Origin of the sequence: Streptomyces humi (assembly GCF_001005085.2) — a bacterium.
GTDB classification, from domain to species: domain Bacteria; phylum Actinomycetota; class Actinomycetes; order Streptomycetales; family Streptomycetaceae; genus Streptomyces; species Streptomyces humi.
The window spans coordinates 1-55,838 of record NZ_LBMU02000083.1; the positions used below are offsets into that span (position 1 = coordinate 1).

Consider the following 55,838-nt stretch of genomic DNA (forward strand, 5'->3'; position numbering starts at 1 on the left):
CCCACGGCACGGACCCAGGCCAGTCCCACGGATCGGACCCGGGCCGCGGCCCCCGGCACGGACCCCGGCCGGCCCCCGGCACGGACCCCGGCTGGGGCCTCCGGCGGGGATAAAGTGCGCACATGGGACAATGGCTGGAACGGAACATCGTCGAGCCCGGCAAGCTCCCGCTGCTGCTCGCCCTGGCCGCCTTCGTCCTGACCTTCGTGGTCACGCGGGTCATCACCCGGTTGATCCGGGCCGGGAAAGGCCCGTTCGGCAACGTGAAGGCCGGCGGGCTGCACATCCACCACGTGGTCCCCGGGGTGGTCCTCACCGTCGTCGGCGGCTTCGGCGCGGTCGCCGGCGGCCGGCAGGGTCCCGGCGCGGCCGTCGCCGCGATCGTCTTCGGCATCGGCGCGGGCCTCGTCCTCGACGAGTTCGCGCTGATCCTCCACCTCGACGACGTCTACTGGACCGAGGAGGGCCGCAAGAGCGTCGAGGTCGTCGTCATCACCGCCGCGATGGTCGGGCTGCTGCTCGCCGGGTTCTCCCCGTTCGGCGTCAACGACATCTCGGCCGACGAACTCCAGGACCGGGGCACGGTCATCGCGAACGTCGTGGCCAACTTCGCCTTCTCGCTCGTCGCGCTGAGCAAGGGCAAGGCCCGTACCGCGATCTTCGGGGTGATCGTCCCGCTGGTCGCCGTCGTCGGCGCGGTCCGCCTCGCCCGTCCCGGCTCGGCCTGGGCCCGCCGCTTCTACGGCGACCGGCCGCGCGCCCGGGCCCGGGCGGGCCTGCGCGCCTACCACCACGACCGGCGCTGGTCCCGGCTCAGCCGGACCCTTCAGGACTGGATCGGCGGCAAACCCGACCGCCCGGAGCCGGCCCGGCTGCCCGGCCGCCGCTGAGGCCGCGGGTGCCGCAGCCGCCGTGCCACCCGCACCGCCGCCCACAGGGCCGCCACGCCCGCGAGGGCCGCCAGGTGCTCCCGGCCGGCGAGGTTCTCCTTCAGCGCCACCTCGGCCACCATCGCGGCGGCCACCGCGCCGGCGGTGACGTGGGCGCCGTACCGCCAGGCCAGGAAGACCGCGAGGCCGACGACCGCGGCCGACGGCCCGGTGTCCACCACCCGCGCGTCCGAGACCGGCAGGCCCAGCGGGACGTGCGGGCCCAGCGCGATGCCGACGCGGGCGTACAGGGTGCCGGCGAGAGTCGCCACGTACGCGACGGCCAGGGTCCGCCACCAGCCCAGGCACACCTCGGCGATGCCGAACACGACCAGGATCTGCGCCAGCGCACCCCACACCGGCAGGTCCAGCGCCGGTACGCACAGGGAGAGCGGAGTGCGCAGCAGCGCCAGCCAGAACGGGTCCGCGGCCCGCACGGCCCCGGCGTGCTGCACGAGGCGGTATCCCCACGCCTGGTTCTGCGTGAACTGCAACAGCGCGGTCAGGCACACCGCGGCGACCGTCATCGGCACCGCCCGCAGCCGCAGCTTCGCCAGCGGCCCGCGCGCGGTGGCGTACAGCAGCCCCCATTCGACGCGGGCCCAGCGGGCGAGCGGTGTCATGCGATGGTCCTCATCCGTGCGTGTTCCCGGGCGATTCCAGGTGTCCGCGGTGCAGCCACCCGGGCAGTCCCGGCGCCTCCAGGAACCCTTCCGCGCGCGCCGACGCGAGACCGATGCGCGGCAGGTCCGCGCTCTTCTCGAAGAGCAGGAACCGGGGCTCCCAGATGGGCCGGTACTTGGCGTTCGCCCGGTACAGGGACTCGATCTGCCACCACCGGGAGAAGAAGCTCAGCAGAGACCTCCACAGCCGCAGCACCGGTCCCGCGCCGAGACGCGCACCACGTTCGAAGACCGACCGGAACATCGCGAAGTTGAGCGAGACCTGCGTGATCCCGATCTCCCCGGCACGCCGGAGCAGTTCGATGACCATGAACTCCATCAGCCCGTTGTCGGAGTCCCGGTCCCGCCGCATCAGATCGAGGGACAGCCCGCCCGGCCCCCACGGCACGAACGACAGCAGCGCCCGCAGCTCGCCCTCGCCGTCCCCGGCGCCGCCGTCCCTGCACTCCACCATCACGCACTGCCCGTCCCGGGGGTCCCCGAGCCGCCCCAGCGCCATGCTGAACCCGCGCTCGGTGGCCCCGTCCCGCCAGTCGTCGGCACGGCGGACGAGGTACGACATCTCGTCCGCCGGAATGTCCTCGTGCCGTCTGACGCGTACCGAGTACCCGGCCCGGCCGATCCGGTTGTGGGCCTGCCGCACGGTGCGCATGGCCCGTCCCTCCAGCGTGAAGTCGGCGACCTCCACGATCGCCTCGTCACCGAGTTCCAGGGCGTCGAGACCGTAGCGGGCGTACACGGTCCCGGCCTCCTCGCCCGCGCCCATCACCGCCGGGATCCAGCCGTGCGCCCGCGCCTCGGCCAGCCACGGCACGATCGCCCCGGGCCAGGCCTCCGGATCCCCGATCGGATCCCCCGAGGCGAGGCTCACCCCGCCGACCACCCGGTACGCGACCGCCGCCTTGCCGGTCGGCGACCACACCACGCTCTTCTCCCGGCGCAGCGCGAAGTACCCGAGGGAGTCCCGTTCGCCGTGCCGCTCCAGCAGCACGCGCAGCTGCTTCTCGTCGTCCTCGGTGATCGGGTCGACGGCCCGGCGGGAACGGAAGGCGGCGTAGAAGACGGTGAGGACGAGAAGCGTGCTGAGCACGTTGATGACGACGTTCACCCAGTTGGGCGGTGCGATGTGGGGGAACCGGGAGGGGTCGGCGGCGACCGAGACCAGGCGCAGGGTGCCGTAGTGCCAGCGCTCAGCGAACGTCGAACGCGCGGCCTGCGGCGCCTGGTCGGTGACGGTGACGAGGAGCGCGGCGAGCAGTGAGGCGGCGACACCGCCGCCGACCGCGACGGTGGCGGCGAGCCGGGGGTTGGACCGGTCGCCCTTCGCGTAGAACTCCCGCCGGCCGACGAGCAGGGCCGCCACGAAGGCGGCGGTCAGTACGAGCGAGATCCAGTTCTGGGCGTACCGGCGGATCTCCGGGAACGCCATGGCGAACGCGAAGAGCGCGAGGAAGAGCCCGCTCAGCACCAGGTTCAGGATCCACGCGGCCCGCTTGCGCCGGCGCATGGTGATCGCGAGGAACGCGGTGAACACACCGGAGGCGAAGCCGGCGGTCAGCAGGTACGGGGTGAAGAAGTTCTCCTGGTTGTGCCGCCGCACGTCCTGCCCCAGCGACACCCACACCGCGCTGAGGAAGTTGACGAAGGCGACGGCGCGCAGGTACCACACGGCAAAGGCGGCGGCCCGCTGGGAAATCCCGGCCCGCCGCCCTTTCTCACGTCCGTCACGCAGCTCGACGGCAATTCGGGCATCTCCCATGAACCAGGATCATATGGCCGCCACCACAACGAACCACGCCACACGCACCCACAGATCCCCCCCGCTGCTTCACCACCTACTTTTCTCCACCGCGACAGCACTCAGCCGCGACAACGCTCAGCCGCGACAACGCGATCCGGCGGTGCCGCTCCGGGCCGTGCCGTGTCGGTGGCCTGCTCCTCCACGGCGGCGAGCAGCCCGCCGCCCCGCCGCCCACTCTTTTCTCCGCCGCGACGGCGCTCAGCCGCGGCGGTGTGATCCGGCGGTGCCGCTCCGGGCCGTGCCGTGTCGGTGGCCTGCTCCTCCACGGCGGCGAGCAGCCCGCCGCCCCGCCGCCCGCTCTTTTTTCGCCAGCCCGCCGCCCCGCCGCCCACTCTTTTCTCCGCCGCGACGGCGCTCAGCCGCGGCGGTGTGATCCGGTGGTGCCGCTCCGGGCCGTGCCGTGTCGGTGGCCTGCTGCTCCGTGGCGGCGAGGAGTCCGCCGCCATGCCGCCCTCTTTTTTTCTCCGCCGCGACGGCGCTCAGCCGCGGCGGTGTGATCCGGCGGTGCCGGGTCGGGGCGGGCCGGGGCGGTGGGTTACTGCTCCGGCTTTTTCTCGGGGGCCGGGTTTTCGGGGAGTTCCGCGGCCAGGGCGGCGGCCGACTGGACCAGGGGCAGGGCCAGCAGCGCGCCCGCGCCCTCACCCACCGTCACGCCCTGCTCCAGCAGCGGTTCCAGGGCCATCCGGTCCAGCGCCTTCGCCTGCCCCGGCTCCCCGCTGCCGTGCCCCGCCAGCCACCAGTCCGGCGCCCGGAACGCGATCCGCTGCGCGACCAGCGCACACGCGGCCGTCACGACCCCGTCCAGCACCACCGGCAGCTTCCGCACCGCCGCCTGCAACAGGAACCCGGTCATCGCCGCCAGGTCCGCCCCGCCGACGGCCGCCAGCAACTGCAACTGGTCCCCGAGCACCGGCCGCGCCCGCCGCAACGCGTCCCGGATCGCCGCGCACTTGCGCATCCACGCCAGGTCGTCGATGGCGAGCCCGCCCCGCCCGGTGACCACGGACGCGTCGGTCCCGCACAGCGCCGCGACGAGGACGGCGGCCGCCGTCGTGCCGCCGACGCTCACGTCCCCGAGCACCACCAGATCGGTCCCCGAGTCGGCCTCCTCGTCGGCCACCGCGACACCCGCCAGGAAGGCCGCCTCGGCCTCCTCCGCCGTCAGCGCGTCCTCGATGTCGATACGGCCGCTGCCCCGCCGTACGCGATGCCGTACGACCTCCTCCGGCAGCACGTCCGGATCGCAGTCCAGTGCCATGTCGATGATCCGCACGGGCACCCCGAGCCGCCGGGCCAGCACCGACACCGGGCTTGCCCCCTCCAGGATCGCCCGGACCAGCACCTCCGCGCTGCCCGCCGGCCGTGCGGAGACCCCGAGTTCGGCGACGCCGTGGTCACCGGCGAAGAGCAGGACCCGCGGCCGTTCCACCGGCCGTACCGGTACGGAACCCTGCGCCGCGGCCAGCCACTCACCCAGGTCGTCGAGGCGGCCCAGCGCCCCGGGCGGCACGACCAGCCGCTCCCGGCGCGCCTCGGCGTCCCGGCGTACACCGCCGTCGGGGCGCTCGATCAGATCGGTGAAGTCGTCGAGATTAAGCGAGCTCATTCGCCGAACAGTACCGGCACGGAACCGACGGTCCGGCGCCAGATCGGCAGCACACCCGCACGGCGGCTTTGCAGGCAAGATCGGTATCCCATACGTTCCGTTTTGCAGTGGATTGCGTTCAGGGAGCCCAGGGAGCCGCCCATGCCGCCCACGCCCGAACTCGCCCCGGGCCCCGACCGGTTCCACGAACCGCGCCGCGAGGACTGCCCCTGGTGCGGTTCCAGACGCCTGCGCACCCGGCTGCGCGCACCCGACCTCCTCCACCACCGGCCCGGCACGTTCACCGTCGACGAGTGCCGTGACTGCGCGCACGCCTTCCAGAACCCCCGCCTGTCCGCGGCCGGGTTCGCCCTCTACCACCAGGACTACTACGCGGGCCGCCTGGAGGACTACACCGACCGCTTCCTGGCGACCCGCGCGGGCCGCCGCCGGCACCGCGCCGCGGTCCGCGCGCTGCCGGCGCCGCTGGAGCCGGAGAGCTGGCTGGACGTCGGCACGGGCCACGCCCACTTCCCGGACACCGCCCGGGAACTGCTGCCGTACACCTCCTTCGACGGGCTGGACCCGACCGTGCGGGTGCTGACCGCCCAGACCGAGGGACGCGTCGAGGAGGCCCACTGCGGCCACCTGACCGCGCCCGAACTGCTGGCCCGGCTGCGCGCCCGCTACGACGTCGTCAGCATGTTCCGGCACCTGGAACACGCGCCCGACCCGCGGGCCGAACTCCGCGCCGCCCTCACCGTGCTGCGTCCCGGCGGCCATCTGCTGATCGAGATCCCGAACCCGCGCAGCGCGCCCGCCAGACTCCTCGGCAAGTGGTGGATCCCGTACGGCCAGCCCCGCCATCTGCACCTGCTGCCGCCGGCCAACCTGCGCGCGGAACTGGAGGCGCAGGGGTGCGAGATCCTGCGGACCGACCGCCGGGCACCGCACCTGCCGTGCGACCTCTCCGCGGCGCTCGCGCTGGTCCTCGGCCGGGTGCTGCCGAAACGGTGGCTGCCGGCCACCGCCCCGCTGGTGGCGGTGGCGCGGGCCGCCGACCACGCGGTGGCTCCGCTGCTGCGCCGGACGCCGTTCTCCAACGGATACCGGATCATCGCCCGCAAAGGGCGGGGGAGGTGAGCGGGCCCCCGCTCACCTCAGCACCAGCGCCTGCCCCGCCACCACCAGCACCACCTGCTCGCACTCGTTCGCGAACGCGGCGTTCAGACGGCCCAGTTCGTCACGGTAGCGCCGGCCCGACGCCGTGGCCGGCACGATCCCCGACCCCACCTCGTTCGACACGGCCACCACCGTCCGCCGGGTCGCCCGTACCGCCCCCGTCAGCTCCCGTACCCGCTCCCGCAGGGACTTCTCGCCGCCCGACGCCCACTCCGTGTCGTCCCACGCCCCCACCGCGTCCATCGCGTCCGTCAGCCACAGCGACAGACAGTCGACCAGCAACGGCGGTCCGTCCTGCGCCAGCAACGGCACCAGGTCGCAGGTCTCCGTCGTCCGCCACGACCCCGGCCGCCGCTCCCGGTGCGCGGCCACCCGCGTCGCCCACTCGGTGTCCCCGCCGCGGGTACCGCCGGTGGCGACGTACAGCACGTCCGGGAAGGACTCCAGCCGCCGCTCGGCCTCCACCGACTTACCGGACCGCGCCCCGCCCAGCACCAGCGTCCGCCGGGGCACGTCGGGCACGTCCTCGTACACGCCGACCGTCAGCGTCGTCCCGTCGGACACGGCCCGCGCCCCGGCCGCCGCCAGCCGGCGCCGCAACTCCGCACCGGGCGGCACGTCGTGGTCGAGGTGGACGGCGACGACATCCGTGGTCGCCGCCACCGAACCGACCGCCCGCAGCCGCGCCAGCGCGTCCGGCCGCCCCACCACGTCGAGGAGCACCAGGTCGTACGACTCCGCGCTCCCGTTCTCCAGCCCGGCCGGCGCCCCGCCCGGCGGGAGGTAGAGCAGCCGCTGCCCGTCGGGCCCGGTCACCGCGTACCCGGTGCCGCCCGCGTCCATCGCCACCGCCCGCACCCGATGCCCCGTCAGCAGCGCCAGCTCACGGCCGTCCGGCACCCGGGCCGGCTGCGGCAGCCCGGCCGGCACCTCGACGGCGGGCCCGTCGTGCGGATGCGAGAGCAGCACCTGCCGGACGCCCCCGAGGGACCGGCCGGCCCGCGCCGCCGCGAACGCCGCGCCGGGCGTCAGATCGAGCAGCAGCGTCCCGTCCACCAGCGCGGCGGTGGCGGCCCGCGCGTCCGCCCCGACGGCACAGGCGCACACCGCACACGAACAACCGGGCCGAGGCAGCCCCGCGGGCCCACCGGTACCGAGCAAAGTCACTTCCACGGCCCGATTCTCACCCGTCCCAGCGGTTCTTGCTTGAGCGGGCGCCCCGTGAACCGTGCCCCGAAGGGGCGCGGGGAACTGCGCGAGCGGCCCCTACCGGGCTTGCACATGCCCCACAACCAGCGGAGTTTTTCCCGGCGCCCTTATACGATGCACCAGTTGGATCAAAGGAGGCCTACATGGCGGCATGGACGTGGCGGTTCGAGAAGGCCGACGGGACGGAGGTCCAGCCCGCGGTGGAGCCCGAGGAGTTCACCACCCAGGGCGACGCCGAGTCCTGGATCGGCGAACAGTGGAAGGAACTGCTGGCCGGCGGCGCCGACCAGGTGCGGCTCTACGAGGACGCCACCGAGATCTACGGCCCGATGAGCCTGCACGCGGACGAGGCCTAGGACACGTCCGCGAACGCCGTACGGGGCGGCCGCGGTCGGCCGCCCCGGCCGGCGCGGAGTCACTGCTCGCCCAGCGTCACGCCCACGGTCCGTTCGATGCCGTCCCTGCTGTACGTCACCGTCGTCTTCTGCCCCGGCCGGTCCGACGCGAGCGATTCGGCCAGTGAGGTGATGGTGGTGATGTCGTCGGCGCCCACCTTGGTGATGATGTCCCCGGGCCGGATCCCGGCCTTGTCGGCGGCGTCCCCCGGTTTCACGGTCACCACGGCCACGCCGGCCGGCTGGTAGTTCACGTCGACGACCGTGCGCCCGGTGATGCCGAGCGCGGCCCGCCCCGAGTCGGTGACCTTGCCCTGCCTGATGATCTGGTCGGCGACCGTCTTCACCATCGACCCCGGGATGGCGAACCCGATCCCCGGCGCCGTGCTGCCGCCCAGGTCGGGATCGGTGGCGGCGAGCGTCGGGATGCCGATGACCCGGCCGTCGAGGTCGACCAGGGCACCGCCGCTGTTGCCGGGGTTGATGGCGGCCGAGGTCTGCACCATGTTGGGGATCGTGGCGCCGGGGCCGCCCGAGGGGTTCTCGCTGACGGTCCGTCCGGTCGCCGAGACGATGCCCTCGGTCACGCTGGACGACAGTCCGAGCGGCGAGCCCATGGCGAGCGTGATCTGCCCGACCTGGACCTTCTCGGTGTCCCCGAAGACGGCCGCCCGCAGCCCGTCCGGGACCTTGTCGAGCCTGATGACCGCCAGATCCTGCTCGGGGTAGGAGTAGACCAGCGTCGCGGTGAGCGGTTCCTCGTTGTTGGCCGTCGTCACCTTGAACTTCTTCTCGTTCCCGACGACGTGCGCGTTGGTGACGATGTGTCCGTCGCCGTCGTAGACCACGCCCGAGCCCAGATCGCTGCTGGCCTGGATCTGCACGACCGAGGGCAGGACGTTCTTGATCACCTTCTGGTACTGGTTCTGTAGGTCGGTCGCCGCCAGCGGCACGCCCGTCACCCGGCCGGCCCGGGCGGCCGGTGCCTCCTCGGCCGGACCGCCCCCGAAGCCGGAGCACCCGGAGGCGAGGGCGAGACAACAGCTGCCGAGCACGGCGGCCGTACGGAGGGTGCGGCGGGCGGCGGGAACGTCCATGCCCCGAGTCTCCCGTCGGCGCGCGGTGCCCGGCTCGCGCTGCTCGCCCGAACGGGCGGGGTCAGCCGCGCACCCCGCACAGGTGCAGCAGCGCCGCGACCGACCGGTAGGGATCCGTCCGCCCGGCCCGCTCCTCCGCCGCCAGCAGGGTCTCCACGTCGGCGGGGAGTCCGGCGCCGTCGGCGGCCGTGTCCGTGAACACCCGCACCCCGTACCAGGAGTGCAGCGGAGCACCGATCCCGGCGAGGGCGGCCGTCAGCGTGGCCAGCCGGTCGGCCCGTACGTCCAGACCCAGCCGGTTGCGGTACGAGACGGAGTCGAACGCGTCCAGCGCGCCCGCCCAGTCACCGCTCAGACCGGGGCGCATGGCGAGCGCGTCGGCGTTGCGCACCAGCAGCGACAGCAGCCCGCCCGGCGCCAGCATCCGCGCCAGGCCGGCCAGCAGCGCGTCCGGTTCCTCGACGTACATCAGCACGCCGTGGCAGAGCACCACGTCGAAGCTGCCCGGCAGGAAGTGGACCCCGGTGTCCCGCCCGTCCCCGTGGACGATCCGCACCCGCTCGCGGATCCCCTCCGGCTCACCGGCCAGCGCCTCGCGCGCGGCCGTGATCATCGACGGTTCCTGCTCCACGCCCGTCACCTGGTGACCGGCCCGGGCCAGCCGCAGCGCCTGCGTGCCCTGGCCCATCCCGACGTCGAGGACGCGCAGCCGCTGCCCGACCGGGAACCGCCCGGCTATCTGCTCGTCGAGCTGCCGGGCCACCAATTCCTGTCGTACGACGTCACGCAGCCCGCCCAGCCTGTCCAGCCAGGCCCGCGCCGCGCCCCCGGAGAAAGGCTCTGCGCTCAGGGCCGCTCTCCGCGCTTGACCTGCGGCTTGGGCAGCCGGAGCCGACGCATCTGGAGGGAGCGCATCAGGGCGTAGGCGACGGCGCCCTTCCGGTTCTGGTCCGGGAACCGCTCGGCCAGCCGGCTCCGCAGCCGGAAGCCGCTGACGGCCGCGTCGAGCACGATCAGCACGATCACGATCAGCCACAGCAACAGCGCGATGTTCTTGATCGCCGTGTTGTTGATCACGCTCATGACCAGGATGACCACGGCCAGCGGCAGGAAGAACTCCGCCACGTTGAAGCGCGAGTCGACCCAGTCACGGGCGAACCTGCGGACCGGCCCCTTGTCACGGGCCGGCAGGTACCGCTCGTCGCCGGTGGCCAGCGCCTGGCGCTGCCGCTCCATGGCGGTGCGCCGCTCGTCGCGCTGACGCTTCGCGGCGTCCTTGCGCGTCGTCGGCGTGTTGGCCACGCTGCGGCGCTGGGTCTGGGCCTCACTGCGCTTGGGCGTGGGCCGGCCCTTGGGGGCCTGCGGGTCACGGGTCTGCTTGGAGTCGGTCAGCGCCTTGTCGGCGGGGGCCTTCTCGTCCTTGGCACGGCTACGGAACACAAAACCCAAGGGTACGGGGTTCCGGGGTGTGGGCCCTAGTGCGGTGGGGAACGATCCCGCAACGCCAGTCGTCTCCATGAGGGACAGATCGGGGACAGATCGGGGACAGACCGGGGGCAGAGGGGACGTTGCAGACGGTTCACTCCGGGGGGCACCTACTACCTGTGCCGGAGCGGATCCGACCGCAGTCGTCCTTGGGGATGAGCGCATCGGTCCCCGAACAGTGCGGTAATGGACGCAGGGCCCGTACTGTGGGTTCTGTCGCAGGATCGGTGAGCTGGAGTCCGTCAGAAGGGGGCGCGCGAAGCCCATGAGCGGTGTCATGAAGCGTATGGGGATGATCTTCCGCGCGAAGGCGAACAAGGCCCTGGACAGGGCCGAGGACCCGCGCGAGACCCTCGACTACTCGTACCAGAAGCAGCTCGAACTGCTTCAGAAGGTGCGCCGTGGCGTGGCCGACGTCGCCACCTCCCGCAAGCGCCTCGAACTCCAGCTGAACCAGCTCCAGCAGCAGTCCTCCAAGCTGGAGGACCAGGGCCGCAAGGCGCTCGCGCTCGGCCGTGAGGACCTCGCCCGCGAGGCGCTGTCCCGGCGCGCCGCCCTCCAGCAGCAGGTGACCGACCTGGAGACCCAGCACGCCACCCTCCAGGGCGAGGAGGAGAAGCTCACCCTCGCGGCGCAGCGCCTCCAGGCCAAGGTGGACGCCTTCCGCACGAAGAAGGAGACCATCAAGGCCACCTACACCGCCGCCCAGGCCCAGACCCGCATCGGCGAGGCCTTCTCCGGCATCTCCGAGGAGATGGGCGACGTCGGCCTGGCCATCCAGCGCGCCGAGGACAAGACGCAGCAGCTCCAGGCCCGCGCCGGCGCCATCGACGAACTGCTCGCCTCCGGGGCGCTCGACGACCCGACCGGCATGGCCAAGGACGACATCGCGGCCGAGCTGGACCGGCTCTCCGGTGGTACGGATGTGGAGCTGGAACTACAGCGCATGAAGGCCGAGCTCGCCGGCGGTTCGCCCCAGCAGGCGATCGAGGGCGGCACCGGCCAGGGGCAGCAGTCGCAGCAGCCGCAGGACACCCCGCGCTTCGACAAGCAGTAGCCGACGCCTGGAGGGCGACATGGCCGACATGGTCGTGAGGATCATGGGGGAGGGCCAGGTGAGGCTGGCCGACAGCCACCTCGCCGCACTGAACGAACTGGACGACGAACTCCTCGCGGAGACGGAGTCCGGTGACGAGGCAGCCTTCCGCCGCACCCTGGGAGCCCTCCTGGACCGGGTCCGAGAACTGGGCGAACCGCTCCCGGCCGATGCCCTGGAGCCCTCGGACCTGATCCTCCCGTCCCCGGACGCGACCCTGGAAGAGGTCCGCGCCCTGCTGAGGGACGACGGCCTGATCCCGGGCTGACGCCCGCCGGCCGGAGCGGTCGCCCCCGCGGCGGGCCGGGCAGGCGGTTCCGGCCCGGAGGAACCCGACGTACCGTTCAGACCGTGAGCACCTTCGACCGGGCCCGATGCAGTGCGGACGCCCACCCCCTCGCATGGGACGCCGCCATCGCCGCGGGTGTCCTCGTGTGCATGGTCGCCGGCTCCTTCGTCGTCCCGCACGGCGCGCACGGCGTGCGGTGGGGCGTGCGTACCCCCGACCCGCTCAGCCTGGTCCTGATGACGCTCGCCGCGGCGGCCCTGGTGTTCCGCCGGCACGCCCCCAAGACGGTCCTGGCCGTCACCGGAGCCGCCTCCGTCGTCGAGTGCGTCACCGGCGACCCCCGGGCGCCCGTCGCGATGGCGGCCGTGGTCGCCCTGTTCACCGTCGCCGCCACCACCGACCGCCGCACCACCCTGCGGGCCGGCCTGCTCACCATGATCGTGCTCACGACCGCCGCGATGGCCGCGGGCCCGCTGCCGTGGTACGCCCAGGAGAACCTCGCGATCTTCGCCTGGACCGGGATCGGCGCCACCGCGGGCGACGCCGTGCGCAGCAGACGCGCCGTCGTCCAGGCCATCCGCGAACGCGCCGAACGCGCCGAACGCACCCGCGAGGAGGAGGCCCGCCGCCGGGTCGCCGAGGAACGCCTGCGCATCGCCCGCGACCTGCACGACGTCGTCGCGCACCACATCGCCCTGGTCAACGTGCAGGCGGGGGTGGCCGCGCACGTCATGGACAAACGGCCCGACCAGGCCAAGGAGGCCCTCGCCCACGTCCGCGAGGCCAGCCGCTCCGCGCTCAACGAACTGCGCGCCACCGTCGGCCTGCTCCGCCAGTCCGGAGACCCCGAGGCGCCCACCGAACCCGCCCCCGGCCTGCACGCCCTCGAAGAACTCGCCGACACCTTCCGCAACGCGGGACTCCAGGTCGAGGTCGCCCGCGCCGACCAGGGCAGCACGGTGCCGGCCGCCGTCGACCTGGCCGCCTACCGGATCGTCCAGGAGGCCCTGACCAACGTGCAGAAGCACGCGGGCCCGGACGCCAGGGCCGAGGTCAGCGTCGTACGCGTCGGCCCGCACATCGAGGTCACCGTCCTCGACGACGGCTCCGGCGAGGACGGCGTCCCCGAGGCCGGCGGCGGGCACGGGCTGCTCGGCATGCGCGAGCGGGTCACCGCCCTGCGCGGCACCCTCACCACCGGTCCCCGCTACGGCGGCGGTTTCCGCGTCCATGCGATCCTGCCGGTCAAGGCCGACACAAACGCCCGGACGAACAGCCGTACGGGAGCTCTGGGGGATTCCGTATGACGATCCGTGTCCTGCTCGCCGACGACCAGGCACTGCTGCGCAGCGCGTTCCGCGTCCTCGTCGACTCCGAGCCCGACATGGAGGTGGTCGGCGAGGCCTCCGACGGCGCCGAGGCGGTCCGGCTGACCCGGGAGCGGCAGGCCGACGTGGTCCTGATGGACATCCGGATGCCGGGCACCGACGGCCTCGCCGCCACCCGGCTGATCAGCGCAGACCCCTCGCTCGCCCAGGTCCGGGTGGTCATCCTGACCACGTTCGAGGTGGACGACTACGTGGTCCAGGCGCTGCGCGCGGGCGCCTCCGGCTTCCTCGGCAAGGGCAGCGAACCCGAGGAACTGCTCAGCGCCATCCGGGTCGCCGCCGGCGGTGAGGCCCTGCTCTCCCCGACGGCCACCAAGGGTCTGATCGCCCGCTTCCTCGCCCAGGGCGACGCGGGTGACGACGGCCGTGACCCGGCTCGCGCCCGCCGCCTCGACGCCCTCACCGGGCGGGAGCGCGAGGTCCTCGTCCAGGTCGCCGGCGGGCACTCCAACGACGAGATCGCCGAGCGCCTGGAGGTCAGCCCGCTGACCGTGAAGACGCACGTCAACCGGGCCATGGCCAAGCTGGGCGCGCGGGACCGGGCGCAGCTCGTGGTGATCGCGTACGAGTCGGGGCTGGTCCGTCCGAGGATGGAGTGATCTCCACCCGCGTGTACTGCGGGCGGAGTAGGAGCCGGATAAACGAACGGCACCCAGGACCTACGGGACCGGGGCCGGACATGGGTGAGGGTGGTGGGGTGGGCGCTCACAGGCGCCCCCTGTGTCGCTCACAGCAGCTTGTCCGCCGCTCACAGCAGCTCACAGCAGCTCACCGGAAAGAGACCCTGACCCATGTCCTGGCTGTCCAGATTCAGCCTCGCGCAGCGGGCCCTGATAGGCCTCATGTCACTGATCGCGCTCGCCTTCGGGGCGATCGCCGTCCCCCAGATCAAGCAGCAGCTGCTGCCCACCATCTCCCTGCCCATGGTGTCGGTGATCGCCCCCTACCAGGGCGCGGCACCCGACGTCGTCGAGAAGCAGATCGTCGAGCCGATCGAGAACAACCTCGACGGCGTCGACGGCGTCACCGGCGTCACCTCCACCGCGAGCGAGGGCAACGCCGTGATCATGGCGTCCTTCGACTACGGCAGCGACACCAAGCAGCTGGTGGCCGACGTGCAGCTGGCCGTCAACCGCGCCCAGCTCCCGGACTCGGTCGACCCGCAGGTCATCTCCGGCTCCACCGACGACATGCCGACCGTGGTCCTCGCCGTCACCTCCGGCGAGGACCAGCAGGCCCTCGCCGACCGGCTGGACACCACGGTCGTCCCGGACCTGAAGAACATCGACGGCGTCGGCCGCGTCCAGGTCACGGGCGTCCGGGACGTCCAGGTCACCGTCACCCCCGACGACGCGAAGCTCGCGAAGGCCGGGCTCACCCCCGCCGCCCTCGCCCAGTCGCTCCAGGCGGCCGGGGCGACCGTCGCGGCCGGTTCCTTCGCCGAGGACGGCGCCAACCGCACCGTCCAGGTCGGCGGCGGCCTCACCTCGCTGGCGCAGATCAGGGACCTGATGGTCACCGGGCAGGGCGTCGAGAAGCCGGTGCGCCTCGGCGCCGTGGCCGCGGTGAAGGAGCAGGAGGCCCCGGCCGACTCCATCACCCGCACCGACGGCCGCCCCAGCCTCGCAGTGAACGTCACCATGGACCACGACGGCAGCGCGGTCTCCATCTCGAACGCGGTCAAGGACAGGCTGCCGAAGCTCCGCCAGGACCTCGGCTCCGGCGCCGCCGTCACCGTCGTCAGCGACCAGGGCCCGGCGGTCTCCAAGTCCATCAAGGGCCTGACCACCGAGGGCGCCCTCGGCCTGCTCTTCGCGGTCCTGGTCATCCTGGTCTTCCTGGCCTCGGTCCGCTCGACCCTCGTGACGGCGGTGTCCATCCCGCTGTCGGTGGTCCTCGCGCTGATCGTGCTGTGGACCCGGGGCCTGTCCCTGAACATGCTCACCCTCGGCGCGCTCACCATCGCCATCGGCCGGGTCGTCGACGACTCGATCGTGGTCCTGGAGAACATCAAGCGCCACCTCGGCTACGGCGAGGAGCGGCAGGCCGCCATCCTCGGCGCGGTCCGCGAGGTGGCCGGCGCGGTCACCTCCTCCACGCTCACCACGGTCGCCGTCTTCCTGCCGATCGGCCTGGTCGGCGGCATGGTGGGCGCCCTGTTCGGCTCGTTCAGCATCACGGTGACGGCGGCGCTGCTCGCCTCCCTGCTGGTCTCGCTGACGGTCGTCCCCGTCCTGTCGTACTGGTTCCTGCGCGCCCCCAAGGGCACCCCCGAGGACGCGGAGGAGGCCCGCCGCAGGGCCGAGGAGAAGGAGGCGAACAGCCGCCTCCAGCGGGCGTACGTGCCGGTGCTGCGGTTCGCGACCCGGCGCCGCCTCACCAGCGTGCTGATCGCGGTCGTCGTGCTGGTCCTCACGTTCGGCATGTCCGGGCTGCTGAAGACGAACTTCTTCGACCAGGGCGACCAGGAGGTCCTCACCGTCAAGCAGGAGCTGAAGCCCGGCACCGGCCTGGCCGCGACCGACGCGCAGGCGAGGAAGGTCGAGAAGCTGCTCGCCTCCGTCGACGGGGTGAAGGACTACCAGGTCACCGTGGGCTCCTCCGGCTTCATGGCGGCCTTCGGCGGTGGCACCGACACCAACCAGGCCTCCTACTCGGTGATGCTGGACGACGCGAAGTCGTACGACAGGGTGCAGAGCGCCATCGAGGACGGCCTGCACAAGCTCTCCGGGATCGGCACCACCACCGTCTCCGCCGGTGACGGCTTCGGCAGCCAGGACCTGAGCGTCGTGGTGAAGGCGGCCGACGGCGACGTGCTGCGCAAGGCCTCCGAGCAGGTCAGGGCCGCGGTCGCCAAGCTGGACGACGTCACCGACGTCACCAGCGACCTCTCCCAGAGCGTGCCGCGCATCTCGGTGAAGGCCAACTCCAAGGCGGCCGCGGCCGGTTTCGACGACCAGACGCTGGGCGCCGCCGTCAGCCAGGCGGTCAAGGGCACCACGGCAGGCAAGGCCACCCTCGACGACACCGAGCGGGACGTCGTCGTGAAGTCGGCGAAGCCTGCCGAGACCCTGGCCCAGCTGCGTGCGCTCCAGCTGGGTCCGGTGAGGCTGGGCGACATCGCCACCGTGAAGCTGGTGGCCGGGCCGGTGTCGCTGACCCGGATCGACGGCCGACGCGCCGCGACCGTCACGGCGAAGCCCACCGGTGACAACACGGGCGCGGTCAGCAGCCGGCTCCAGTCGAAGATCAAGGCGCTGAAGCTGCCGGCGGGCGCGACGGCCTCCATCGGCGGGGTCACCTCGGACCAGGACAGCGCGTTCAAGAACCTGGGCCTGGCGATGCTGGCGGCGATCGCGATCGTCTTCATGCTGCTGGTCGCGACGTTCCGCTCGCTGGTCCAGCCACTGATCCTGCTGGTCTCGATCCCGTTCGCGGCGACCGGCGCGCTCGGTCTGCTGGTCGTCACCGGCACCCCGATGGGTGTGCCCGCGATGATCGGCATGCTGATGCTGATCGGCATCGTGGTGACCAACGCGATCGTGCTGATCGACCTCATCAACCAGTACCGGAGTCAGGGGCACGGCGTCGTCGAGGCCGTGATCGAGGGCGGCCGCCACCGTCTGCGGCCCATCCTCATGACGGCCCTGGCGACCGTCTTCGCCCTGCTCCCGATGGCGCTCGGGGTCACCGGTGAGGGCGGCTTCATCGCCCAGCCGCTGGCCGTGGTGGTGATCGGCGGTCTGATCAGCTCGACCCTGCTGACCCTCCTTCTCGTGCCGACGCTGTACGCGATGCTCGAACTCCGCAAGGAGCGGCGCGCCGCCAAGCGCGCGGCGAAGAAGGGCCCGCCGCCCGCGGCTTCCGTCCCGTCGGCCGACCACCCGGAACCCGCGACCGTGTGACGCCACCGGCGATGACGGCCGGTTCCCGACCCACCTCCGGGAACCGGCCGTCCGGCTTCAGGCATCAACGGCCCGCGCGCGGCCGTCCGGCTTCGGGCACCGACGGCCCGCGCGCGGCCGTTCCGTATGCTGGCGCCGCGAACCGCCAATCGGGGAAGGGGAGTCGGCGTATGCCGCTGCACAAGGACGATCCACGGTCCCTGGGCGGCTACCGGCTGGTCGACCGGCTGGGGGCCGGCGGCATGGGCATCGTCTACCGGGGCCGGTCGCGGTCCGGGCGTGAGGTCGCTGTCAAGGTGGTGCACGCGCAGTACGCCGAGGACCCCGTCTTCCGCGCCCGGTTCCGGCAGGAGATCGAGGCCGCCCGCCGGGTCAGCGGCGCCTTCACCGCCCCCGTCCTGGACGCCGACCCGGACGCGGCGGCGCCCTGGATGGCCACCCAGTACGTACCCGGCCAGTCCCTCGCCGCCCGCATCCGCGCGCACGGCGCCCTCCGCGTCACCGAGTTGCGCCCGCTGGCCCTCGGCCTGGTGGAGGCGCTGCGGGAGATCCACCGGGCCGGGATGGTGCACCGCGACCTGAAGCCGGCCAACGTCCTGATGGCCGGGGACGGCCCGCGCGTCATCGACTTCGGCATCTCCCGCGCGGCCGAGAACCACAACACCCTCACCGAGACCGGCCAGATGGTCGGTACCCCGCCGTTCATGTCCCCGGAGCAGTTCACCGACGCGCGGACGGTCGGCCCCGCCTCCGACGTCTTCTCGCTCGGCGCGCTGCTGGTCTACTGCGTCACCGGACGCGGCCCCTTCGACGCCGACAGCCCCTACCTCACCGGCTACCGGGTGGTCCACAACGAACCCGTGCTGGACGGCGTGACCGGCCCGCTGCGCGCGGTCCTGGAGCGCTGTCTGGCCAAGGACCCCGCCGACCGGCCCCGACTCGACGACCTCGCCGGGGAGTTCGCGGCGGCCCTGCCGGAGCCGGACCCCGGCGAACCGGCGACGATGACCCTGCGGCTGCCGTCGGCCCGGCCGCTCGACGCCGGCACCGCGTCGGACGGCGCGACGCCCGGCCCGGGGGCCGGCCCCGGCCGGGCGACCGGCACCGGCTCGGCCCGCCGGACCCGGGGCAGGGGCCGCCGCATGCTCTGGGCGGCGGTCGGCACGGTGGGCGCGCTGGTCCTCGGACTGCTGTGGTACATCCGGTTCGGACCGGGTTTCCCGGACGGCTCCCGGGCGCCGAGCTCCTCCTCGGCCTCCCGCTGGGTCGCGCCGCCCGCCGGCTGGCGGCCCTGGCAGACGACGGTGTACAAGCCGGCGGACCAGGGCGAGGCCAAGGCGCTGGGCACCCCGGCGGAAGGGCAGTCGGACTGCCTGAGCCAGGGCGACAGCGTCTACTGCGGAGGCCACGGCGTCCTGCCGGTACGGCTGGACGGCCGGACCGGCAGGACGGTCTGGCGCGCCGCGCTCGCACCGCCGGGCGGCGACTCCAGCCGGTACGACTCCTCGGTCCTCGGTGTCCACGACGGCACGGTCCTCGTCCGGGAGACCATCACCGAGGAAGGCGCCGAGAACAACCCGACCTACGTCGTCGCCCTCGACGCGGCGAACAGCGCCCAACGGTGGATCCGCAAGGTCAACGACGAGAACGTCGAGCTGGTCATGGCCGGCGACCTGGTGCTCACCGCCGAGAGCGACGGCCGGACGGTGACGGCCCGCTCCCCGCGCACGGGCCGGGCGAGCTGGTCCATGACACTGCCGGCCCGCACCTACTGCACGTTCCTGCCGGCCGGGACCGACCTGTACGCGCAGTGCTTCCCCACCGAGCAGGACGCCGAGTACTCCTCGCTCCTCCAGGTGGACCTCGCCGACGGAAGGACGGCCGTGCGCCGGCAGATCCCCTTCGAGAGCGGCTTCCTCGGCGTCGTCGACGGCCATCCGGCCATGGTCCTGGCCGACGAGGAGAGCGGCTCGACGTCCTTGCAGGACTCCACGTTCACCAGGATCCTCCTGACGGACCCGACGACCGGAGGCCGGACGACGACGAAGCTCGCCAAGTCCTACCAGGGCTCGGTGACGCTCGCCTCGGACACCCTGTGGATCACGGGGGCGAACGGCGAGGTGGCGGCGGTGTCCCCGCTGACCGGCAGGGAACTCTGGCACACCCGTACCAGCGTGGAGAACTCCGGTTCCCCGACGTACGACTCCCGCACCCACACCCTGTACCTGGCCAGTCCCAGCGGACGGGTGGCAGCCGTGGACACCCGCAAGGGCACCCTGCTCTGGGAGACCGCCCCGCGCGTCGACACGGCCTCGACGGGCGACGCGTCCGATCCCGAGGCGCTCCTCCACGGAGGCACGGTGATCGTCATGACCCCCGACGGCACCCTCTTCAGCCTCGACCCGGCGCACCCCGAGCGGAAGTCCGGCTCGGGGTGACACCCGGGAAGGCGGCTACGGCAGCGCCAGCATCCGCTCCAACGCCAGCTTGGCGAACGCCTCCGTCTCCTTGTCGACCTCGATCCGGTTGACCAGGTTGCCCTCGGCCAGCGACTCAAGGGTCCACACGAGGTGGGGGAGGTCGATGCGGTTCATGGTCGAGCAGAAGCAGACCGTCTTGTCGAGGAAGACGATCTCCTTGCCCTCCGGCGCGAAACGGTTCGCGAGGCGGCGGACCAGGTTCAGCTCGGTGCCGATCGCCCACTTGGAGCCGGCCGGGGCCGCCTCCAGGGCCTTGATGATGTACTCGGTCGAGCCGACGTGGTCCGCCGCCGCCACGACCTCGTGCCTGCACTCGGGGTGGACGAGGACGTTGACGCCCGGGATGCGCTCGCGCACGTCGTTGACGGAGTCCAGGCTGAAACGGCCGTGCACCGAGCAGTGGCCGCGCCAGAGGATCATCTTGGCGGCCCGCAGCTCGTCGGCGGTCAGGCCGCCGTTCGGCTTGTGCGGGTTGTAGACGACACAGTCCTCCAGGGACATGCCCATGTCCCGGACGGCGGTGTTGCGGCCCAGGTGCTGGTCGGGCAGGAACAGCACCTTGACCGCCGAGGGCTCCCCCTGCGCGAAAGCCCACTCCAGGGCCCGCTGGGCGTTCGACGAGGTGCAGATCGTGCCGCCGTGCTTGCCCGTGAACGCCTTGATGTCCGCGGACGAGTTCATGTACGAGACGGGCACGACCTGCTCGGCTATGCCGGCCTCGGTCAGCACGTCCCAGCACTCGGCGACCTGCTCGGCGGTGGCCATGTCCGCCATCGAGCAGCCCGCCGCCAGGTCCGGCAGAACCACCTTCTGGTCGTCCGAGGTCAGGATGTCGGCGGACTCGGCCATGAAGTGCACACCGCAGAACACGATGTACTCCGCCTCCGGGCGGGCGGCCGCGTCCCGGGCCAGCTTGAAGGAGTCGCCCGTGACGTCGGCGAACTGGATGACCTCGTCGCGCTGGTAGTGGTGGCCGAGCACGAAGACCTTGTCGCCGAGCTTCTCCTTGGCCGCGCGGGCGCGCGCGACCAGGTCCGGGTCGGACGGCGAGGGCAGGTCGCCGGGACACTCGACACCCCGCTCGCTCCTCGGGTCGGCCTCCCGGCCGAGCAGCAGCAGGGCGAGCGGGCTCGGCTGTACGTCGAGCTCCGGGGTCTGGGCGGTGGTCACGACACGCACCCTTTCTACTTTTCGTCGTTCTGACGTTATCTATCATAACTGCTTCATGTCACTTTGACGATGGCCATAGCGTCGATGTGACATCAATCCCGGTGCCGGGTATGTGCGAGCATGAAGAGGTAGAGAAAACGCGAGAACGCGAACGCCGGCCCGGAATGAATCAGCGGACCCGCCGGTTGCACTCGTCGGCAAGCAGTCTCCGTACAACCCGGGAGAGATGTAGATGTCCGTATCGGACGAGACCAGCACCGCCACCGACGGCATCATCCTGAGCGACGCCGCCGCGGCCAAGGTCAAGGCCCTGCTCGACCAGGAAGGGCGCGACGACCTCGCCCTGCGTGTCGCCGTCCAGCCCGGTGGCTGCTCCGGCCTGCGCTACCAGCTCTTCTTCGACGAGCGTTCCCTCGACGGTGACGTCGTCAAGGACTTCGACGGCGTCAAGGTCGTCACCGACCGCATGAGCGCCCCGTACCTGGGCGGCGCGTCGATCGACTTCGTCGACACCATCGAGAAGCAGGGCTTCACGATCGACAACCCGAACGCGACGGGCTCCTGCGCCTGCGGCGACTCCTTCAGCTGAGGCTGGGCCGGCACACAGGCGGACGAAGGCGGCGGTCCCGGGTCACCCGGGGCCGCCGCCTTCGGGCGTCCTCAGCCCACCTGGGGGTTCAGGGCCGTCGCCCGCTCCTTCGGGACCGCCCTGCCGTCCGTGCCGACGACCTTGCGGCCGTCCAGCGGAGCGTCGAGACGCACCGCCTGGTGGTACTGCTTGGCGATCATCACGCAGACCTTGTCCGGCCAGGGGGTCGCCGTCACCTTCACCACGACCTGCTCCGAGCCCTCGTCCGCGGTGACCTTGTAGTCGGCGCACACCCCGCCCGTGAAGGCCACGACCAGTTCGCGGTCGTCGGCCGTGTAGCCGTCGACCTTCACGTCCCGCTGCGCGGCACCGGCACTCCCCGACGGCGCGGCCGGCGTCGACGCGGACGCCAGGTACTTCGGGTCCACCGCCGGATAGCTGACCGTGTAGGCGTCCGCCGATCCCGAGCCACGTACCTGGAACAGCCAGGACGGCACCAGCGCCTGCCGGCCGGCCACCGACTGCGCGGCCAGCCCGAACACCGCCTTCTCGACCACGGCCGGGGCCGCGGACCGCGCGGCGGACGGCGTCGACGCGCCGCACGGCTGCTCCAGCCGGTCCTTCTGCGGTACGGAACTGGTGCAGCCGCCGATGCCCATCCGGTGCCCGGTGCCCGGCGCCGCGTTCATCAGGGCCAGCGTCCGCGCGGCGCCCAGCACCGGATACGTGTCGCCCTTGACCGGCGTCGCCAGCATGCCGTTGCCGCCGACCAGCTCACCCCGCGCGCCCACGGTCAGCCCGGTCGTCCAGCCGTACGTGGGCAGCCCGCCGACCACCGGATCGGCGTTCACCACCCGCTGCGCGCCCATGACCTGGCTGGTGTCCAGCTTCGCGCCGTCCTCGCCGAGCGCCTTCAGCACCGGGGCGGCGGCCTTCCGCGCCGCGGCCTCGCCCACCGGCGCGTCGGCGGGCGCCGCCGGATCCTTCGCGCAGATCACGGTGGACGTGCAGTCGTCGGTGCCGGGGGCGTAGTGGCTGTACGTCCAGATGCCCGGGGCGGCCCTGTTCACCTGGAGGCTGCCGCCGGAGCCGTCGTGGTCGGTGCCGACCTTCCACACCTGGCCCTCGGCGACCGGGGCCCCGGTGATGCCGAGGGCCTTCGCCAGCGCGGCCACCCGGTCCTTGGAGACCTCGCCGGAGGGCTGGTACACGGCGGCCGAGCCGGGGCCGCCGGGCAGTGTGCCGCTCGCCCGGTAGGTGACGCCGTACGGGTCGGGCTCGCCGGGGGCGATGCCGTTGCCGCCGGAGGAGTGGCCGTCCAGGGCGAGCGGCGGGGGAGTGGCGCCACCGGAGGAGCCGGCACCGGCACCGGAGCCGCCCGACACGAGGTAGGCACCGCCCCCGCCGACCAGAAGCACGGCGGCGGCCACGGAGACGACGACAAGCCCGGACGACCGCCGCCGCCCGGCCCGCGCGCCCCCGGACTCGGACTCCCCGGCCGCCTCGGAGACGCCGACCACCTGGTCGGAAGCGCCTCCCTCGGACACGCCCGCTGCCTCAGACACGTCGGCTGCCACGACAGGCACGACAGGCACGACAGGCACGACTGGCACGGCAGGCTCCGCGGGCTCCGACGGCTCCGCTGGCTCGTCCGGCACCGGGGTCTGCGCATCGGCGTCCTTGACGGGCGCCACCTCGGAGTCCTTGACGGGCGCCACCTCAGCGTCCTCGGCGGGCTTCGCATCGGTGTCCCTGACGGGCTCCACCTCAGCGCCCTCGACGTCCACCTCAGCGTCGGAGGGCTCCACCTCGGCGTCGGAGGGCTCCACCTCGGCGTCGCCCGTGGGGTGTGCGGCGGCTCCAGCGGCCTCCGGTGACTCCGGGGTCTCCTGGGCGGCCTCGGGGGGCTGCTGTCCGGCGTCGCCCGCGCCCGCGTCCTCGTCGTTCTCGGGTCGCTCGCTCTTCACCGCATCGCTCCTCGCCGTGTCGTATCCCGCCTCCCCTTCACGGGGGACGGCGATGGGACGCGGGAGGGGAGCGCGCGGTTCCCTGTGAACGCGCCGGACGGAACCCGGCGGAGCGAGGCCCGGCGGAGCGAGGCCCGGCGGAGCGAGGCCGGGCGGAGCGAGGCTAGGCCGACAGGGCCTAGTCCCCGTACTCGGACATCGCGTCCAGCAGCCTGGCGGACTTCTTCGGCACGGTCACCCCGTGGATGAGTGACGGCGGCACCGGCCGGGCATCGCCGTGATCGGGAACCGCCCAGTGCGGGGCCATCCGGGCGCAGTCCCCGCGCAGCGACGCCAGGTCGCCTTCGAGGTCGGCCGGAGCGGGGGCGTGGACCTTGAGGTTCGTCATGACGGCACCGTATGCACGGCAGGGCATGCGAAGAAAGATCTACTATCGGGTAGTTTTGGCACCTTCAGGGCGCCCCGGCGGACCCGGTAGCGTTAACTGTCAAATACGCCTCCCCCTCAGGAGAGACTCAGCCGTGCGCATCGCAGTCACCGGCTCCATCGCCACCGACCACCTCATGACCTTCCCCGGCCGCTTCGCGGACCAGTTGGTCGCGGACCAGTTGCACACGGTCTCGCTGTCCTTCCTGGTCGACAACCTGGACGTGCGCCGGGGCGGTGTCGGCGCGAACATCGCGTTCGGCATGGGACAGCTCGGCACCCGGCCGGTCCTGGTCGGCGCCGCGGGCTTCGACTTCGACGACTACCGGTCCTGGCTCGACCGGCACGGCGTCGACACGGAGTCCGTCCGTATCTCCGAGACCCTGCACACCGCGCGTTTCGTGTGCACGACCGACGCCGACCACAACCAGATCGGCTCCTTCTACACGGGCGCCATGAGCGAGGCCCGGCTGATCGAGCTGAAGACCGTCGCCGACCGGGTGGGCGGCCTGGACCTGGTCCTCATCGGTGCGGACGACCCCGAGGGCATGCTCCGCCACACGGAGGAGTGCCGCACCCGCGCGATCCCGTTCGCCGCCGACTTCTCCCAGCAGATCGCCCGGATGGACGGCGACGAGATCCGGACCCTGCTGGACGGCGCGACGTACCTCTTCTCCAACGAGTACGAGAAGGGGCTGATCGAGACGAAGACCGGGTGGACCGACGAGGAGATCCTCGGGAAGGTCGGCCACCGGGTCACCACGCTCGGCGCGCGCGGGGTGCGGATCGAGCGGGCGGGCGAGGAGGCCATCGAGGTCGGCTGCCCCGACGAGGAGCGCAAGGCCGACCCGACGGGCGTCGGTGACGCGTTCCGTGCCGGGTTCCTGTCCGGGCTCGCGTGGGGGGTCACGCTGGAGCGGGCGGCCCAGGTGGGCTGCATGCTGGCGACGCTCGTCATCGAGACCGTGGGCACGCAGGAGTACCAGCTGCGGCGCGGGCACTTCATGGAGCGGTTCACGAAGGCGTACGGGGACGAGGCCGCGGAAGAGGTTCGCGGCTACCTGGTCTGAGTCCGGCCGCGGGTGCGTGGGGGCTGGCCGCGCGGGTCCCCGCGCCCCCGAGGGGGCGCTCAGGTGAGCCGGCGTACCAGGTAGGCCGTTCCTCTTTCCGCGGCTTGCTCACCCTCGTACCGCTGGCCCCGCATCTCGCACCACGCCGGGATGTCCAGCCGGGCCGCCTCGTCGTCGGACAGGACCCGCACCCTGCCGCCCACCGGCACGGTGCCGATGACCTTCGCCAGTTCGATGACGGGGATCGGGCACCGCTTGCCCAGGGCGTCCACGACGAGTACGTCCTCCTGTACGGCAGCCTGTACGGCAGCCACCGGCACCGGCGCCCCGAGCTTCTCCCGTACCCCCGCCACCGCCCCCGGCAGCACCTCCAGGAAGCGGTCCACATCGGCCTCGGCCGCGCCCGCCGGCAGGGACACCCGTACGTTCCCCTCGCTCAGCACGCCCATCGCCTTGAGCACATGGCTCGGCGTCAGCGTGCTGCTCGTGCAGGACGACCCCGAGGACACCGAGAAGCCCTCGCGGTCCAGCTCGTGCAGCAACGTCTCCCCGTCGACATAGAGACACGAGAAGGTGACGATCCCGGGCAGCCGCCGCTCCGCGTCACCCACCACCTCCACGTCCGGCACCGACTCCGCCACCCGCGCCCGGATCCGCGCCGTCAGCTCCCGCAGCCGGACGGACTCCCGCTCGGCCTCCGACCGCACGGCCCGCAGCGACGCGGCCGCCGCGACGATCGCCGGAAGGTTCTCGAACCCGGCCGCCCGCCCCGACTCCCGCTCGTCCGAGGCCCCTTGGGCGGCGAACCGCACGCCCTTGCGCACCACCAGCAGCCCGACCCCGGACGGGCCGCCCCACTTGTGCGCACTCGCCGTCAGCAACGACCAGTCGCCCGCCACCCGTTCCCACCCCAGCGACTGCGCCGCGTCCACCAGCAACGGCACCCCGGCCGCCCGGCACACCTCGGCGACCTCCGCGACCGGCTGCACGGTGCCCACCTCGTGGTTGGCCGACTGGAGGCACGCGAGCGCGGTGCCGGGGCGCAGCGCGGCCTCGTAGGACCCGGCGTCCACGGCTCCCGTCCGCAGCACCGGCACCCGGGTCACCGCCCCGCCCTCCGCCTCGAGCAGTTCGGCCGAATGGAGTACAGAGGAGTGTTCGACGGCTGACACGATCAGGTGACGTCCGGTCCGGCGCCGCCCGGCCAACGCCCCGGCGACGCCCGTGTGGACGGCGCGCGTACCGGAAGAGGTGAAAGTCAGCTCGTCCGCCCGACAGCCCACGGCCTCGGCGGCCGCCTCCCGCGCGGCGTCCAGCAGCATCCGCGCCTTCCGCCCCTCACGGTAGAGACGGGACGGATCGGCCCACCCGTCGTCCAGGGCGGCCAACAGCGCCTGACGGGCGACGGGATGGAGGGGGGCGGCGGACGCGGCGTCGAAGTAGGACACAGGACAACGTTAAAACGTCCGTCGAGAGCGACCCCCGAGGGGCGCGAGGAACTGCGCGACCAGCCTCGGAGCATCCGCACCTCGCCCACGAAACCGCATCAACCCGAGCTATTAGGCGCCCAATCCCACCCTTAAGGAGTGACCCGCGGCGCGTATGCCCCCCTCCCCGCGACCCCCCGAATCGCGTCGGCTAGGGTTTGGTCCGCATAAACATCCAAACCCCTGCCCGACGCAGGGCGGCGACCGACCAGCGAGAAGGCCGCAGCCGAACCGCCGGGCGAGACTCTCGGGAAGGCGCTACGTGAGTCCCAACGGCTCCGACCGCTCGCCGCGGCGCCCGATGCGGCGGAAGCTGCTGCAGGCAATGACCGCGGGCCTGGTCCTTGCGACCGCCACCGGTTGCACATACAAGGACTTCCCCCGCCTTGGTATGCCCACCCCGACCACGGAAGAGGCTCCGCGGATCCTCTCCCTGTGGCAGGGCTCCTGGGCCGCCGCGCTCGCCGTCGGCGTGCTGGTGTGGGGTCTGATCATCTGGAGCGCCATCTTCCACCGGCGCAGCCGCACCAAGATCGAGGTCCCGGCGCAGACCCGGTACAACATGCCGATCGAGGCGCTGTACACGGTGGTCCCGCTCATCATCGTCTCGGTGCTGTTCTACTTCACCGCGCGGGACGAGACGAAGCTCCTCAGCCTCACCGACAAGAAGCCCGACGTCACGGTCAACGTGGTCGGCTTCCAGTGGAGCTGGGGCTTCAACTACATCACGCCCGTCGACGGTGTCTCCGGCGACGCGAAGACCGACGCGAACCTGAGCGCGATCCCGAACCGGTTCAAGGACGCCTTCCCGGCCAACGCCGGCGGTGTCTACGACGTCGGTACGCCGGGCACGAAGAACCCGCAGACCGGCAACCCCGGCCCGACGCTCTGGCTCCCCAAGGGCGAGACCGTCCGCTTCGTCCTCACCTCGCGTGACGTCATCCACTCCTTCTGGGTGGTGCCGTTCCTGATGAAGATGGACGTCATCCCGGGGCACACCAACGCGTTCCAGGTGACCCCGAACCAGGAGGGCACCTTCCTCGGTAAGTGCGCCGAGCTCTGCGGCGTCGACCACTCCCGGATGCTGTTCAACGTGAAGGTCGTCTCTCCCGAGCGCTACCAGCAGCACCTCAAGGACCTCGCGAAGAAGGGGCAGACCGGTTACATTCCCGCCGGCATCGCGCAGACGAGCCACGAGAAGAACCGGGAGACGAACAACCTGTGAGCATCCTCAACGAACCCCAGGGTGCCGCGGCAGCTGAAGGCTCTTACGCAGATGAGCTGCCGGTCAGGCGCAAGCAGCCCGGCAACGTGGTCATCAAGTGGCTCACCACCACCGACCACAAGACCATCGGAACGCTGTATCTGGTCACGTCGTTCGCGTTCTTCCTGATCGGTGGAGTGATGGCGCTGCTCATGCGCGCCGAGCTCGCTCGCCCCGGTCTACAGATCATGTCGAACGAGCAGTTCAACCAGGCGTTCACGATGCACGGCACGATCATGCTGCTGATGTTCGCGACGCCGCTGTTCGCCGGCTTCACGAACTGGATCATGCCGCTCCAGATCGGCGCGCCGGACGTCGCCTTCCCGCGGCTGAACATGTTCGCCTACTGGCTCTACCTGTTCGGCTCGACCATCGCCGTCGGCGGCTTCCTCACCCCGCAGGGTGCGGCCGACTTCGGCTGGTTCGCCTACTCCCCGCTGTCGGACGCGGTCCGCTCGCCGGGTCTCGGCGCCGACATGTGGATCATGGGTCTGGCCTTCTCCGGCTTCGGCACCATCCTCGGCGCGGTCAACTTCATCACCACGATCATCTGCATGCGTGCGCCGGGCATGACCATGTTCCGCATGCCGATCTTCGTGTGGAACGTGCTGCTGACCGCCGTCCTGGTCCTGCTCGCCTTCCCCGTTCTCGCCGCCGCGCTGTTCGCGCTGGAGGCGGATCGGAAATTCGGGGCACACGTCTTCGACGCGGCGAACGGCGGAGCGCTGCTCTGGCAACACCTCTTCTGGTTCTTCGGCCACCCAGAGGTGTACATCATCGCGCTGCCGTTCTTCGGCATCATCTCCGAGGTCATCCCGGTCTTCTCCCGCAAGCCGATGTTCGGCTACATGGGTCTGGTCGCGGCCACCATCTCGATCGCCGGTCTGTCCGTGACGGTGTGGGCCCACCACATGTACGTCACCGGCGGTGTGCTGCTGCCGTTCTTCTCCTTCATGACCTTCCTGATCGCGGTACCGACCGGTGTGAAGTTCTTCAACTGGATCGGCACCATGTGGAAGGGCTCGCTGTCCTTCGAGACACCGATGCTCTGGGCCACCGGCTTCCTGATCACCTTCACCTTCGGTGGTCTGACCGGTGTCATCCTGGCCTCGCCCCCGATGGACTTCCACGTCTCCGACTCGTACTTCGTGGTGGCGCACTTCCACTACGTGGTCTTCGGTACGGTCGTCTTCGCGATGTTCTCCGGCTTCCACTTCTGGTGGCCGAAGATGACGGGCAAGATGCTCGACGAGCGGCTCGGCAAGATCACCTTCTGGACGCTGTTCGTCGGCTTCCACGGCACCTTCCTGGTGCAGCACTGGCTGGGCGCCGAGGGCATGCCGCGTCGTTATGCCGACTACCTGGCGGCCGACGGCTTCACCACGCTGAACACCATCTCGTCGATCAGCTCCTTCCTGCTCGGCCTGTCGATCCTGCCGTTCCTCTACAACGTGTGGAAGACGGCCAAGTACGGCAAGAAGGTCGAGGTCGACGACCCGTGGGGTTACGGCCGTTCGCTGGAGTGGGCGACCTCCTGCCCGCCCCCGCGGCACAACTTCCTCACCCTGCCGCGGATCCGCAGCGAATCCCCGGCGTTCGACCTGCACCACCCTGAGATCGCCGCCCTGGAGCAGCTGGAGCACGGCCACGCCGCCGCCGCTGTCACGGGCAGCAAGGAGGCCGGCAAGTGAAGATCCAGGGCCGCATGTTCGTGTGGCTGAGCGTCTTCGTCCTCGCCATGGCGATCGTCTATGGCGTGTGGTCGAAGGAGGCGGCCGGTACCACGGCGCTCTTCATGGCCTTCGGCCTGTGCATCATGATCGGCTTCTACCTCGGCTTCACGGCCTCGCGGGTGGACGCCGGTGCCCAGGACAACAAGGAGGCCGACGTCGCGGACGAGGCCGGCGAGGTGGGCTTCTTCAGCCCGCACAGCTGGCAGCCCCTCGCCCTCGGTGTCGGTGGCGCACTGGCCTTCCTCGGTGTCGCCGTCGGCTGGTGGCTGCTGTACTTCTCGGCGCCCATCATCATGATCGGTCTCTTCGGCTGGGTGTTCGAGTACTACCGCGGTGAGAACCGCACCCAGTAGGCACGCGCCCAGCGCACCGGGAGCCCGGATCCTCCGCCAGGAGGGTCCGGGCTCCCGCGCGTCACGGGCTCCCGCCTTCGGCGCAGCGCCCGTCCCCCGTCCGGACTACCTGCCGCGCCGGTCCCGAGAACATCTCATAGCGTGACAATATGAGTCACTCTCCGTGCGTCCGTACCGTCGTCAGCTGCACCCTGCTGGTGACCGCCCTCGGTGCGGGCGTCGCCGCCTGTAGCTCGGACGGCGACCCGCTGTCGTCCAAGCCGTACGACGCGGCGGACCAGATCTCCTTCAACGCCCCCACGGACAAGGGGAAGCGGGCCGACCCGGACAAGCCCCTGGAGGTCGTCGCCAAGAGCGACGACGACCGGATCACGGACGTCACCGCCGTGGACGCCACCGGTCGCCATGTGGCGGGCGAACTCGACGCCGACGGCAGTCGATGGCACAGCACCTCCCCGCTGGCCGCCAACGCCCACTACACGGTCCAGGTCAGCACCGAGGACGAGGACGGCGCACCCGGCCGCCAGGTCCTCACCTTCGACACCAGCCTGCCCACCACCAAGCAGCGACTGAAGGTCACCTTCGGCCCCAAGTCCGGCGAGTACGGCGTGGGACAGCCCGTCACCGCCCAACTCGACCACCCGGTCAAGGACAAGGCACAACGCGCCGTCGTCGAGAGGGCCCTGCGGGTCGACTCCGTGCCCGCCGTGCAGGGCTCCTGGTACTGGGTGAGCGACAAGGAACTCCACTACCGGCCCAAGGACTACTGGCCCACCCATGCCACCATCCAGGTGCACAGCAACCTGGACGGCGTCCGGATCAGCGACCGTCTCTGGGGCGGCGCGGCCGCACCCCTGAAACTCACCACCGGTGACAAGCTCCTCGCCCTCACGGACGCCGGCAGTCACGAGATGACGGTGTACAAGAACGACAAGGTGATCGACCGGATCCCCATCACCACCGGCAAGCCCGGCTACGAGACCCGCAACGGCGTCAAGGTCGTCCTGGAGAAGCAGTACTTCGTACGCATGCGCGGCACCACGGTCGGCATCGCCGAGGGCACCTCCGACTCGTACGACCTCCCGGTCTACTACGCCACCAGGGTCACCTGGTCGGGCGAGTACGTGCACGCGGCGCCCTGGTCGGTGGGCTCCCAGGGATACGCGAACGTCAGCCACGGCTGCACCGGCATGAACACCTCGAACGCGGAGTGGTTCTTCGACACCTTCCACCCGGGAGACCTGGTGAGGGTCGTCAACTCCAACGGCGAGGAGATGGAGCACTTCGGCAACGGCTTCGGCGACTGGAACATCGCCTGGAAGGACTGGCGCAAGGGCAGCGCCCTCGTCAACGGCACCCCGGACACCCCACCGGCCGACGCGGCGAGGGTCCAGCCAGCGGCACTGTGAACCACCCCCGGTGGCAAGCGCCTCGCACGGGGCGCGGGGAACCGCGCGACCGGCCGCACACGACCGGCACTCGCGCACTCAGCCCGCGCCCCACCCCACTAGGCGCTCAGCAGCCTCTTCTTCCGCAACAAGGAGGCCAGCGCACCCGCGAACTCCACCGGGTCCACCGGCAGCGTCACGGCCGCGTCCGCACGGCTCCACGTGGCGAGCCACGCGTCCTGCGGCCGCCCGATGAGCAGCAGCACCGGCGGGCAGTTGAAGATCTCGTCCTTGATCTGCCGGCACACCCCCATGCCCCCCATGGGCACGGCCTCGCCGTCCAGGACGCACACGTCGATCCCGCCCTTGTCCAGCTCGGCGATCACCGCCTGGGGTGTCGCGCACTCCAGGAACTCGACGAGGGGTACATCGGGAGCCGGGCGCCGGCCGGCGGCCAGCCGTACCTGCTCGCGGGTGTTGGAGTCGTCGCTGTAGACCAGCACCGTGGCGGTCGGCTGCATTGTTCCTCCGAGACGTCAGCGTCGTACGGACAGGACCGATGCGCCGGATGCTACTCCCATGAACACCTCGTCAACACCTGTTGGAACACCGCTTCGATGGGCCATCCGGGCAGTACACACCGGGCGGACACTCCGAACGGCACCCCCCGGAGTGAGCGCGAGATAAGCGACCGACATAATGTCGGTCGTGGCGACAGCAACGACAGTAGATACCGGGCACGCGCACCCGTCGGTCAACCGGCCGAACCTCACCAGCGTCGGAACCATCATTTGGCTGAGTTCCGAGCTGATGTTCTTCGCGGCCCTCTTCGCGATGTACTTCACCCTGCGATCGGTGACCGGCGAGGCGCACTGGAAGGAGATGGCGAGTCATCTCGACATCCCCTTCTCGGCGACCAACACCACGATCCTGGTGCTCTCCTCCCTCACCTGCCAGCTCGGCGTCTTCGCCGCCGAGCGCGGGGACGTGAAGAAGCTCCGGGGCTGGTTCATCCTCACCTTCGTCATGGGTGCGATCTTCATCGGCGGTCAGATCTACGAGTACACGAACCTGGTGAAGGAGGACGGCATCTCGCTCTCCTCCGACCCGTACGGTTCGGTGTTCTACCTGACCACCGGCTTCCACGGCATGCACGTGACGGGCGGCCTCATCGCCTTCCTGTTCGTCCTGGGGCGCACCTACGCGGCGAAGAGGTTCACGCACGAGCAGGCGACCGCGGCCATCGTCGTGTCCTACTACTGGCACTTCGTCGATGTCGTCTGGATCGGCCTCTTCGCCACGATCTACCTGATCAAGTAGCCGGGGCCGGCTCCACGCGCCGTAGAAGCGCACATTCCAGAAGCATCGACGCAGAAGATCCTGACACCGGGGTAATCCGTGAAAAAGCTCTCCGCACGACGACGCCATCCGCTGGCGGCGGTCGTCGTCCTACTCCTCGCGCTGGTGGGCACCGGGGGGGCCTACGCCTTTCTCGCACCCGCGGGCAAGGCTCAGGCCGATGAGACCTCCCAGTCCCTGACGATCGAGGAGGGCCAGAAGCTCTACTCGGTCGGCTGCGCCAGCTGCCACGGCACCAAGGGTCAGGGCTCGTCCGACGGCCCCAGCCTGGTGGGCGTGGGCGCCGCGGCCGTCGACTTCCAGGTCGGCACCGGCCGCATGCCGGCCGCCACCTCGCAGGGCCCGCAGGTCGTCAAGAAGAAGAACATCTACACCCAGGCGCAGATCGACCAGCTCGCGGCGTACATCGCCTCGCTCGGCGCCGGCCCCGAGGTCCCCACCTCGGAGCAGTACGGCGCGGACGGTGCCGACATCGCCAAGGGTGGTGAGCTCTTCCGCACGAACTGCGCGCAGTGCCACAACTTCGTGGGCGCCGGTGGCGCGCTGACGAAGGGCAAGTTCGCCCCGAACCTCGAGGGCGTAGCCCCGAAGCACATCTACGAGGCCATGCAGACGGGCCCGCAGAACATGCCGTCCTTCCCCGACACCACGCTGACGGAGAAGAACAAGAAGGACATCATCGCGTACATCGACGCGGTCAACAGCCCCAACACGGAGAACCCCGGCGGTCTCGACCTGGGCGGCCTCGGGCCGGTCAGTGAGGGCCTGTTCGCGTGGATCTTCGGTCTCGGTGCCCTGATCGCGGTCGCCGTCTGGGTCGCCGCTCGGACCGCAAAGGCCAAGAAGTCATGAGTAGCCAAGACATTCCAGAAGAGAACCTGCCCGCTGAGCAGGGCCACGCGCACGGCGCCGTGGACGTGGCGGACGAGAGGGACCCGTTCACGGACCCCGGTCTGCCGCCCCACGAGCACCGGATCCAGGACATCGACGAGCGGGCCGCCAAGCGGTCCGAGCGCGTCGTCGCCCTGCTGTTCACGATCTCGATGCTGGCCACTGTCGGCTTCATCGCGTCGTACGTGACGATCCCGCACGACAAGTCGATCTTCGTCTTCCCGCTCGGTCACATCAGCGCGCTGAACTTCGCGCTGGGCATGACCCTCGGTACGGCGCTGTTCTGCATCGGCGCGGGCGCGGTCCACTGGGCCCGCACCCTGATGTCCGACGTGGAGGTCGCCGACGAGCGACACGCCATCTCGGCCGAGCCCGAGGTCAAGGCCAAGGTCCTGGCCGACTTCAAGCAGGGCGCCAAGGAGTCGGCGATCGGCCGGCGCAAGCTGATCCGCAACACGATGTTCGGCGCGCTGACCCTGGTCCCGCTCTCCGGTGTCGTGCTGCTGCGCGACCTCGGACCGCTGCCGGGCACCTCGCTGCGCCACACGGCGTGGTCGAAGGGCAAGCTGCTCGTCAACATGAACACCAACGAGCCGCTGCGTCCCTCCGACGTCGCCGTCGGTTCGCTGACCTTCGCCAAGCCCGAGGGCGTCGAGGAAGACCAGGAGGACTTCCAGAACGTGATGGCGAAGGCGGCCCTGATGATCATCCGGCTCCAGCCGGACAACATCAAGGACAAGCGCGAGCTCGAGTGGTCGCACGAGGGCATCGTCGCCTACTCGAAGATCTGCACCCACGTCGGTTGCCCGATCTCGCTGTACGAGCAGCAGACCCACCACGTGCTCTGCCCGTGCCACCAGTCCACCTTCGACCTCTCCGACGGTGCCCGAGTGATCTTCGGCCCGGCCGGTCACGCCCTGCCGCAGCTGCGCATCGGTGTGAGCGAGGAGGGCTACCTCCAGGCGCTCGGCGACTTCGAGGAGCCCGTCGGTCCTGCATTCTGGGAGCGCGGATGAGCACTTCAGAAACCTCAGAGTCCCGCGCACGCGGGAAGGCACCGGCCGGCGAGCGTGTCGCCGACTGGGCCGACGGACGGCTCGGGATCTACTCCCTCGCCAAGTCCAACATGCGCAAGATCTTCCCCGACCACTGGTCGTTCATGTTGGGCGAAGTGTGCATGTACAGCTTCATCATCATCATCCTGACGGGTGTGTACCTGACGCTGTTCTTCCACCCGTCGATGAACGAGGTGGAGTACCACGGCAGCTACGTCCCGCTCCAGGGCCAGCTGATGTCCGAGGCGTTCAACTCGACCCTGCACATCTCCTTCGACGTGCGCGGTGGCCTGCTCATCCGGCAGATCCACCACTGGGCCGCGCTGATCTTCCTCGCCGGCATGTTCGTGCACATGATGCGCGTGTTCTTCACCGGCGCGTTCCGCAAGCCGCGTGAGATCAACTGGCTGTTCGGCTTCCTGCTGTTCGTCCTCGGCATGTTCACCGGCTTCACCGGTTACTCGCTCCCCGACGACCTGCTCTCCGGCACCGGTGTCCGCTTCACCGAGGGCGCGATCCTGTCGATGCCGATCGTCGGCTCGTACATCTCGTTCTTCCTCTTCGGCGGCGAGTTCCCCGGCCACGACTTCGTCGCCCGGTTCTACTCGATCCACATCCTGCTGCTGCCGGGCATCATGCTCGGGCTGATGGTGGGCCACCTGATCCTGGTCTTCTACCACAAGCACACGCAGTTCGCGGGTCCCGGAAAGACCAACAACAACGTCGTCGGCATGCCGCTGCTGCCGGTCTACATGGCCAAGGCCGGAGGCTTCTTCTTCCTGGTCTTCGGTGTCATCGCGGCCATCGCGGCGACCACTCAGATCAACCCGATCTGGGCCATGGGCCCCTACCGTCCGGACCAGGTGTCCACCGGCGCCCAGCCCGACTGGTACATGGGCTTCGCCGAGGGTCTGATCCGCTACATGCCGGGCTGGGAGATCAACTTCTGGGGCCACACCCTGGTCCTGGGCGTCTTCATCCCGCTGGTCCTGTTCGGTGTGGTCCTCGCGGCGATCGCGGTCTACCCGTTCATCGAGTCCTGGGTCACCGGCGACAAGAGCGAGCACCACATCCTGGACCGCCCGCGCAACGCCCCGACCCGCACCGGTTTCGGTGTCGCCTGGGTGACCGTCTACATGGTCGGCCTGATCGGTGGTGGCAACGACCTGATCGCCACCCACTTCCACCTGTCGATCAACGACGTCACCTGGTTCGTCCGGATCTTCTTCTTCGCCGGACCGGTGATCGCGTTCATCGTCACCAAGCGGATCTGCCTCGGCCTCCAGCGCCGGGACAAGGAGAAGGTGCTGCACGGCCGCGAGACCGGCATCATCAAGCGGCTCCCGCACGGTGAGTTCATCGAGGTCCACGAGCCGCTCTCGCAGGAGCAGCTGCACACCCTCACGGCCCACCACCAGTACGAGCCGGCCCAGGTCGGCCCGGCGGTCGACGAGAACGGCGTCGAGCGCAAGATCAAGGGGTCCGAGAAGCTCCGCGCCAAGCTGAGCAACGCCTACTACGGCGAGGACAACCAGATCCCGAAGCCGACCGTCGAGGAGTACAAGGAGATCACGAGCGGCCACGGCCACCACTGATCGACGGCGTCGCCACGCCACGGTCGAAGGGCCCCCGTCCGGTGTACGGACGGGGGCCCTTCGCCGTGCCGCGGGCTGGATAGGGTGAGCACTGAAACGGGTTTTTCCACCGGTACGACACTCAGGAGCGGCCTTATGAGCGCTGTGACCCCCGCTGGAGGCGACACCGCGGCGGGCCGTTCCTGGCCCGGGGTGCTGAACGCGCTGCTGTACGGACAGGACCAGAGCGCCGACGCCACGGCCTGGGCGATGGACCAGATCATGCGTGGCCAGGCCACCGACGCGCAGATCGCCGGCTTCGTGGTCGCCCTGCGGGCCAAGGGCGAGACGGTCGACGAGATCAACGGGCTCGTCCGCACGATGTACGAGCACGCCAACGTCATCGAGGTGCCGGGCCGCACGGTCGACATCGTCGGGACCGGCGGTGACGGCGCCAAGACGGTGAACATCTCCACGATGTCCGCCCTGGTGGTGGCGGGCACGGGCGCGAAGGTCGTCAAGCACGGCAACCGGGCGGCGTCCTCCGCCTCCGGGGCCTCGGACGTCCTGGAGAAGCTCGGCGTCAACCTCGACCTGACCCCGCAGCGGGTCGCCGAGGTCGCCGAGGAGGCGGGCATCACCTTCTGCTTCGCCGTCAAGTTCCACCCGGCGCTGCGGTACGCGGGCGCCGCCCGCGGTCAGCTGGGCATCCGCACGGTGTTCAACATCCTCGGCCCGCTGACCAACCCGGCCAGGGTCCGCGCCCAGGCCGTCGGCGTCGCGGACCCCCGCATGGCCCCCGTCGTCGCGGGCGTCTTCGCGGAGCGCGGGAACTCCTCCCTGGTCTTCCGCGGTGACGACGGCCTCGACGAACTGACGACGACGGCCACGTCCCGGGTCTGGACCGTCCGCGACGGCAAGGTCACGGAGGACACCTTCGACCCGCGGGACGTCGGCATCGACCTGGTCCCGGTGGAGGCCCTGCGGGGCGGCGACCCGTCGTACAACGCGGAGGTCGCCCGCCGGCTCCTGGACGGCGAGACGGGCCCGGTACGGGACGCGGTGCTGCTCAACTCGGCGGCGGCCCTGGTGGCCCTGGACCCGGGCGCCGGGACCCTGGCCGAACAACTGCGGGCCGGCATGGAGCGAGCGGCGGAGTCGATCGACTCCGGCGCCGCGAAGCGGGTGCTCGAGCGCTGGGCAGCCGCCACGAACAAGTAGGAGGCACGGCCGACGGGGCGGAGGCGCGGTCCGGCACCGCCGGGCCCCGCCGTCGTGGCTGAACGCCGTTACGGCGGCGAGAGGAGGACCGGCGACGATGCTCATGGCGTCAACGACCGGCCTGCGTCTCCTCCCGCCGCGACGCCGCGCAACCCGGCACTGCCTCTCGGCGGTGCCGTACCGGCCTCACACGTGTCCCGTCATACGGAGAGGAATCCCGAGCGTCAGCGCTCTTTCCTCCCGCCGCGACGGCGCGCAGGCAGACACTGCCTTTTCGGCGGTGCCGTACCGGCCTCGCACGCGTCCCGTCATCCGGACACGAGTTGCGCGGCGGCGATCATCTCACCTACGTTTCTTTCCAGGTCATGAGTGACAGTCATGAGGCCCCGGCCGACTGTCCGGCAACCCTCCGTCCGTGGCGGGGTGCCCCGGGTGAAGACCAGGCCGTAGGCAGCGAGGTCTGCGGCAAGCGCGGACCCCTCGTGATCCAGGGGGTCCTGGTCGTCGAGGAGTCTTCCGTGAGCAAGCGAATGCGATAGGGCCGCAGAGCCCCGCCTCCGCATCCCCTTTTCCCCTGCCGTTGCTCGAGCGCGTCCGCTCGCACGGCGGATTTCACCTGCGTTCACGGGAGTTCACCCATGTCTGTCTCCACCGCTGCCGCCGCCCAGTCGGTTTGTGCCCCCCTGCCCGTTCTGGGGCGGGATGTCACCGTCCCGCTCGTCACCGGCGGCGAGGTCACCTACGCGGCCCTCGACTACGCGGCCAGCGCCCCCGCGCTCCAGCGGGTCTGGGACGACGTGGCCGCGTACGCCCCGTACTACGGCAGCGTCCACCGCGGCGCCGGCTACCTCTCCCAGCTGTCCACGGACCTCTTCGAGAACGCCCGGAAGACCGTCGCCGAGTTCCTCGACTGCCGCCCCGACGACCAGCTGGTCTTCACCCGCTCGACCACGGACTCCCTGAACCTCCTGGCCCGCGCTCTCCCCGCCGACTGCCAGGTGTTCGTCTTCGAGACCGAGCACCACGCCTCCCTGCTGCCCTGGCAGGACGCCCGGGTCAGCTACCTCGACGCCCCCCGCACCCCGCAGCAGGCCGTGGCCACCCTGGAGCGGGCCCTCGCCGACCGCGACCCGTACGGCCCGGCCCTGGTCTGCGTCACCGGCGCCTCGAACGTCACCGGCGAGCTGTGGCCGGTGCGGGAGCTGGCCGCCGCCGCCCACGCGCACGGCGCCCGGATCGTCCTGGACGCCGCCCAGCTGGCCCCGCACCACCCGGTCTCGGTCCGCGACCTCGACGTCGACTGGGTCGCCTTCTCCGGCCACAAGCTGTACGCCCCCTTCGGCTCCGGCGTCCTCGCCGGCCGCGCCGACTGGCTCCGGGCCGCCGAGCCGTACCTCGCGGGCGGCGGCGCCAGCCGCAAGGTCACCCGGCGCGAGGACGGGGGAGTGGCCGTGGAGTGGCACGAGAGCGCCGCACGGCACGAGGCCGGGTCGCCCAACGTGATCGGCGCCTACTCCATCGCCTCCGCCTGCAAGGCGCTGACCGAGGCGGGCTGGGACACCCTGGTCGCCCGTGAGGAGCACCTGATCGCCGAGGTCCGCGCGGGTCTCGCCGAGGTCCCCGAGGTCAGGGTCCTCTCCCTGTTCGGCGACGACGCCCCGCGCGTCGGCGTGATCTCCTTCGTGGTCGAGGGCTGGAACAGCTCCCACTTCGCCGCGGCCCTCTCCGCCGAGTACGGCATCGGCGTCCGCGACGGCCTCTTCTGTGCCCACCCGCTGGTCAGGACCCTGCTCGGCTCCGACCCGCAGAGCCAGGGCGAGTGCGGCGCGCCGGAGGCCGCACCGGGCGAGAAGTCGCTGAACGCGATCCGGGTGAGCTTCGGCGCGGGCACCCCGGACGAGCACGTGACCCGGTTCGTGAGCGCCGTGCGGGAACTGGTCGGCAACGGGGCGAAGTGGAACTACCGTACGGAAGACGGCCGTTGCGTACCGGCCGTGTGACGCACTGACGTCCGGCCGCCCGTATACGCTCCTCTCGGCGTCCGTACGGAGGGCAGGGGGAGCGCGGGGTGCTGGAGCTGCGGGACACGGATCCCCGGACCGTCGGGCCCTACGAGGTCCGGGGCAGACTCGGATCCGGCGGGATGGGCGAGGTGTACCTCGCCGAGGCCCGCGGCGGTCTGCGGCTCGCGGTGAAGGTGGTGCGCGCCGAACACGCCGAGGACCGCACCTTCCGGGCCCGGTTCCGGCACGAGGTGCGGGCTGCGGGGACCGTCGGCGGTGCGGGCACGTACACCGCGCGGGTGGTGGACGCCGACACCGAGGCCGTACGGCCGTGGATGGCCACCGAGTACGTGGACGGGCCGAACCTGCGGGACGCGGTCCTCGACGGCGGCCCGCTGCCCGCGGACGCGGTACGGCTGCTCGCGGCGGCCCTCGCCGAGGCGCTGGCCGCGATCCACGCCAAGGGGCTGGTGCACCGGGACCTCAAGCCCTCCAACATCCTGCTGGCGCCGGACGGCCCGCGGGTCATCGACTTCGGGATCGTCCGGGCCCTGGAGGGGACGGCGCTGACCCGGACCGGGGTGATCGTGGGCTCGGTCGGCTATGTGTCGCCCGAGCAGATCCGCAACGGCGCCCACGTGGGCCCCGCCAGTGACGTCTTCTCGCTGGGCGCGGTCCTCGCGTACGCCGCCGGCGGCCGGGAGCCGTTCGGGGAGGGGCAGGACTCGGTCGTCCTGCTGCGGATCCTCACCGGGGACGTCGACCTGTCCGCCGTGCCCGAGGACCACCTGCCGCTCGTGGAGTCGTGCCTGCGCGACGACCCGGCGGCCCGTCCGGCCCCCGCCGACGTGGTCGCGGCCGCCGGGCACACGGCGGACAGCCTGCGCGAGGGGCTGCGGGCCGGGTGGTACGCGGGCGGGCCGCCGACGGAACCCGGCACCGCGGACAGCGGTGCGCGGTGGATGCCGGAGCACGGCTCGGGGGAGCGGGACAGCCGGGTCGAGTACATGGCGCCGGTGACCGTCTCGGACGCCCCCACGGTCCCGCCGGAGACCGCCGCGCCCTCCCGGCGGCGTCTGCTGGCGGGCGCCGCGGCCGGCGCCGCGGCCGTGGCGGCCGGGGGCGCCGGCGGCTGGCTGTGGCTGCGGCGCTCCTCGAAGAGCACCGGTCCGCAGACGGTCCGGGACGAGGAGGGCACGGTCCCGCCCGGGACGGCCGAGGTGGGCTGGCAGTGCCAGGTCCAGGGGCTCGGCGGGCAGCGCGGCCCGTGCGCGGCGCTGTCCCCCGACGGGCGGCTGGTGTACGTCGGCGGGGCGGACGGCTCGCTGCACGTGCTCGACCTGAACGGCCGCCCCGTGCGGACCACCCCGCTGGGCGGCCCGGTGATGTCCCCGCTGGCCACCGCCGACGGCGTGTACTGCCTGCTGTACGACGACCGGGAGGGCGCCACCCGGCTCTGCGCGCTCGACCGGGGCGGCCGGCCGCGCTGGACCAGGCCGGTCACCGGGACCAGCCAGGTCCCGGTCGCCGCGGGCGGCCTGGTGCTGGTCTCCTACGGCCCGACCGACGCGGGCGGGGTCCGCGCGTACGCCGCCGACGGAACGGTGGCCTGGTCCGTGTCCACCGGTGCCGCGCCCACCAGCGAGCCCATGGCGGCGGGCGGGGTCGTGTACACCGGGACGTTCGGGGACCGGCTGCTGGCCCTCGACGCGAAGACCGGCCGGCGGCTGTGGACGACCGCCGCCGGCAGCGACACCGGCCGGCCGACGCTGGTCGGGGACGTCCTGGTGGCCGGGTCGGGCGGCGAGCAGATGCTGCACGGCATCGACCGGACGGGAAAGGCGCTGTGGCACCGGTCGGGCCACGAGCTGCCGGGCGCGAGCCGCTATTTCACGAGCGTGGCCCTCGGCGGCCTGGCGGTCACCGCGAGCGCCTTCGAGCTGTTCGCCCTGCACCCCGCCGACGGATCGAAGGCGTGGGTCTTCCTGCTCACCGGCGAGGGCACCCAGTACAGCGATCCCACGGTCGCGGGCGGCACGCTCTACGTCCGCCAGGGCTCGACGCTCTTCGGCGTGGACCGCGCGGGCCGGCGGACCTGGCGCAGACGCGTCGAGGGCGGCGCGTCCGTCGGCACCCAGAGCCCGGTCGTCCGGGACGGCCGGATCTACGTCGCGACCGCCGACGGCGTCACCGTCCTCGCCCTGCGGGACTAGCCGGGGCCGCGGCGGGCGGCTGCCGGTGGCCCGCGCCGGCTAGCTGTCCAGGCCGATGGCGAAGGCCGCTTCCAGGTCGTGCTGCGAGTAGGTACGGAACGCGACGTGCGTGTCGGTGGCCTCCACGCCCCGGATCTTGCTGATCCGGCCGGGGATGACCTCGGCCAGGTCCTCGTGCTGCTGCACCCGGACCATGGCGATCAGGTCGTACGTGCCGGTGACGGAGAAGACCTCGCTGACGCTCTCCAGCGCGGCGATCTGTTCCGCGATCTCGGGGATCCGGTCCACGCTGGTCTTGATGAGGACGATCGCGGTGATCACGGCTGGTTCTCTCCCTCGGGTGCCGGAGCCGGTGCGGTCCTCACTCTAGTCGTACGGCCATATCTCACCCACGCGTAGCCGAATCCGAGTCCGAAGCCGACCAGGTGGGCGAGGTAGGCCACGCCAGGGCCCGAGGGCGCCTGGTCCAGGGCCACCCACTGCAACGCGGTCCAGAACGGCAGCACGACCCACGCCGGGAACCGCAGCGGCAGGAAGAAGAGGAAGGGCAGGAGACTGGTCACGCGGGCGCTGGGGAACAGGTACAGGAACGCTCCGAGGACCGCCGAGATCGCCCCGGACGCGCCGACCAGCGACTGCTGGGAGGTGGCGTTGGCGGCCGCGTAGCCGAGCAGGGCGAGATAGCCGCAGCCGAGGTAGAAGAGGGTGAACTCCACGCGGCCCATCCGTTCCTCGGTCATCGCCCCGAAGACGAAGAGGAAGAGCATGTTGCCGAGCAGGTGCACCCAGCTGCCGTGGATGAACAGCGCCGTGGCCGGGGTGAGCACCTCCCGCGCCGGACCGTCGAACAGATCGGCGGGAACCACCCCCCAGCGCCGGAAGTACGCCCGCTGCGCCGCCGCCAGGGCCTCCCCGGTGCCGTAGGACGGGTTGAAACCGGAGGCGGGCCCGACGACGAAGATCAGGCAGCACACGGCGATCAGGGCGTACGTCATGGGCGCGGACGTGCCCCGTGGGCTCCGCGGGGCACGGGGGACGGCCGTGGTGTTCCGGTTGCCGATCATGAACACAGAGCATGGCGTAAGCGGACGCACCGGTACAGATCGCCTCGCCGCCGTGGACAGGGCGGCGTCGAGTACCCGCCAGGCCGTAGGGTTACGAGCCACACGCGTCGGGACGGCGCGTCACGGACACTAGAAGGAAGCGAACAAGCCACGATGACGGTTCCCCTGCCGACCGCCACGACGCGGTGGCGCTGCACCCTCTGCGGCAACCTCACGCGCTTCGACGTGACCCGCTCGTCGAAGGTCGTCGAGTACGTCCACCTCGACCTGGCCGGTGAGCCCAAGGTCGAGGAGCGCGAGGTGGTCAGTGAGACCATCGAGTCGGTGCGCTGCCGCTGGTGCAACGCGGTGGACCAGGTGGAACTCGTGGACAGGCCGGGCGCCGACTCCTGAGACCGGGAGCGGCCCCCGTACAGGTGATGGGGTGTGACGGATGGTGGAGACCACAGGCGGGGGGCCGGGCGACGGCACCGCCGAGGTGCTTGACCGTCCGTTGCCCGACGGCGTGCGGCGACGGGTCGTGCAGATCGTCTCGGACGGGTTCGGCGGCCTGACCATGGCCGAACTGCCCGCACAGCTGCGCCAGTACGCCCGGTTCGCGGCCAATCGGCGGGCGAAGTTCGCCGGGAACGCCATGGCGGCCGCGCTGGAGACGGACACCCTCTTCCGGCAGCGGATCGGCGAGAAGCTGAGAGAGGCCCAGCCGGAACTGGCCGGCGCCCTGGACTCCGGCTCCCCGCCCCCGGCCGCGGACCCGCTCGATGTGGCGGCCGCGGCCTACGTACTGCGGCCCACGGGCTGGGTGAAGCTCGTGGCGGCCGCCGGTGAGGAGGCCCAGCGGGCCGACGCCGAGCGGGCCGACGAGGAGAGCCGGGCCGAGCTGGAGCGGCTGCGCGAGGAGCTGGACCGGGCCCGCGAGCTGACGCGTGCCGAGACGGACCGGCTGCGCGCCGAACTGGACGCGGCGAAGAAGGAAGCCGAATCGCTCCACCGCAAGCTGCGCGCCGCCGTCAGCGACGTCAGGCGCGGCGAGGCCGCCCTGCGCAAGCTCCAGGGCGAGATGGAGGCGGGGCGGGCCGAGGGGCAGGCGCAGGTGTCCGCCGCGGAGAGCGAGAGCCGGCGGCTCAAGGCCCGGCTCGGCGAGGTCGAGGCCGCGCTGGAGGCCAGCCGCCGGGCCGCCCGCGAGGGGCGCAGCGTCGAGGACATGCGGGTGCGGCTGCTGCTGGACACCGTGCTCGACGCGGCCCAGGGGCTCCGCCGCGAACTGGCGCTGCCGCCGGTGTCGGTCCGGCCGGCCGAGACCGTGGACGCGGTCGAACCGGGCCGGATGACCCCGAAGGACATCGCGGCGCGCGCCCTGTCCGAGAACGACCCGGCCATCCTCGACCAGCTGCTCGCCCTGCCGCAGGCGCACCTGGTGGTCGACGGCTACAACGTGACCAAGACCGGTTATCCGCAGATGCCGCTGGAGAAGCAGCGGCTGCGGCTGCTGGGCCAGCTCTCCCAGCTCGCCGCGCAGACCGGCGCCGAGGTCACCTGTGTCTTCGACGGCGCCGAGCTGGCCGCGCCGGTGCTGCTCGCCCCGCCGCGCGGGGTCCGGGTCCTCTTCTCCAAACCGGGTGTCACGGCGGACGAGTTGATCCGTCAGCTGGTGCGCGCCGAGCCCCCGGGCCGTCCGGTGATCGTCGCCTCGACCGACCGGGAGGTCGCCGACGGGGTCGCGAAGGCGGGTGCCCGGCCGGTGGCTTCTGCGATGCTTCTGAAGAGACTGTCCTGAACGTGCAAAGCGCATATGCAATGCCCGAATTGACCGAACCGTCACGCAACGTAGCGTCAATCGCGCATTACTGCTCGTAAGTTATGTGCAAAGAGTGCGTTGCGTGACGACTTTTTTGGCTGCTGGGTTTGAACTGATCACGATGAGGTCACTAGGGTCTGGCCTCGAACCTCCACACGGGTGATCACTCAAACGAAGGAGCCCGTCTCCGTGGCGTCCCATCGTCGACCCAAGCAGCCGAGCCGTGCGCGCGTGACCGTGCTCACCACCGCAGCCGCCGCAGCCGTAGTCCTCAGCGCCAACGCCGCCAACGCGGCGCCCAGCGAGAAGCTGAGCAAGGACGAGGTCAAGGCGAAGGTCGACAAGCTCTACGAGGAGGCCGAGCAGGCCACCGAGAAGCTCGACGGGGCCAAGGACAAGCAGCAGAAGCTCCAGAAGGAAATATCCACGATCCAGGACAACGTGGCCCGTGGTCAGGAAGACCTCAACAAGCTGCGGGACAGCCTCGGTTCGCTGGCCACCGCGCAGTACCGCTCCGGCGGCATCGATCCGTCCGTCCAGCTCTTCCTCTCGTCCGACCCGGACGACTACCTCGACAAGGCCTCCACGCTCGACCAGTTGAGCAGCCAGCAGGTCGAGGCTCTGAAGAAGATCCAGGACAAACAGCGCGAACTCGCCCAGGAGCGGGCAGAGGCCACCGACAAGCTCAAGGACCTCTCCGCCACCCGCACCGAGCTGGCCAAGCAGAAGAAGGCCGTCCAGTCCAAGCTGGCCGACGCGCAGAAGCTGCTCAACACCCTGACGGCCAAGGAGAAGGCCGCCCTCGACGCCGAGCAGGCCCAGGCCGCCAGCCGCGCCTCCTCCCGGGTGGACCTCGGCAACACCGGCTCCGCCTCCGGCCGGGCCGCCGCCGCCTTCGCCGCCGCCCAGTCCGTGATCGGCTCGCCGTACGTCTACGGCGCCTCCGGACCGTCGTCGTTCGACTGCTCGGGCCTGACCTCCTGGGCCTATGCCCAGGCCGGCGTCACCATCCCGCGCACCTCCGAGGCCCAGGCCAACGCCGGCACCCGCATCTACAACCAGAGCGACCTCAAGGTCGGCGACCTGATCATCTTCTACGGCGACTACCACCACGTCGGCCTGTACGCCGGCAACGGCCAGGTGCTGCACGCCCCGCACACCGGTGCCGTGGTCCGCTACGAGGCGATGAGTGACATGACGTTCGAGTTCGGCGTCCGGATCTGACCCCATCCGGCTACGGCGACACCCGTACGGCCGAAGATCAACTCGCTGTGGCGCCCGAACGGGCGAATCCTGGCGACCCGCACTGACTCCACGCCCCGCCGGTGACCTGCGTCAGCGGCGGGGCGTTCACGTTGCGTGGCCGCCGGGGTCTTTGGCCGGGGTGTGGTCGCGCGGCTACTGTCTGGCGCGTTTCCTCCGGCGCCGGGGCACCCCCGTCCCCGTCGCCGGGGGAAGCGGTACCTGTCCGCCAGCAGAAGGACCGCCGTGGGGTCTCATCGCCGTCTCGCACCGTCCGGTTTCAACCGGGGCGCCGGTGCCGCTCTCTGTGTGCTGTCCGCCGCGGCCGCCGCCCTCGGAGCCGTACCGGCGAGCGCCGCCCCGGGCACCGACACCCGGGCCGAGGTCGACCGGCTGTACCAGCAGGCCGAGAAGGCGACCGAGGCCTACGACAAGGCCGACGAACACGCCGGCGCGCTGCGCCGCGAGGTGCACGACTCCCAGGACCGGATCGCCCGCCAGCAGCAGCGCGTCAACACCATGCGGGAGGCGCTCGGTTCACTGGCCGGCGCCCAGTACCGGTCCGGCGGCATCGACCCCACCGTGGCCCTGCTCTTCTCCGACGACCCCGAGCAGTACCTCGACCGGGCCTCCCTCCTCGACCGCATCGACGTCCGCCGGGCCGGCCAGCTCGACGAACTCCAGGCGGCCCTGCGCGAACTCGCCCAGGAGCGCGCCGAGGCCGTCGGGAAACTCGCCGAACTGGAGCGCAGCCGCCGGGCGGTCGCCTCCCACAAGGCCGTCGTGGAGCGCAAGCTCGCCCAGGCCCGGCATCTGCTCAACACCATGCCCGCCGCCGACCGCGCCGCCTTCGAACACGCCTCCCGGGGCGACGCCCGCGCCTACCTGCCCGGCCTCGCCGGCGCCGTCCCCCCGGACGGCCGCGCCGCCGCCGCGATCGCCGCCGCCCGGTCCGCCCTCGGCAGGCCGTACGTCTGGGGTGCGAGCGGTCCCTCCGGCTTCGACTGCTCGGGTCTGATGCAGTGGTCGTACGCCCAGGCCGGGCTCCACCTCCCGCGCACCTCGCAGGAGCAGCGGTACGCCGGCCACCAGGTACCGCTCTCCCAGGCGCAACCCGGTGACCTGGTCGTCTACCGGTCCGACGCCAGCCATGTGGGGATGTACGTCGGCAACGGCCAGGTCATCCACGCCCCCTACCCGGGCGCCCCGGTCCGCTACGACCCGGTCGGGATGATGCCGGTCTCCTCCGTCACCCGGCCCTGAATTCCGCGTCCCGCCCCGTACCATCGGAAAGTGGCTGGTCGTGGACGGGCGTGGCGCTCAGGGGCGGTGGGACTGTGTCTGCTGCTCGTACCGCTGACCGGATGCGGCGGCGGACAGCCGTCGTCCGGGACGGCGACGACCGAGGTGCAGCAGGTCCTGGACCGGCGCGCGGCCGCCGTCCTCGGCCACGACGAGCAGGCGTACGGCGAGACGGGCGCCCGCGGTCCGTACGCGAACCTGCGGGCCGTGCCGTTCGCGCAGTGGAGCTACCGGGTGACCGCCGTGCACCGGGACGGCGCCGGGGCCACCGCCGACGCCCAGCTCCGCTACCGGATCCAGGGCTACGACAAGGCGCCGGTCACGACCGACCGGACGCTCTCCCTCGACCGCACCGCCGACGGCCGCTGGTACGTCACCCGGGACAGGCCCGCCGGGAAGACCGGCCAGCAACTCTGGGACCAGGGCACGGTACGGGCCGCACGGGGTGCCCACAGCCTGGTCCTCGGCGTGGGCCAGTCCGAGGCCGCGCTGCGCGGCTACGCCCGCCTCGCCGACACCGCCGTCCCGGAGGTCACCGGCGTCTGGGGCGCGGACTGGAGCCGGCGGGTGGTCCTGCTCGTCCCCGGCTCGCTGACCGGCATGGCGGGCCTGCTCGGCGCCCCGGCCTCCAACTACCGGGGCATCGCCGCCGTCACCACCGGTGAGGCGGGAGGCTCGGGGCAGGCCCCGGCGGACCGGGTGATCCTCAATCCGGAGGCCTACGCCGTCCTCGCCCCGGTCGGGAAGCAGGTGGTCCTCACCCACGAGACCACCCACGTGGCCACCCGCGCCCACACCACGTCCGCCACCCCGCTCTGGCTCTCCGAGGGCTACGCCGACTGGATCGGCTACCTCGGCACCGGCCGCACCCCCACCGAGGCCGCCCCGGAGCTGGCCCGTGCCGTCGGGTCGGGGAACGCCCCGGCGGACCTCCCGGCGGACCGGGACTTCGGCTTCACCGACGACCCCACCAAGCTGGCCGAGGCCTACGAGGGCGGCTGGCTGGCCTGCCGCATGGTCGCCGCCCACTGGGGCGAGGCGAAGCTCGGCGCCTTCTACCGGGCCGTCGGCGCGCACAAGGAGCGGAAGGGCGCGGTCGAGGACGCTCTGAAGACGGAACTCGGCACGACCCTGACCGACTTCACCGCCCGCTGGCACGACTACCTGACGGCTCAGCTCGGCGACTGAGTGAGCTTCTCGGGCACGGCGCCCGGCTGGGCGGGAAGCGGCGCGGACGGGGCCCCGGTCACCGTGGAGCGCCACAGCGCGCGGGCCGCCGTGACCGTCGCCGCGACCAGCAGGCCGTTGCGCAGGAGCAGCAGGGCGATGCCGTACCAGTCGCTCACCACGACGTGCGCGAAACCGACCGGGAACTCCAGGACCGTCACGAACGCCGCCAGCAGCACCAGCACCGCAGGCACGGTCATCCGGCCGGCCCGGAAGCACAGGCAGACGGCGGCCAGGCCGACCAGCCACACCAGGTACTGGGGGCTGATCACCCGGCTGGTCACCGTGAACATCAGGACGGCGGTGAACGCCGCGTCCGCGAGCGTGTGGGAGCGGAAGCGGGCCGCCGACAGCCGCCACAGCAGCAGCCAGCCGAAGGCGAGCGCGGTGAGCAGCAGGGCCGCCGTGCTCACCGCCTTCACGTGCGGGCCGAGGAACTCGATCGAGCCGTAGTTGAGCAGGACCTCGCCGTGCCAGCCGAAGTGCCGGGCGACGTGGAAAACCAGCGCGCCCAGGGACTCCACCTCGGTGCCCCGGTCCCGCTGGAAGGTCAGGAACGCGAACGCGCCTGGCATGGCCACGGCGAACAGGGCTCCGACCGCGCCCGCCGTGAGCGCCGCCCACGCCCAGGCCCGCCGCCGTACGGCGCCCACCAGCAGCAGCGCGGGCCACACCTTGACCATCGCGCCGAACCCGGCCAGCGCGCCCATGATCCGGGGATGCCGGGCCCCGGCGAGCAGCGCGGCCACCGCGACGGCGGTGACCATCAGGTCGTAGCGGGAGTACACGGTCGGGCCGAGGAGCGGCACGCCGAGCACCCAGACCCAGGCGCCGCGCAGCGTGCGGCCGGGGCGCGGGCCCGTGTGCAGGAGCAGGGACAGCACCACCAGGTCGGCGAGGCAGGCCAGCACGAAGAAGGCGGTCGGGTAGTCCAGGAAGGGGAGGAGGCCGGGCGCGAGGATCGCCAGGGCGGCGGCCGGCGGGTACTGCCAGGTGACATCGTCCAGCGGAAACGTTCCGTGCCGCAGGACCTCGTACCAGCCCTGGTAGATGACGGACACGTCGGTGGTGACGTCCGCGCCGGGGAAGAGGAACACCTTGAGCACGAAGAGCAGCAGCACCAGCCGGGTGACCCCCCAGACCCCGAGCAGCGGCGCCGGCCCACGCGTCACGCCCGTCCTGTCCACCTGAGCCCCTGTCCGTCGGCGTGCCGTGTCGAGTGGGCCACATGATCTCCCGCCGCCCTGTGCGGGGGCCATGAAGCACGGCCGAACACGCTGTGCGGGTAAGGTCTGCGGCGATGCACAAGACCCTCATCGTGACGAACGACTTCCCGCCCCGGCCGGGCGGGATCCAGGCCTTCCTGCACAACATGGCCCTGCGGCTGGACCCGGAGCGGCTCGTCGTCTACGCGTCCACGTGGAAGCGGAGCCGGGAGGGCGCCCTGGCCACCGCCGCGTTCGACGCGGAGCAGCCCTTCACCGTCGTACGCGATCGTACGACGATGCTGCTGCCCACGCCCGGGGCGACCCGGACGGCGGTCGGGCTGCTGCGGGAGCACGGGTGCACGTCCGTGTGGTTCGGGGCGGCGGCTCCGCTGGGGCTGATGGCGCCGGCGCTGCGCAAGGCGGGCGCCGAGCGGCTGGTCGCCACCACGCACGGGCACGAGGCGGGCTGGGCCCAGCTGCCCGCCGCGCGGCAGTTGCTCCGGCGGATCGGGGACGCCACCGACACGGTCACCTACCTCGGCGAGTACACCCGCTCCCGGATCGCCGGGGCGCTCAGTGCGCGGGCGGCGGGGCGGATGGTGCAGCTGCCGCCGGGAGTGGACGAGAAGACCTTCCACCCCGGGTCGGGGGGCGCCGAGGTGCGGGCGCGGCTGGGGCTGACCGACCGGCCGGTGGTGGTGTGCGTGTCGCGGCTGGTACCGCGCAAGGGACAGGACACGCTGATCCTCGCGATGCCGCTGATCCTGGCCGCAGAGCCGGACGCGGTGCTGCTGATCGTGGGCGGCGGGCCGTACGAGGACGATCTGCGGCGGCTGGCGAGGGAGACCGGGGTGGCCGCGTCGGTGCGGTTCACGGGGGCCGTGCCGTGGGCGGAGCTGCCCGCGCACTTCGGTGCGGGGGACGTGTTCGCGATGCCGTGCCGGACACGGCGGGGCGGGCTGGACGTGGAGGGGCTGGGGATCGTGTACCTGGAGGCCTCCGCGACCGGGTTGCCGGTGGTGGCGGGGGACTCCGGGGGTGCGCCCGACGCGGTGCTCGACGGGGAGACCGGGTGGGTCGTGCGGGGTGGGTCGGTGGAGGAGGCCGCCGAGCGGATCGTGGTGCTCCTGGGGGACGCGGAGCTGCGTCAGCGGATGGGGGAGCGGGGGCGGTCGTGGGTCGAGGAGCGGTGGCGGTGGGATCTCCTCGCGGAGAGGCTGAAGGAGTTGCTGTAGGGCGCTTTGAGGCCGTTGTTCGCCTGCGGGGCGGTGGGGGCCGGTCGCGCGGTTCCCGGCGCCCCTGACGGGGCGCTGTTGCTGCCGTAGCTCTAGGCGGAAGCCGAAAATCCGCACATGCTGCGCGCATGACAGCAAAACTGATGCAGCGTCAGCTGACGAGACGTCACATCCTGGGCATGATCGCCCTCCAGACCGCCGCCGCGGCCGGTCTCACCCGGGTCGGGCTCCAGTCGGCGCAGGCCGCCGAGGAGGCCGCCGCCGTCGACAACGCGCCTGCCATCGTGGTCGGTTCGGGCTACGGCGGGGCCGTGGCCGCGCTCCGGCTCGGACAGGCCGGGGTACGCACCCTCATGATCGAGATGGGGCAGCTGTGGAACACCGCCGGCTCCGACGGCAAGGTCTTCTGTTCCACCGCGGCCCCGGACAAGCGGTCCATGTGGTTCAAGACCCGCACCGAGGCCCCGCTCGCCACCTTCCTCTGGCTGGACGTCGTCAACAAGGACATCGCCGCCTATCCCGGCGTCCTCGACCGGGTGCACTACGACAACATGTCCGTGTACGTCGGGCGGGGTGTCGGAGGCGGCTCCCTGGTCAACGGGGGGATGGCGGTCACGCCCCTCCAGTCGTACTTCGCCGAGCAGTTCCCGACCGTGGACGCGAGCGCGATGTACAACACGTACTACCCGCGCGCCCGCACCATGCTCGGCGTCAACACCGTCGACCCCACCTGGTTCGAGTCGACGGAGTGGTACCAGTTCACCCGGACGTCCCGGAAGGCCGCCGCCAACACCGGTCTCAAGACCACCTTCGTACCGAACGTCTACGACTTCGGGTACATGCAGCAGGAGGCCGCCGGCACCGCCACGAAGTCAGCGCTCGCGCAGGAGGTCATCTACGGCAACAACTACGGCAAGAAGAGCCTCGACAAGACCTACCTCGCCGCCGCGCTCGGCACCGGCAACCTCACCATCCACACCCTGGAGAAGGTCAGGTCGGTCACGCGGGCGAGCGACGGGTCGTACCTGCTGAGCGTGGACCGGATCGACACCACCGGGGCCGTGGTCGAGAGCAAGCAGTACAGCTGCACCTACCTGTTCCTCGGCGGCGGCAGCCTCGGGACCACCGAACTGCTCGTGCGGGCCCGGGACACCGGCGCGCTGCCCGCCCTCAACTCCAGTGTGGGCGCCGGCTGGAGCACCAACGGCAACACCATGCTCGGCCGCGCCAACCACATCTGGGACACCACCGGCGCCAACCAGGCGACCATGCCGGTGATGGGCATCGACGACTGGGCCAACACCGACAACCCGGTCTTCGCGGAGATCGCCCCGCTGCCCATCGGGTTCGAGACCTGGGTGAGCCTGTACCTGGCGATCACCAAGAACCCCCAACGGGCGTCCTTCACCTACGACTCCGCGAGCGACGCGGTGAAGCTGGGCTGGACCGCGGCCCAGAGCGCGGTGTCGGTCGCCATGGCCAAGAAGCTCTTCGACCGGATCAACGCGGCCAACGCGACGATCTACCGGTACGACCTGTTCGGGTCGGGCAGCAAGGTGTTCGCGGACGACTTCTGCTACCACCCGCTGGGCGGCTGCGTGCTGGGAAAGGCGACCGACGACTACGGCCGGGTGAAGGGGTATTCGAAGCTGTACGTGACGGACGGTTCGCTGGTCCCCGGGAACATCGGCGTGAACCCGTTCGTGACCATCACCGCGCTCGCCGAGCGCACGATGGAACGGGTCCTCGCCGAGGACATGTGAACCAAGTGCCGTCCTACTTCGCGTAGATGGCCTCGATCTCGTCCGCGTAGTCCTTCGCCACCACATTGCGCTTGAGCTTCAGGGACGGCGTCAGGTGGCCCGACTCCTCCGAGAACTGGGAGGACAGAATGCGGAACTTCCGCACCGATTCCGCCTTCGACACCGCGGCGTTGCCGTCGTCGACAGCGGCCTGGATCGCAGCGTTCAGATCCGGGTCGTCACGCAGCGACGCCGCGGTGGCACCCGCCGGCTTGCCGTGGTCCTGCGCCCAGCGGCCCAGGAACTCCTCGTCGATGGTGACCAGCGCGCCCACGAACGGCCGCCCGTCACCCACCACCATGCACTCCGCGACCAGCGCGTGCGCGCGGATCCGGTCCTCGATCACGGCCGGGGCGACGTTCTTGCCGCCCGCGGTGACGATGATCTCCTTCTTGCGGCCGGTGATCCTGAGGTAGCCGTCCTCGTCCAGGGTGCCGATGTCCCCGGTGTGGAACCAGCCGTCGGCCAGCGCCTCGGCGGTCGCGGCCTCGTTGTTCCAGTAGCCCTTGAACAGGTGCTCGCCGTGCAGCAGCACCTCGCCGTCGTCGGCGATCCGCACCACCGAACCGGGCAGCGGCTGACCGACCGTGCCGATCTTCTGCCGGTCCCAGGGGTTGAACGCGGTCGCCGCGCAGGACTCGGTCAGGCCGTAGCCCTCCAGGACCGTGAAGCCGATGCCGCGGAAGAAGTGACCGAGGCGCTCGCCCAGCGGGGCACCGCCGGAGATGGCGTACTCGCCCTTGCCGCCGAGCACCGCCCGCAGCTTGCTGTAGACCAGCTTGTCGAAGGTTCTGTGCTTGATCTTCAGGCCGAGGGACGGGCCCGTCGGCGTGTCCAGCGCCTTGCTGTACGCGATCGCGGTGTCCGCGGCCTTGTCGAAGATCTTGCCCTTGCCGTCCGCCTGCGCCTTGGCGCGCGCCGAGTTGTAGACCTTCTCGAAGACCCGCGGGACGCCGAGGACCAGCGTCGGCCGGAAGGCGGCCAGTTCATCGGTGAGGTTCTTGATGTCCGGGACGCAGCCCAGTTTGATCGGCGCCATCATCGGGGCGATCTGGACCAGGCGGCCGAAGACATGCGCGAGCGGGAGGAAGAGCAGCACGGAACACTCGCCGGTGCGGAACAGCGGGCGCAGCCGTTCCACGATGTTGCCGCACTCGGCGAAGAAGCTGCGGTGGGTGAGGACACAGCCCTTCGGGCGCCCGGTGGTACCGCTCGTGTAGACGATGGTCGCCGGGTCGTCCGCCCGCGCCTGCGAGCTGCGCTCCTCGACGGTCGCGTCGGTGACGCCCTGGCCGAGCCTGCCCAGCTCCTCCAGGGCGCCGGCCTCGATCCCCCAGACGTGCTTGAGGGCGGGCAGCGTCTCGCGCACCGACTCGACGGCGGCCGTGTGGCCGTCGAGTTCCACGATGCAGGCGGTGGCGCCGGAGTCGCTGAGGATCCACTGCACCTGTTCCGGCGAACTGGTCTCGTACACCGGCACGGTGACCGCGCCGGCGCACCAGATCGCGAAGTCGAGGAGCGTCCACTCGTAGCGGGTGCGGGACATCAGGCCGACCCGGTCGCCGGGCTGGATCCCGGAGGCGATGAGGCCCTTCGCGGCCGCGTGCACCTCGGTGAGGAAGGCGGTGGCGGTCACGTCCTGCCAGACCCCGTCGACCTTGCGGGCCATGACGGCGACGTTCGGATGCTGCGCGGCGTTTCTGCGGACGATGTCGGTCAGATTGCCGTCCGCGGGGACCTCGTACAAAGCCGGAAGGCTGAACTCGCGCAAGACTGCTGCTCCTCATAGGGCGCCGGCGCCACGACGTTGTGCGATGCGACGGTGCGGTCCAAGGCTCGGGCAGGTACTCAGGCTTCGCCACGGGTCGGAAGATCCGTTGGTTGAATTCCTGAGCACGACTGGACTGCCCGGACGTTACCCGCCGGTATGGCTTCTTCGACAGGGGGTCCCGGCGAGATGTTCGCTGCGTCACACAGGTTGGTGTTCCTTCGCGTACGGTAGTCCACCGCTTTAGTGACTGACCAGTAACCGCAGGTGCGCCCATCGCCTGTTCACGTTTGCCGCACAGGCCTACCCTTGATCACCATGGCAGCCTCACCCTCCGGCCTCCGGAAGACCCGCGTCCACGTGGTCAGTGACGTGCACGGCAACGCCCGTGACCTGGCCAGAGCCGGCGACGGCGCCGACGCCCTGATCTGTCTCGGCGACCTCGTCCTCTTCCTCGACTACGCCGACCACTCGCGCGGCATCTTCCCCGACCTGTTCGGCGTCGAGAACGCCGACCGGCTCGTCGAACTGCGCACCGCCCGCCGTTTCGAGGAGGCCCGGGAGCTGGGGGCGCGGCTGTGGGGCGGGATCGCCATGGACCGCGCGACCGCGATCGAGAAGGCGGTGCGCAAGCAGTACGCCGAGATGTTCGCGGCGTTCCCGACGCCGACGTACGCGACGTACGGCAACGTCGACATGCCGCAGCTGTGGCCGGAGTACGCGGGGCCGGGCACGACGGTCCTGGACGGGCAGCGGGTGGAGATCGGCGGGTGGGTGTTCGGCTTCGTGGGCGGCGGGCTGCGCACCCCGATGCGCACCCCCTACGAGATCTCCGACGAGGAGTACGCGGCGAAGATCGAGGCGGTCGGCGAGGTCGACGTGCTGTGCACGCACATCCCGCCGGAGGTGCCGGAGCTGGTCTACGACACGGTGGCGCGCCGTTTCGAACGGGGCAGCCGGGCGCTGCTGGACGCCGTCCGGCGGACGAAGCCGCGTTACTCGCTCTTCGGGCATGTCCACCAGCCGCTGGTGAAGCGGATGCGGATCGGGGCCACCGAGTGCGTGAACGTCGGGCACTTCGCGGGTGCGGGGCGGCCCTGGGCGCTGGAATGGTGACCGCCCCGGACAGGGGGTGAAGTCGGCTGGTCGGGCGCGCGGTAGCCTTCACGCTGCACACGCGTGCGCACGCGTGCGGCGACCTTCTTTCAAATGGTCTCACCGGCCCGCATCTGGAGGAGCCACGGCGATGGCGGAACACACCAGCTCGAGCATCACGATCGAGGCGGCCCCGGCCGACGTCATGGCGGTGATCGCCGACTTCGCCCGGTACCCGGACTGGACGGGCGAGGTGAAGGAGGCGGAGGTGCTGAAGACCGACGCCAGGGGGCGGGCCGAGCAGGTCCGGCTGGTCATGGACGCGGGTGCGATCAAGGACGACCAGACGCTCGGGTACACGTGGACCGGCGACAACGAGGTCTCCTGGACCCTGGTGAAGTCGCAGATGCTGCGGTCGCTGGACGGGTCGTACCTGCTGCGGCCGGCGGGGGCCGGGGCGACGGAGGTCACGTACTCGCTGACGGTGGACGTCAAGATCCCGATGCTGGGGATGATCAAGAGGAAAGCCGAGAAGGTCATCATCGACCGGGCGCTGGCGGGGCTGAAGAAGCGGGTCGAGTCGGAAGAGCAGTCGTGAGGCTGCGGGTGCGCGGGGGCTTGGAGTCGGAAGAGCGGTCGTGAGGCTCCGGGTGCGCGGGGGCTTGGAGTCGGCAGAGCAGTCGTGAGGCTGCGGGTGCGCGGGGGCTTTTCGCGCAGTTCCCCGCGCCACTGACGGGGCGCTGCGGCCGCCCCGCGTTTTTCGCTCGCGCAGCTGCGGGCAGGCGTGCCGCAGGGCGGCACGGGTGGGCG

Annotated in this window: 47 protein-coding genes and 1 riboswitch; of the genes, 31 read left to right on the forward strand and 16 right to left on the reverse strand. The window is 71.4% G+C overall.

The features are described 5' to 3' along the window. The first annotated feature begins 122 nt into the window (after positions 1-122). On the forward strand, positions 123-890 hold the full coding sequence (locus tag AAW13_RS33015; protein ID WP_046727378.1) for a hypothetical protein: 768 nt from the start codon (positions 123-125) through the stop codon (positions 888-890). Here the strand turns inward: AAW13_RS33015 and AAW13_RS46450 are convergent. The 3 genes from AAW13_RS46450 to cobT all read right to left on the reverse strand — a co-directional run bounded on the left by AAW13_RS46450 (position 827) and on the right by cobT (position 5,019). After that, the gene (locus AAW13_RS46450) at positions 827-1,552 is read right to left on the reverse strand and encodes a hypothetical protein (RefSeq protein WP_046727379.1); all 726 of its coding nucleotides are present in this window, start codon (positions 1,550-1,552) and stop codon (positions 827-829) included. The two genes, AAW13_RS33015 and AAW13_RS46450, sit on opposite strands and share 64 nt — an antisense overlap. Positions 1,553-1,562: 10 nt before the next feature. Continuing rightward, positions 1,563-3,371, reverse strand: coding sequence for a phosphatidylglycerol lysyltransferase domain-containing protein (locus AAW13_RS33025; RefSeq protein WP_046727380.1), 1,809 nt, complete (start codon positions 3,369-3,371; stop codon positions 1,563-1,565). Between the two features lie 577 nt (positions 3,372-3,948). Further along, complete coding sequence (cobT, locus tag AAW13_RS33030) at positions 3,949-5,019, reverse strand: nicotinate-nucleotide--dimethylbenzimidazole phosphoribosyltransferase (protein ID WP_046727381.1); 1,071 nt, start codon at positions 5,017-5,019, stop codon at positions 3,949-3,951. Positions 5,020-5,160: 141 nt separating this feature from the next. Here cobT and AAW13_RS33035 point away from each other — a divergent pair, with 141 nt between their 5' ends. Next, entirely contained in the window at positions 5,161-6,141 is a 981-nt protein-coding gene (locus tag AAW13_RS33035) for a class I SAM-dependent methyltransferase (RefSeq protein ID WP_046727382.1), read from the forward strand. A gap of 12 nt (positions 6,142-6,153) precedes the next feature. Here the strand turns inward: AAW13_RS33035 and AAW13_RS33040 are convergent, their stop codons facing one another. Next, positions 6,154-7,353 (reverse strand): bifunctional adenosylcobinamide kinase/adenosylcobinamide-phosphate guanylyltransferase, encoded by a 1,200-nt coding sequence (locus AAW13_RS33040; protein WP_046727383.1) that lies wholly within the window; start codon positions 7,351-7,353, stop codon positions 6,154-6,156. 179 nt (positions 7,354-7,532) lie between these two features. On the opposite strand from AAW13_RS33040, the gene AAW13_RS33045 reads away from it, so the two are divergent. Continuing rightward, complete coding sequence (locus tag AAW13_RS33045; protein ID WP_046727384.1) at positions 7,533-7,745, forward strand: hypothetical protein; 213 nt, start codon at positions 7,533-7,535, stop codon at positions 7,743-7,745. A gap of 59 nt (positions 7,746-7,804) precedes the next feature. Here AAW13_RS33045 and AAW13_RS33050 read toward each other — a convergent pair whose 3' ends face one another. The 3 genes from AAW13_RS33050 to AAW13_RS33060 form a co-directional block, all read right to left on the reverse strand. Next, positions 7,805-8,881, reverse strand: coding sequence for a S1C family serine protease (locus AAW13_RS33050; protein ID WP_046727385.1), 1,077 nt, complete (start codon positions 8,879-8,881; stop codon positions 7,805-7,807). Between the two features lie 61 nt (positions 8,882-8,942). Continuing rightward, entirely contained in the window at positions 8,943-9,644 is a 702-nt protein-coding gene (locus tag AAW13_RS33055) for a class I SAM-dependent methyltransferase (RefSeq protein WP_046727386.1), read from the reverse strand. 83 nt (positions 9,645-9,727) lie between these two features. Beyond that, on the reverse strand, positions 9,728-10,399 hold the full coding sequence (locus AAW13_RS33060; protein ID WP_071659761.1) for a DUF3043 domain-containing protein: 672 nt from the start codon (positions 10,397-10,399) through the stop codon (positions 9,728-9,730). Between the two features lie 232 nt (positions 10,400-10,631). On the opposite strand from AAW13_RS33060, the gene AAW13_RS33065 reads away from it, so the two are divergent. The 6 genes from AAW13_RS33065 to AAW13_RS33090 all read left to right on the forward strand — a co-directional run bounded on the left by AAW13_RS33065 (position 10,632) and on the right by AAW13_RS33090 (position 19,482). Beyond that, complete coding sequence (locus tag AAW13_RS33065; protein WP_046727388.1) at positions 10,632-11,423, forward strand: PspA/IM30 family protein; 792 nt, start codon at positions 10,632-10,634, stop codon at positions 11,421-11,423. A gap of 28 nt (positions 11,424-11,451) precedes the next feature. Next, a complete protein-coding gene (gene pspAA / locus AAW13_RS33070) occupies positions 11,452-11,730 on the forward strand; it encodes a PspA-associated protein PspAA (RefSeq protein WP_046727435.1) in 279 nt (92 codons plus the stop codon). A gap of 83 nt (positions 11,731-11,813) precedes the next feature. Next, positions 11,814-13,058 (forward strand): sensor histidine kinase, encoded by a 1,245-nt coding sequence (locus AAW13_RS33075; RefSeq protein ID WP_046727389.1) that lies wholly within the window; start codon positions 11,814-11,816, stop codon positions 13,056-13,058. Next, positions 13,055-13,738 (forward strand): response regulator, encoded by a 684-nt coding sequence (locus AAW13_RS33080; protein WP_046727390.1) that lies wholly within the window; start codon positions 13,055-13,057, stop codon positions 13,736-13,738. The genes AAW13_RS33075 and AAW13_RS33080 overlap by 4 nt, the downstream gene beginning before the upstream one ends. Before the next feature lie 192 nt (positions 13,739-13,930). Further along, the gene (locus AAW13_RS33085; RefSeq protein ID WP_046727391.1) at positions 13,931-17,044 is read left to right on the forward strand and encodes an efflux RND transporter permease subunit; all 3,114 of its coding nucleotides are present in this window, start codon (positions 13,931-13,933) and stop codon (positions 17,042-17,044) included. Between the two features lie 170 nt (positions 17,045-17,214). Then, complete coding sequence (locus AAW13_RS33090) at positions 17,215-19,482, forward strand: protein kinase domain-containing protein (RefSeq protein ID WP_046727392.1); 2,268 nt, start codon at positions 17,215-17,217, stop codon at positions 19,480-19,482. 15 nt (positions 19,483-19,497) lie between these two features. Here the strand turns inward: AAW13_RS33090 and nadA are convergent, their stop codons facing one another. Continuing rightward, positions 19,498-20,694: a quinolinate synthase NadA gene (gene nadA / locus AAW13_RS33095; RefSeq protein WP_046727436.1), complete on the reverse strand. Its 1,197-nt coding sequence runs from the start codon at positions 20,692-20,694 to the stop codon at positions 19,498-19,500. Positions 20,695-20,926: 232 nt separating this feature from the next. On the opposite strand from nadA, the gene AAW13_RS33100 reads away from it, so the two are divergent. Then, positions 20,927-21,283, forward strand: a complete 357-nt coding sequence (locus AAW13_RS33100) for an iron-sulfur cluster assembly accessory protein (RefSeq protein ID WP_046727393.1) — start codon at positions 20,927-20,929, stop codon at positions 21,281-21,283. A 71-nt stretch (positions 21,284-21,354) separates the two neighbouring features. Here the strand turns inward: AAW13_RS33100 and AAW13_RS33105 are convergent, their stop codons facing one another. Both AAW13_RS33105 and AAW13_RS33110 read right to left on the reverse strand, forming a co-directional pair. Further along, positions 21,355-23,250, reverse strand: coding sequence for a hypothetical protein (locus AAW13_RS33105; protein WP_167391758.1), 1,896 nt, complete (start codon positions 23,248-23,250; stop codon positions 21,355-21,357). 178 nt (positions 23,251-23,428) lie between these two features. Further along, positions 23,429-23,638 carry a hypothetical protein gene (locus AAW13_RS33110; RefSeq protein WP_046727394.1) on the reverse strand — a complete coding sequence of 70 codons (210 nt, stop codon included), beginning with the start codon at positions 23,636-23,638 and terminating at the stop codon, positions 23,429-23,431. 133 nt (positions 23,639-23,771) lie between these two features. Here AAW13_RS33110 and AAW13_RS33115 point away from each other — a divergent pair, with 133 nt between their 5' ends. Beyond that, positions 23,772-24,746 (forward strand): carbohydrate kinase family protein, encoded by a 975-nt coding sequence (locus tag AAW13_RS33115; RefSeq protein ID WP_046727395.1) that lies wholly within the window; start codon positions 23,772-23,774, stop codon positions 24,744-24,746. A gap of 59 nt (positions 24,747-24,805) precedes the next feature. On the opposite strand, the gene AAW13_RS33120 is transcribed toward AAW13_RS33115, so the two are convergent. Beyond that, entirely contained in the window at positions 24,806-26,194 is a 1,389-nt protein-coding gene (locus AAW13_RS33120) for a cysteine desulfurase/sulfurtransferase TusA family protein (RefSeq protein ID WP_046727396.1), read from the reverse strand. 301 nt (positions 26,195-26,495) lie between these two features. Between AAW13_RS33120 and ctaC the strand changes: the two genes are divergently transcribed. From ctaC to AAW13_RS33140, 4 genes are all read left to right on the forward strand, one after another. Next, on the forward strand, positions 26,496-27,458 hold the full coding sequence (gene ctaC, locus AAW13_RS33125; protein ID WP_046727397.1) for an aa3-type cytochrome oxidase subunit II: 963 nt from the start codon (positions 26,496-26,498) through the stop codon (positions 27,456-27,458). Then, positions 27,455-29,188 (forward strand): aa3-type cytochrome oxidase subunit I, encoded by a 1,734-nt coding sequence (gene ctaD, locus AAW13_RS33130; RefSeq protein WP_046727398.1) that lies wholly within the window; start codon positions 27,455-27,457, stop codon positions 29,186-29,188. Before ctaC ends, ctaD begins: the two co-directional genes overlap by 4 nt. Then, positions 29,185-29,583 (forward strand): cytochrome c oxidase subunit 4, encoded by a 399-nt coding sequence (locus AAW13_RS33135; protein ID WP_046727399.1) that lies wholly within the window; start codon positions 29,185-29,187, stop codon positions 29,581-29,583. Before ctaD ends, AAW13_RS33135 begins: the two co-directional genes overlap by 4 nt. Before the next feature lie 149 nt (positions 29,584-29,732). Next, complete coding sequence (locus tag AAW13_RS33140) at positions 29,733-30,992, forward strand: L,D-transpeptidase (protein ID WP_046727400.1); 1,260 nt, start codon at positions 29,733-29,735, stop codon at positions 30,990-30,992. 98 nt (positions 30,993-31,090) lie between these two features. Here the strand turns inward: AAW13_RS33140 and AAW13_RS33145 are convergent, their stop codons facing one another. Further along, the gene (locus AAW13_RS33145; RefSeq protein ID WP_046727401.1) at positions 31,091-31,492 is read right to left on the reverse strand and encodes a response regulator; all 402 of its coding nucleotides are present in this window, start codon (positions 31,490-31,492) and stop codon (positions 31,091-31,093) included. Positions 31,493-31,670: 178 nt separating this feature from the next. On the opposite strand from AAW13_RS33145, the gene ctaE reads away from it, so the two are divergent. The 7 genes from ctaE to AAW13_RS33180 all read left to right on the forward strand — a co-directional run bounded on the left by ctaE (position 31,671) and on the right by AAW13_RS33180 (position 41,287). Continuing rightward, a complete protein-coding gene (ctaE, locus tag AAW13_RS33150; protein WP_046727402.1) occupies positions 31,671-32,291 on the forward strand; it encodes an aa3-type cytochrome oxidase subunit III in 621 nt (206 codons plus the stop codon). A 78-nt stretch (positions 32,292-32,369) separates the two neighbouring features. After that, positions 32,370-33,182 carry a cytochrome bc1 complex diheme cytochrome c subunit gene (gene qcrC / locus AAW13_RS33155; RefSeq protein WP_046727403.1) on the forward strand — a complete coding sequence of 271 codons (813 nt, stop codon included), beginning with the start codon at positions 32,370-32,372 and terminating at the stop codon, positions 33,180-33,182. Beyond that, positions 33,179-34,237 carry a cytochrome bc1 complex Rieske iron-sulfur subunit gene (qcrA, locus tag AAW13_RS33160; RefSeq protein WP_046727404.1) on the forward strand — a complete coding sequence of 353 codons (1,059 nt, stop codon included), beginning with the start codon at positions 33,179-33,181 and terminating at the stop codon, positions 34,235-34,237. The genes qcrC and qcrA overlap by 4 nt, the downstream gene beginning before the upstream one ends. Then, complete coding sequence (gene qcrB, locus AAW13_RS33165) at positions 34,234-35,871, forward strand: cytochrome bc1 complex cytochrome b subunit (protein ID WP_046727405.1); 1,638 nt, start codon at positions 34,234-34,236, stop codon at positions 35,869-35,871. Before qcrA ends, qcrB begins: the two co-directional genes overlap by 4 nt. 135 nt (positions 35,872-36,006) lie before the next feature. Beyond that, the gene (trpD, locus tag AAW13_RS33170) at positions 36,007-37,071 is read left to right on the forward strand and encodes an anthranilate phosphoribosyltransferase (protein WP_046727406.1); all 1,065 of its coding nucleotides are present in this window, start codon (positions 36,007-36,009) and stop codon (positions 37,069-37,071) included. Between the two features lie 361 nt (positions 37,072-37,432). After that, a riboswitch (SAM riboswitch) is annotated at positions 37,433-37,549 on the forward strand. A gap of 160 nt (positions 37,550-37,709) precedes the next feature. Further along, positions 37,710-39,071 (forward strand): aminotransferase class V-fold PLP-dependent enzyme, encoded by a 1,362-nt coding sequence (locus tag AAW13_RS33175; protein WP_046727408.1) that lies wholly within the window; start codon positions 37,710-37,712, stop codon positions 39,069-39,071. Positions 39,072-39,139: 68 nt separating this feature from the next. Beyond that, the gene (locus AAW13_RS33180) at positions 39,140-41,287 is read left to right on the forward strand and encodes a protein kinase domain-containing protein (RefSeq protein WP_046727409.1); all 2,148 of its coding nucleotides are present in this window, start codon (positions 39,140-39,142) and stop codon (positions 41,285-41,287) included. 39 nt (positions 41,288-41,326) lie between these two features. Here the strand turns inward: AAW13_RS33180 and AAW13_RS33185 are convergent, their stop codons facing one another. Together AAW13_RS33185 and AAW13_RS33190 are read right to left on the reverse strand one after the other, a co-directional pair. Further along, a complete protein-coding gene (locus AAW13_RS33185) occupies positions 41,327-41,608 on the reverse strand; it encodes an Lrp/AsnC family transcriptional regulator (RefSeq protein ID WP_046727410.1) in 282 nt (93 codons plus the stop codon). Beyond that, on the reverse strand, positions 41,605-42,351 hold the full coding sequence (locus AAW13_RS33190; RefSeq protein WP_046727438.1) for a rhomboid family intramembrane serine protease: 747 nt from the start codon (positions 42,349-42,351) through the stop codon (positions 41,605-41,607). Before AAW13_RS33190 ends, AAW13_RS33185 begins: the two co-directional genes overlap by 4 nt. Positions 42,352-42,504: 153 nt before the next feature. Between AAW13_RS33190 and AAW13_RS33195 the strand changes: the two genes are divergently transcribed. The 5 genes from AAW13_RS33195 to AAW13_RS33215 all read left to right on the forward strand — a co-directional run bounded on the left by AAW13_RS33195 (position 42,505) and on the right by AAW13_RS33215 (position 47,881). Further along, positions 42,505-42,744, forward strand: a complete 240-nt coding sequence (locus AAW13_RS33195; protein ID WP_009309707.1) for a hypothetical protein — start codon at positions 42,505-42,507, stop codon at positions 42,742-42,744. Between the two features lie 40 nt (positions 42,745-42,784). Next, positions 42,785-44,128 (forward strand): NYN domain-containing protein, encoded by a 1,344-nt coding sequence (locus AAW13_RS33200; protein WP_046727411.1) that lies wholly within the window; start codon positions 42,785-42,787, stop codon positions 44,126-44,128. Positions 44,129-44,338: 210 nt separating this feature from the next. Further along, positions 44,339-45,373, forward strand: coding sequence for a C40 family peptidase (locus AAW13_RS33205; RefSeq protein ID WP_046727412.1), 1,035 nt, complete (start codon positions 44,339-44,341; stop codon positions 45,371-45,373). A gap of 264 nt (positions 45,374-45,637) precedes the next feature. Then, entirely contained in the window at positions 45,638-46,654 is a 1,017-nt protein-coding gene (locus AAW13_RS33210) for a C40 family peptidase (protein ID WP_079179058.1), read from the forward strand. Between the two features lie 30 nt (positions 46,655-46,684). After that, positions 46,685-47,881: a hypothetical protein gene (locus AAW13_RS33215; RefSeq protein WP_240528800.1), complete on the forward strand. Its 1,197-nt coding sequence runs from the start codon at positions 46,685-46,687 to the stop codon at positions 47,879-47,881. On the opposite strand, the gene AAW13_RS33220 is transcribed toward AAW13_RS33215, so the two are convergent. Beyond that, on the reverse strand, positions 47,866-49,092 hold the full coding sequence (locus AAW13_RS33220; RefSeq protein WP_240528801.1) for a glycosyltransferase 87 family protein: 1,227 nt from the start codon (positions 49,090-49,092) through the stop codon (positions 47,866-47,868). The two genes, AAW13_RS33215 and AAW13_RS33220, sit on opposite strands and share 16 nt — an antisense overlap. Positions 49,093-49,220: 128 nt before the next feature. Between AAW13_RS33220 and AAW13_RS33225 the strand changes: the two genes are divergently transcribed. Both AAW13_RS33225 and AAW13_RS33230 read left to right on the forward strand, forming a co-directional pair. Then, entirely contained in the window at positions 49,221-50,363 is a 1,143-nt protein-coding gene (locus AAW13_RS33225) for a glycosyltransferase family 4 protein (protein WP_046727415.1), read from the forward strand. 128 nt (positions 50,364-50,491) lie between these two features. Continuing rightward, the gene (locus AAW13_RS33230) at positions 50,492-52,126 is read left to right on the forward strand and encodes a GMC oxidoreductase (RefSeq protein ID WP_476756032.1); all 1,635 of its coding nucleotides are present in this window, start codon (positions 50,492-50,494) and stop codon (positions 52,124-52,126) included. A 13-nt stretch (positions 52,127-52,139) separates the two neighbouring features. Here AAW13_RS33230 and AAW13_RS33235 read toward each other — a convergent pair whose 3' ends face one another. Beyond that, positions 52,140-53,936, reverse strand: a complete 1,797-nt coding sequence (locus AAW13_RS33235; RefSeq protein WP_046727416.1) for an AMP-dependent synthetase/ligase — start codon at positions 53,934-53,936, stop codon at positions 52,140-52,142. Positions 53,937-54,251: 315 nt separating this feature from the next. On the opposite strand from AAW13_RS33235, the gene AAW13_RS33240 reads away from it, so the two are divergent. Continuing rightward, entirely contained in the window at positions 54,252-55,049 is a 798-nt protein-coding gene (locus AAW13_RS33240; protein WP_071659762.1) for a metallophosphoesterase family protein, read from the forward strand. A 130-nt stretch (positions 55,050-55,179) separates the two neighbouring features. After that, positions 55,180-55,626 (forward strand): SRPBCC family protein, encoded by a 447-nt coding sequence (locus AAW13_RS33245; protein WP_046727418.1) that lies wholly within the window; start codon positions 55,180-55,182, stop codon positions 55,624-55,626. Positions 55,627-55,838: the final 212 nt, after the last annotated feature.

Bases quoted from the DNA above. Each gene is read 5' to 3' on its own strand.
- AAW13_RS33065 (WP_046727388.1), top strand. From the start codon at position 10,632: ATGAGCGGTGTCATGAAGCGTATGGGGATGATCTTCCGCGCGAAGGCG.
- AAW13_RS33060 (WP_071659761.1), bottom strand. From the start codon at position 10,399: ATGGAGACGACTGGCGTTGCGGGATCGTTCCCCACCGCACTAGGGCCC.
- AAW13_RS33090 (WP_046727392.1), top strand. From the start codon at position 17,215: ATGCCGCTGCACAAGGACGATCCACGGTCCCTGGGCGGCTACCGGCTG.
- AAW13_RS33015 (WP_046727378.1), top strand. From the start codon at position 123: ATGGGACAATGGCTGGAACGGAACATCGTCGAGCCCGGCAAGCTCCCG.
- AAW13_RS33195 (WP_009309707.1), top strand. From the start codon at position 42,505: ATGACGGTTCCCCTGCCGACCGCCACGACGCGGTGGCGCTGCACCCTC.
- AAW13_RS33175 (WP_046727408.1), top strand. From the start codon at position 37,710: ATGTCTGTCTCCACCGCTGCCGCCGCCCAGTCGGTTTGTGCCCCCCTG.
- trpD (WP_046727406.1), top strand. From the start codon at position 36,007: ATGAGCGCTGTGACCCCCGCTGGAGGCGACACCGCGGCGGGCCGTTCC.
- AAW13_RS33140 (WP_046727400.1), top strand. From the start codon at position 29,733: ATGAGTCACTCTCCGTGCGTCCGTACCGTCGTCAGCTGCACCCTGCTG.
- AAW13_RS33225 (WP_046727415.1), top strand. From the start codon at position 49,221: ATGCACAAGACCCTCATCGTGACGAACGACTTCCCGCCCCGGCCGGGC.
- AAW13_RS33045 (WP_046727384.1), top strand. From the start codon at position 7,533: ATGGCGGCATGGACGTGGCGGTTCGAGAAGGCCGACGGGACGGAGGTC.
- AAW13_RS33050 (WP_046727385.1), bottom strand. From the start codon at position 8,881: ATGGACGTTCCCGCCGCCCGCCGCACCCTCCGTACGGCCGCCGTGCTC.
- ctaE (WP_046727402.1), top strand. From the start codon at position 31,671: ATGTCGGTCGTGGCGACAGCAACGACAGTAGATACCGGGCACGCGCAC.
- AAW13_RS33230 (WP_476756032.1), top strand. From the start codon at position 50,492: ATGACAGCAAAACTGATGCAGCGTCAGCTGACGAGACGTCACATCCTG.
- pspAA (WP_046727435.1), top strand. From the start codon at position 11,452: ATGGTCGTGAGGATCATGGGGGAGGGCCAGGTGAGGCTGGCCGACAGC.
- qcrB (WP_046727405.1), top strand. From the start codon at position 34,234: ATGAGCACTTCAGAAACCTCAGAGTCCCGCGCACGCGGGAAGGCACCG.
- AAW13_RS46450 (WP_046727379.1), bottom strand. From the start codon at position 1,552: ATGACACCGCTCGCCCGCTGGGCCCGCGTCGAATGGGGGCTGCTGTAC.
- AAW13_RS33080 (WP_046727390.1), top strand. From the start codon at position 13,055: ATGACGATCCGTGTCCTGCTCGCCGACGACCAGGCACTGCTGCGCAGC.
- AAW13_RS33145 (WP_046727401.1), bottom strand. From the start codon at position 31,492: ATGCAGCCGACCGCCACGGTGCTGGTCTACAGCGACGACTCCAACACC.
- AAW13_RS33085 (WP_046727391.1), top strand. From the start codon at position 13,931: ATGTCCTGGCTGTCCAGATTCAGCCTCGCGCAGCGGGCCCTGATAGGC.
- AAW13_RS33110 (WP_046727394.1), bottom strand. From the start codon at position 23,638: ATGACGAACCTCAAGGTCCACGCCCCCGCTCCGGCCGACCTCGAAGGC.
- AAW13_RS33190 (WP_046727438.1), bottom strand. From the start codon at position 42,351: ATGATCGGCAACCGGAACACCACGGCCGTCCCCCGTGCCCCGCGGAGC.
- qcrA (WP_046727404.1), top strand. From the start codon at position 33,179: ATGAGTAGCCAAGACATTCCAGAAGAGAACCTGCCCGCTGAGCAGGGC.
- AAW13_RS33100 (WP_046727393.1), top strand. From the start codon at position 20,927: ATGTCCGTATCGGACGAGACCAGCACCGCCACCGACGGCATCATCCTG.
- AAW13_RS33035 (WP_046727382.1), top strand. From the start codon at position 5,161: ATGCCGCCCACGCCCGAACTCGCCCCGGGCCCCGACCGGTTCCACGAA.
- AAW13_RS33240 (WP_071659762.1), top strand. From the start codon at position 54,252: ATGGCAGCCTCACCCTCCGGCCTCCGGAAGACCCGCGTCCACGTGGTC.
- AAW13_RS33025 (WP_046727380.1), bottom strand. From the start codon at position 3,371: ATGGGAGATGCCCGAATTGCCGTCGAGCTGCGTGACGGACGTGAGAAA.
- AAW13_RS33200 (WP_046727411.1), top strand. From the start codon at position 42,785: ATGGTGGAGACCACAGGCGGGGGGCCGGGCGACGGCACCGCCGAGGTG.
- cobT (WP_046727381.1), bottom strand. From the start codon at position 5,019: ATGAGCTCGCTTAATCTCGACGACTTCACCGATCTGATCGAGCGCCCC.
- AAW13_RS33245 (WP_046727418.1), top strand. From the start codon at position 55,180: ATGGCGGAACACACCAGCTCGAGCATCACGATCGAGGCGGCCCCGGCC.